At 41.4% G+C, this 57,671-nt stretch carries 54 protein-coding genes (2 of these 54 running past the window's edge); 19 read left to right on the top strand and 35 right to left on the bottom strand.

The genetic code is table 11. From position 1 onward, the window contains the following. The 6 genes from NBH06_RS03940 to NBH06_RS03915 all read left to right on the top strand — a co-directional run. A protein-coding gene (locus NBH06_RS03940) for an OmpP1/FadL family transporter (RefSeq protein ID WP_250792854.1) crosses the window boundary here: on the top strand, positions 1–862 show its 3' portion. The gene continues 767 nt to the left of window position 1, outside the view; only the last 862 of its 1,629 coding nucleotides appear in the window; its start codon lies off the left edge, out of view; its stop codon occupies positions 860–862. Between the two features lie 92 nt (positions 863–954). Further along, positions 955–2,994: a tetratricopeptide repeat protein gene (locus NBH06_RS03935; RefSeq protein WP_250792852.1), complete on the top strand. Its 2,040-nt coding sequence runs from the start codon at positions 955–957 to the stop codon at positions 2,992–2,994. Between the two features lie 9 nt (positions 2,995–3,003). After that, positions 3,004–5,658, top strand: a complete 2,655-nt coding sequence (locus tag NBH06_RS03930; protein WP_250792850.1) for an AsmA family protein — start codon at positions 3,004–3,006, stop codon at positions 5,656–5,658. Between the two features lie 190 nt (positions 5,659–5,848). Next, positions 5,849–7,414, top strand: coding sequence for a DUF3943 domain-containing protein (locus NBH06_RS03925; RefSeq protein ID WP_250792848.1), 1,566 nt, complete (start codon positions 5,849–5,851; stop codon positions 7,412–7,414). A gap of 235 nt (positions 7,415–7,649) precedes the next feature. After that, positions 7,650–8,531, top strand: coding sequence for a decaprenyl-phosphate phosphoribosyltransferase (locus tag NBH06_RS03920; RefSeq protein WP_008861936.1), 882 nt, complete (start codon positions 7,650–7,652; stop codon positions 8,529–8,531). Positions 8,532–8,536: 5 nt separating this feature from the next. Beyond that, complete coding sequence (locus tag NBH06_RS03915; RefSeq protein ID WP_008861937.1) at positions 8,537–9,127, top strand: HAD-IB family hydrolase; 591 nt, start codon at positions 8,537–8,539, stop codon at positions 9,125–9,127. A gap of 27 nt (positions 9,128–9,154) precedes the next feature. Here NBH06_RS03915 and NBH06_RS03910 read toward each other — a convergent pair whose 3' ends face one another. Beyond that, the gene (locus NBH06_RS03910) at positions 9,155–10,273 is read right to left on the bottom strand and encodes a DUF362 domain-containing protein (RefSeq protein ID WP_008861938.1); all 1,119 of its coding nucleotides are present in this window, start codon (positions 10,271–10,273) and stop codon (positions 9,155–9,157) included. A 250-nt stretch (positions 10,274–10,523) separates the two neighbouring features. Here NBH06_RS03910 and NBH06_RS03905 point away from each other — a divergent pair, with 250 nt between their 5' ends. The 3 genes from NBH06_RS03905 to NBH06_RS03895 are packed head-to-tail and all read left to right on the top strand — an operon-like array spanning position 10,524 to position 12,347. Next, entirely contained in the window at positions 10,524–11,477 is a 954-nt protein-coding gene (locus tag NBH06_RS03905; RefSeq protein ID WP_250792846.1) for an alpha/beta hydrolase, read from the top strand. Then, on the top strand, positions 11,474–11,770 hold the full coding sequence (locus tag NBH06_RS03900; protein ID WP_021891213.1) for a DUF2089 family protein: 297 nt from the start codon (positions 11,474–11,476) through the stop codon (positions 11,768–11,770). The genes NBH06_RS03905 and NBH06_RS03900 overlap by 4 nt, the downstream gene beginning before the upstream one ends. After that, on the top strand, positions 11,760–12,347 hold the full coding sequence (locus NBH06_RS03895; RefSeq protein WP_250792844.1) for a hypothetical protein: 588 nt from the start codon (positions 11,760–11,762) through the stop codon (positions 12,345–12,347). Before NBH06_RS03900 ends, NBH06_RS03895 begins: the two co-directional genes overlap by 11 nt. 257 nt (positions 12,348–12,604) lie before the next feature. On the opposite strand, the gene NBH06_RS03890 is transcribed toward NBH06_RS03895, so the two are convergent. The 25 genes from NBH06_RS03890 to NBH06_RS03770 form a co-directional block, all read right to left on the bottom strand. Next, positions 12,605–13,084: a DUF4252 domain-containing protein gene (locus NBH06_RS03890; RefSeq protein ID WP_008861942.1), complete on the bottom strand. Its 480-nt coding sequence runs from the start codon at positions 13,082–13,084 to the stop codon at positions 12,605–12,607. A gap of 2 nt (positions 13,085–13,086) precedes the next feature. Next, positions 13,087–13,581, bottom strand: coding sequence for an anti-sigma factor family protein (locus NBH06_RS03885; RefSeq protein WP_046409431.1), 495 nt, complete (start codon positions 13,579–13,581; stop codon positions 13,087–13,089). Next, positions 13,578–14,075 carry a GFO_1088 family ECF-type sigma factor gene (locus tag NBH06_RS03880; RefSeq protein ID WP_046409433.1) on the bottom strand — a complete coding sequence of 166 codons (498 nt, stop codon included), beginning with the start codon at positions 14,073–14,075 and terminating at the stop codon, positions 13,578–13,580. Before NBH06_RS03880 ends, NBH06_RS03885 begins: the two co-directional genes overlap by 4 nt. A gap of 2 nt (positions 14,076–14,077) precedes the next feature. Further along, positions 14,078–14,512: a DUF4252 domain-containing protein gene (locus NBH06_RS03875; protein ID WP_046409435.1), complete on the bottom strand. Its 435-nt coding sequence runs from the start codon at positions 14,510–14,512 to the stop codon at positions 14,078–14,080. 20 nt (positions 14,513–14,532) lie between these two features. Then, the gene (locus NBH06_RS03870) at positions 14,533–14,988 is read right to left on the bottom strand and encodes a DUF4252 domain-containing protein (RefSeq protein WP_046409437.1); all 456 of its coding nucleotides are present in this window, start codon (positions 14,986–14,988) and stop codon (positions 14,533–14,535) included. Positions 14,989–15,158: 170 nt separating this feature from the next. Continuing rightward, positions 15,159–15,701, bottom strand: coding sequence for a 2-oxoacid:ferredoxin oxidoreductase subunit gamma family protein (locus NBH06_RS03865; protein WP_046409439.1), 543 nt, complete (start codon positions 15,699–15,701; stop codon positions 15,159–15,161). A gap of 14 nt (positions 15,702–15,715) precedes the next feature. Then, positions 15,716–16,477 carry a thiamine pyrophosphate-dependent enzyme gene (locus tag NBH06_RS03860; protein ID WP_008861948.1) on the bottom strand — a complete coding sequence of 254 codons (762 nt, stop codon included), beginning with the start codon at positions 16,475–16,477 and terminating at the stop codon, positions 15,716–15,718. Positions 16,478–16,515: 38 nt separating this feature from the next. Next, complete coding sequence (locus tag NBH06_RS03855; protein ID WP_008861949.1) at positions 16,516–17,595, bottom strand: 3-methyl-2-oxobutanoate dehydrogenase subunit VorB; 1,080 nt, start codon at positions 17,593–17,595, stop codon at positions 16,516–16,518. 27 nt (positions 17,596–17,622) lie between these two features. Beyond that, positions 17,623–17,850: a 4Fe-4S binding protein gene (locus NBH06_RS03850; protein WP_008861950.1), complete on the bottom strand. Its 228-nt coding sequence runs from the start codon at positions 17,848–17,850 to the stop codon at positions 17,623–17,625. Between the two features lie 218 nt (positions 17,851–18,068). Further along, positions 18,069–18,650, bottom strand: a complete 582-nt coding sequence (gene rsxA, locus NBH06_RS03845; RefSeq protein WP_008861951.1) for an electron transport complex subunit RsxA — start codon at positions 18,648–18,650, stop codon at positions 18,069–18,071. A gap of 2 nt (positions 18,651–18,652) precedes the next feature. Next, on the bottom strand, positions 18,653–19,237 hold the full coding sequence (locus NBH06_RS03840; protein WP_008861952.1) for an RnfABCDGE type electron transport complex subunit E: 585 nt from the start codon (positions 19,235–19,237) through the stop codon (positions 18,653–18,655). Then, positions 19,230–19,838, bottom strand: coding sequence for an RnfABCDGE type electron transport complex subunit G (locus NBH06_RS03835; RefSeq protein WP_008861953.1), 609 nt, complete (start codon positions 19,836–19,838; stop codon positions 19,230–19,232). The genes NBH06_RS03840 and NBH06_RS03835 overlap by 8 nt, the downstream gene beginning before the upstream one ends. Then, the gene (locus tag NBH06_RS03830) at positions 19,835–20,836 is read right to left on the bottom strand and encodes an RnfABCDGE type electron transport complex subunit D (RefSeq protein ID WP_046409444.1); all 1,002 of its coding nucleotides are present in this window, start codon (positions 20,834–20,836) and stop codon (positions 19,835–19,837) included. The genes NBH06_RS03835 and NBH06_RS03830 overlap by 4 nt, the downstream gene beginning before the upstream one ends. Before the next feature lie 11 nt (positions 20,837–20,847). Further along, positions 20,848–22,182 (bottom strand): electron transport complex subunit RsxC, encoded by a 1,335-nt coding sequence (gene rsxC / locus NBH06_RS03825; RefSeq protein WP_250792842.1) that lies wholly within the window; start codon positions 22,180–22,182, stop codon positions 20,848–20,850. After that, a complete protein-coding gene (locus NBH06_RS03820) occupies positions 22,176–23,021 on the bottom strand; it encodes an RnfABCDGE type electron transport complex subunit B (protein WP_008861956.1) in 846 nt (281 codons plus the stop codon). Before NBH06_RS03820 ends, rsxC begins: the two co-directional genes overlap by 7 nt. A gap of 3 nt (positions 23,022–23,024) precedes the next feature. Beyond that, positions 23,025–23,450, bottom strand: coding sequence for a SoxR reducing system RseC family protein (locus NBH06_RS03815; RefSeq protein ID WP_021891224.1), 426 nt, complete (start codon positions 23,448–23,450; stop codon positions 23,025–23,027). 40 nt (positions 23,451–23,490) lie between these two features. Then, positions 23,491–24,297 (bottom strand): transporter substrate-binding domain-containing protein, encoded by an 807-nt coding sequence (locus NBH06_RS03810; RefSeq protein ID WP_250792841.1) that lies wholly within the window; start codon positions 24,295–24,297, stop codon positions 23,491–23,493. Between the two features lie 4 nt (positions 24,298–24,301). After that, positions 24,302–26,260 (bottom strand): putative porin, encoded by a 1,959-nt coding sequence (locus NBH06_RS03805; protein WP_195241902.1) that lies wholly within the window; start codon positions 26,258–26,260, stop codon positions 24,302–24,304. A gap of 98 nt (positions 26,261–26,358) precedes the next feature. Continuing rightward, complete coding sequence (locus tag NBH06_RS03800; RefSeq protein WP_250792838.1) at positions 26,359–28,017, bottom strand: AMP-binding protein; 1,659 nt, start codon at positions 28,015–28,017, stop codon at positions 26,359–26,361. A gap of 98 nt (positions 28,018–28,115) precedes the next feature. After that, positions 28,116–29,891 carry a two-component system sensor histidine kinase PhoR gene (gene phoR, locus NBH06_RS03795; RefSeq protein ID WP_195331612.1) on the bottom strand — a complete coding sequence of 592 codons (1,776 nt, stop codon included), beginning with the start codon at positions 29,889–29,891 and terminating at the stop codon, positions 28,116–28,118. A 3-nt stretch (positions 29,892–29,894) separates the two neighbouring features. Then, complete coding sequence (phoB, locus tag NBH06_RS03790) at positions 29,895–30,575, bottom strand: two-component system response regulator PhoB (protein ID WP_195331613.1); 681 nt, start codon at positions 30,573–30,575, stop codon at positions 29,895–29,897. A 77-nt stretch (positions 30,576–30,652) separates the two neighbouring features. Next, positions 30,653–32,371 carry an ArnT family glycosyltransferase gene (locus tag NBH06_RS03785; RefSeq protein WP_250792836.1) on the bottom strand — a complete coding sequence of 573 codons (1,719 nt, stop codon included), beginning with the start codon at positions 32,369–32,371 and terminating at the stop codon, positions 30,653–30,655. 14 nt (positions 32,372–32,385) lie between these two features. Then, entirely contained in the window at positions 32,386–33,339 is a 954-nt protein-coding gene (locus NBH06_RS03780) for a glycosyltransferase family 2 protein (RefSeq protein WP_195331614.1), read from the bottom strand. Positions 33,340–33,351: 12 nt separating this feature from the next. Continuing rightward, on the bottom strand, positions 33,352–33,759 hold the full coding sequence (locus tag NBH06_RS03775) for a GtrA family protein (protein WP_250792834.1): 408 nt from the start codon (positions 33,757–33,759) through the stop codon (positions 33,352–33,354). 9 nt (positions 33,760–33,768) lie between these two features. Beyond that, the gene (locus NBH06_RS03770) at positions 33,769–34,401 is read right to left on the bottom strand and encodes a trimeric intracellular cation channel family protein (protein WP_008861966.1); all 633 of its coding nucleotides are present in this window, start codon (positions 34,399–34,401) and stop codon (positions 33,769–33,771) included. A gap of 226 nt (positions 34,402–34,627) precedes the next feature. Here NBH06_RS03770 and NBH06_RS03765 point away from each other — a divergent pair, with 226 nt between their 5' ends. Further along, complete coding sequence (locus NBH06_RS03765) at positions 34,628–36,082, top strand: glycoside hydrolase family 10-like protein (RefSeq protein WP_250792832.1); 1,455 nt, start codon at positions 34,628–34,630, stop codon at positions 36,080–36,082. A gap of 29 nt (positions 36,083–36,111) precedes the next feature. After that, on the top strand, positions 36,112–37,086 hold the full coding sequence (locus tag NBH06_RS03760; RefSeq protein ID WP_021891233.1) for a type I phosphomannose isomerase catalytic subunit: 975 nt from the start codon (positions 36,112–36,114) through the stop codon (positions 37,084–37,086). 36 nt (positions 37,087–37,122) lie between these two features. On the opposite strand, the gene nth is transcribed toward NBH06_RS03760, so the two are convergent. The 3 genes from nth to pheS are packed head-to-tail and all read right to left on the bottom strand — an operon-like array spanning position 37,123 to position 39,210. Continuing rightward, positions 37,123–37,779 (bottom strand): endonuclease III, encoded by a 657-nt coding sequence (nth, locus tag NBH06_RS03755; RefSeq protein ID WP_008861969.1) that lies wholly within the window; start codon positions 37,777–37,779, stop codon positions 37,123–37,125. Between the two features lie 4 nt (positions 37,780–37,783). Then, positions 37,784–38,179, bottom strand: a complete 396-nt coding sequence (gene crcB, locus NBH06_RS03750) for a fluoride efflux transporter CrcB (RefSeq protein ID WP_155012514.1) — start codon at positions 38,177–38,179, stop codon at positions 37,784–37,786. A gap of 11 nt (positions 38,180–38,190) precedes the next feature. Continuing rightward, the gene (gene pheS / locus NBH06_RS03745; protein WP_008861971.1) at positions 38,191–39,210 is read right to left on the bottom strand and encodes a phenylalanine--tRNA ligase subunit alpha; all 1,020 of its coding nucleotides are present in this window, start codon (positions 39,208–39,210) and stop codon (positions 38,191–38,193) included. A gap of 137 nt (positions 39,211–39,347) precedes the next feature. On the opposite strand from pheS, the gene tilS reads away from it, so the two are divergent. From tilS to ybaK, 5 genes are all read left to right on the top strand, one after another. Beyond that, positions 39,348–40,718 carry a tRNA lysidine(34) synthetase TilS gene (gene tilS, locus NBH06_RS03740; protein WP_250792830.1) on the top strand — a complete coding sequence of 457 codons (1,371 nt, stop codon included), beginning with the start codon at positions 39,348–39,350 and terminating at the stop codon, positions 40,716–40,718. 197 nt (positions 40,719–40,915) lie between these two features. After that, positions 40,916–42,988, top strand: coding sequence for a transcription termination factor Rho (rho, locus tag NBH06_RS03735; protein ID WP_021891236.1), 2,073 nt, complete (start codon positions 40,916–40,918; stop codon positions 42,986–42,988). Positions 42,989–43,104: 116 nt separating this feature from the next. Next, positions 43,105–43,590 (top strand): hypothetical protein, encoded by a 486-nt coding sequence (locus NBH06_RS03730; protein WP_021891237.1) that lies wholly within the window; start codon positions 43,105–43,107, stop codon positions 43,588–43,590. Between the two features lie 7 nt (positions 43,591–43,597). Next, the gene (gene gpmA, locus NBH06_RS03725) at positions 43,598–44,287 is read left to right on the top strand and encodes a 2,3-diphosphoglycerate-dependent phosphoglycerate mutase (protein ID WP_155012513.1); all 690 of its coding nucleotides are present in this window, start codon (positions 43,598–43,600) and stop codon (positions 44,285–44,287) included. A 105-nt stretch (positions 44,288–44,392) separates the two neighbouring features. Then, entirely contained in the window at positions 44,393–44,869 is a 477-nt protein-coding gene (gene ybaK / locus NBH06_RS03720; RefSeq protein ID WP_046409475.1) for a Cys-tRNA(Pro) deacylase, read from the top strand. A 130-nt stretch (positions 44,870–44,999) separates the two neighbouring features. On the opposite strand, the gene NBH06_RS03715 is transcribed toward ybaK, so the two are convergent. The 5 genes from NBH06_RS03715 to NBH06_RS03695 form a co-directional block, all read right to left on the bottom strand. After that, a complete protein-coding gene (locus NBH06_RS03715; RefSeq protein WP_155012511.1) occupies positions 45,000–45,542 on the bottom strand; it encodes an NUDIX hydrolase in 543 nt (180 codons plus the stop codon). After that, complete coding sequence (locus NBH06_RS03710) at positions 45,535–47,598, bottom strand: DNA topoisomerase 3 (protein ID WP_250792828.1); 2,064 nt, start codon at positions 47,596–47,598, stop codon at positions 45,535–45,537. The genes NBH06_RS03715 and NBH06_RS03710 overlap by 8 nt, the downstream gene beginning before the upstream one ends. Before the next feature lie 126 nt (positions 47,599–47,724). Next, the gene (locus NBH06_RS03705; RefSeq protein ID WP_250792825.1) at positions 47,725–49,356 is read right to left on the bottom strand and encodes a DUF3823 domain-containing protein; all 1,632 of its coding nucleotides are present in this window, start codon (positions 49,354–49,356) and stop codon (positions 47,725–47,727) included. A gap of 63 nt (positions 49,357–49,419) precedes the next feature. Then, positions 49,420–50,208, bottom strand: coding sequence for a nucleoside triphosphate pyrophosphohydrolase (mazG, locus tag NBH06_RS03700; protein WP_008861980.1), 789 nt, complete (start codon positions 50,206–50,208; stop codon positions 49,420–49,422). A 4-nt stretch (positions 50,209–50,212) separates the two neighbouring features. Beyond that, entirely contained in the window at positions 50,213–52,168 is a 1,956-nt protein-coding gene (locus NBH06_RS03695; RefSeq protein WP_250792823.1) for a protein-disulfide reductase DsbD family protein, read from the bottom strand. Positions 52,169–52,440: 272 nt separating this feature from the next. Here NBH06_RS03695 and NBH06_RS03690 point away from each other — a divergent pair, with 272 nt between their 5' ends. From NBH06_RS03690 to glmM, 3 genes are read left to right on the top strand one after another with little or no spacing between them, the layout of a single operon-like run. Beyond that, complete coding sequence (locus NBH06_RS03690) at positions 52,441–53,478, top strand: DHH family phosphoesterase (RefSeq protein ID WP_046409485.1); 1,038 nt, start codon at positions 52,441–52,443, stop codon at positions 53,476–53,478. A 16-nt stretch (positions 53,479–53,494) separates the two neighbouring features. Next, complete coding sequence (locus NBH06_RS03685; protein WP_008861983.1) at positions 53,495–54,079, top strand: DUF4827 family protein; 585 nt, start codon at positions 53,495–53,497, stop codon at positions 54,077–54,079. A 6-nt stretch (positions 54,080–54,085) separates the two neighbouring features. Further along, entirely contained in the window at positions 54,086–55,477 is a 1,392-nt protein-coding gene (gene glmM / locus NBH06_RS03680; RefSeq protein WP_118687200.1) for a phosphoglucosamine mutase, read from the top strand. A 72-nt stretch (positions 55,478–55,549) separates the two neighbouring features. Here glmM and NBH06_RS03675 read toward each other — a convergent pair whose 3' ends face one another. Then, on the bottom strand, positions 55,550–57,671 hold the 3' portion of the coding sequence (locus NBH06_RS03675; RefSeq protein ID WP_250792820.1) for an AAA domain-containing protein. Its footprint extends 602 nt past the window's final position; 2,122 of the gene's 2,724 nt are visible here — the last part of the coding sequence; its start codon lies beyond the right edge, outside the window — the gene reads right to left on this strand; its stop codon occupies positions 55,550–55,552.

The raw sequence follows: 57,671 nt of genomic DNA, 5'->3' as shown, positions 1-57,671 counted from the left end.
TATTCAAAGCGGGTATGGTGAAAACTTTACGGGAGGATATATCTCATCGGGTAGCCCGAATGTGGACGGCTGGTACTTGATGAGAAATGCATTACATACGAACGGATCGGGGATAAAAGTCAATTTGGGTGTCATTATGAGAGCCACCGATAATTTCCGTTTGGGCTTTGCTTTCCATACTCCTAATTATTATAAAATGACCGATTCGTATGTGGCATCGGTGAAATATGATTTTAATGAATCGGGGACACGTTATGACGATTTGGCCGAAACACCGAGTGGAAGTTATGATTATGAATTTCAATCTCCGTGGCGTATGATAGCCAGTGCTGCTTATGTTTTTGGACAAAGTGGAATTTTAAGTTTTGATTATGAGTATACATCGAGTAACAATATGTCGTTCGACGATCCCTATTCGGTCGATGCTTTTTATAAAACTAATCAGGAAATTACGGAGATGGTTTCTCCTATGCATACATTTAAAATCGGAGGCGAATTTCGTATTACACCCCAAATCAGTGCCCGTTTAGGATATGCTTATCAGACTTCCCCTGTGAAATCGGAATACAGGTCGGGACGCGAAATTCCTACGGCCGGAACGCTTACGATGTTTACCTTAGATAGAGAGACCAATTATTTTACGGTAGGGTTGGGATACCGCTTTTCGAATGTTTATGTAGATATGGCTTATATGCATCGCTACCGTCGTAGCGAACTTTTCCCGTTCTCTCCGTTGCCGGCTGCTGTGGATAATCCTTATAATCCAGATCAGACAGAGCCGTCGTTGGCCATTTCGCCTCAGATATCTTCGTTGACGGACCATAATAATTCTTTTGTTTTGACTTTGGGTGTAAAGTTCTAAGACAGAACGGAAATATATTTTGAAAGAGCGACTTAAAATCTAAGTTGCTCTTTTGTTTTTTATTGAAAAGAAATGTATATCTTTGAAAAGATATGGAAAAATTCCATGACAAGATGGAAGAAAATTTTGTGATAGATACAGGGAATAAAGAATTTCAAGACGCTTTGAGCTTGATTCAATATACATCTCAGTCAGTTTTTTTGACAGGGAAAGCGGGTACGGGCAAATCTACTTTTTTGAAATATGTGTGCGAGCATACCAAAAAGAAATATGTAGTTCTGGCCCCGACAGGAGTGTCGGCGATTAATGTGGGTGGTAGTACGATTCATTCTTTTTTTAAGATGCCGTTTCGGCCCATGTTGCCCGACGATCCCGATTTGAGTTTGGCGGGAGGAAGAATATATGAATTATTAAAATACAATAAGAAGCAGCGACAGTTGCTGCGTGAAGTGGAATTGATTATTATCGATGAAATATCGATGGTACGGGCCGATATGATTGATTTTATCGATCGTGTGTTACGGGTTTATTCGGGTAATATGAGGTTTCCTTTCGGTGGCAAGCAGTTATTGTTAGTAGGCGATGTATATCAATTGGAGCCGGTTGTGACTTCCGATATGCGAGATATTCTTAGTCGGTTTTATTCTAATTTCTATTTTTTTTCGGCACGGGTTTTTAGAGAAATGTCGTTGGTCCCTATCGAGTTGCAAAAAGTGTACCGACAGCAAGATGAGCGTTTCGTAGAAGTATTGGATAAAATAAGAAACAATACTGCGACGAGAGAAGAACTCGATTTGTTGAATAGCCGTTATCTCCCGCAATATGAACCTGAGAAAGATAATTTCTCGATTACATTGGCGACTCGTAGGGATCAGGTGGACTATATCAATGAAAACCGACTATCTGGATTGCCGGGGAAAGAATATACATTTACGGGGACGATAAAAGGTGATTTCCCTGAGGGGAGTTTGCCTACTTCGTTGGAACTGGTCGTAAAGACCGGAGCCCAAGTGATTTTTATAAAGAATGACCCGGAACGCAGGTGGGTGAACGGGACGATAGGAATGATTTCGGATATAACGCCCGATGAGAAAATCGAGGTGGTGCTTGAATCGGGTGAGATGTATGAGTTGGAGCGTTGTGTTTGGGAGAATATCAAATATACCTACAATGAAAAAGAAAAGACTATCGAGGAAAGTGTATTGGGCACTTTTTTACAATTTCCCATTCGTTTGGCTTGGGCTATTACCGTGCATAAGAGTCAGGGATTGACGTTTAATCGCGTGATTGTCGATTTTACGGGAGGGGCTTTTGCCGGGGGACAGACGTATGTGGCTTTGAGTCGATGCCGCTCTTTGGAAGGTATTGTGTTGAAACGGCAGATCACGCATCGGGATATATTCGTAAATCCCGATATCGCACGGTTCAGCAAAGGTTTCAACGATTCTGTTTTGATAGAACAGTCATTGAAGCTCGCACAAGCCGATCGTCTGTATGTCGAGGCTGTGAATGCTTTCGACGAAGGCGATTTTGACAAGATGTTACAAAGTTTTTTCAAGGCTATCCATACGAGATATGATATTGAGAAACCCGTAATTCAGAGGTATATTCGTAAAAAATTGAACGTTATCAATCAGTTGCGTGTTAAAAATCGGGAGCTTCAACAGGCGTTTTCCGATAAGAATACCGTATTGCGTAAATATGCACATGAATATTACCTATTAGGGAACGAGTGTATAACTAAGGCAAAGGATGTGCGGGCGGCTTTGGCCAATTTTGACAAAGCATTGTCTCTCGATCCTACGTTGATCGATGCATGGGTAAGGAAAGGAATTACGCTCGAAGATCAAGGCGATGAACATGGAGCTATGGCGTGTTACAATGAAGCTGTAAGGTTGAGCCCGTTGAGTTTTAAAGCTCTATATAATCGGGGTAAATTACGCTATAAACAAGGCGATTATGAAACGGCATTATCCGATTTTGCAAAAGCCGTTAAACAAAAACCGTTACATGCTACGGCGCACGATCGACTCGGAGATACTTTTATCAAGCTGGAAATGCCCGATATGGCCGCTCGTCATTGGGCTATTGCAGAAGAGTTGAGGGAGAAAAAACAACAGAACAACAAATAAATAATAACTATGATGAACAAAGGTCTGAAAAAAGGATTGAAGATTACCGGAGTAACCGTGGCGGTTATCTTGGTATTCATGCTTGTCTTGCCATTTATGTTTAAAGACAAAGTGATAACTATTGTGAAAAAAGAGGCCAATGAGATGTTGAATGCCAAGCTCGATTTTGAATCGCTCGATATCAGTCTCTTTTCGCATTTCCCGAGTGCGTCTATCGAATTGAATGGTTTGACACTTTCGGGTATAGATGATTTTGAAAACGACACGTTGGTTTCTGCTGAATCCATCGATGTGGCTGTAAATGTAATGAGCCTGTTTAGTGACAAAGGTTTCGATGTGAATTACGTCGTTTTGGACAAGCCGTCGATAAAAGCGGTGAAGTTGGCCGATGGACGGGTGAATTGGGATATTATGAAACCGGATACGGCCGATGTGGAAGAAGAAAAAACGGTCGAAGTAGAGGGCGAATCTTCTTTCCGTCTGAAATTGAAAAATTTTAAGATAGCCGATGCTACGATCGTTTATGTGGACGATTCCACGCATATGCAATTCTATACCGATAAACTGAATTTGAAGCTATCGGGCGATATGAGTGCCGATATGACCGATATAGACAGTAAATTGTCCTGTAAAGATATTTACTTCGCGATGGGCGGTATCTCTTATTTGAAACAGGCTGAGGCCGGAGCGAAGTTAACGGTATCGGCCGACTTGAAGAATAATAAATTTATTTTGAAAGAAAACACGTTGAGCTTGAATGCCATTGTCCTGAATCTCGATGGTTGGGTAGCGCTCCTCGACGATGGGGCTATGGATATGGACTTAAAGATAAACACTTCTGAGATAAACTTTAAAGAGATACTTTCTTTGATACCGGCTATATATCAGAATAATTTCGATAAATTGCGCACGACAGGCAATATGTCGCTTACGGCTTTTGCAAAAGGGCGAATGGCCGGTGAGAGTATGCCCCAGTTCGGGCTAACGCTCGGTGTGAAAGATGCTACACTTAACTATGAAGGAATGCCGGCTTCGGTCGATGGAATCAATATAGGTGCTTCGGTGAGCAATCCGGGCGGAAGTCTGGATAAAACAATTATCGATTTATCGGAATTTCGTCTCTCTATGGCAGGCAATCCTTTCAAGGCCGCGCTGTATGCCTCTACACCTATATCGGATTTGAATTTCAAGGCTACTGCCGACGGTACGGTTCATTTGGGGAAAATCAAGGATATTTATCCTTTGGGCGATTCTATAACCCTGAGTGGTATCGTTACCGCCGATTTGCAATTTGCAGGCCGTATGTCCGATATTGAAAAAGAAAATTATCAGAATATAAGGGGAGAGGGAACACTGACTGTCGCCGACATGGATTTAACGATGAAAGGTTTGCCTGCCGTCGCAGTGAAAAAGGCGCAGGCTTCGGTTTCGGCCAAAGCCATGTCGTTGTCTCAGCTCGATGTTAAGGTCGGAAAGAGCGATATTCAAGCCCATGGTTCTTTATCCAATTATCTGGCGTACGTTTTGAAAAATGAGACTATAAAAGGCTCTTTGACGGTGACTTCGTCGCTGCTTGACCTGAACGAATTGATGAGTGACTCGGAAACTTCGGGGGAAGAGACCGTCGAAGCCGATACAACGACTCTTTCTGTGATAGAAGTTCCTAAGAATATCGATATGACTTTAAGTGCCGACTTCAAGAAAATCCTTTTCCAAAAGATGGAACTCGATAATGTGACGGGTAAACTTATCGTTGCTGACGGTGCTGTACGAATGACTCCGTTGAGCTTGAACGCATTCGGTGGAGCAATGGTGGCGAATGGTATTTATAGTACGGCCGAGAGCGTTGTTCGTCCTATGGTTAATTTTGACCTCGATATACAAAAAGCCTCTTTTGAAAAAACGTTCGAGCAATTGGACATGATTCAGAAGATTGTCCCCATTTTTGCTAAAACCGGTGGAACATATTCCGTTAAGGTCGACCTGAAATCTGCTCTGGATAGTCAGATGTCACCCGATTTAAGTTCTTTGACAGCCGATGGTGTCATTCAATCCAACGATATTCAATTACAAAATATCGAAGTATTCAGCCAGTTGGCAACGCTGTTGAAAAATGATAAATTGAAGAATATCGAAGCGAAAGATTTGAAAATCTCTTTTACCATTAAGGACGGTAAAGTAAAGACTTCGCCTTTTGATATGAAGCTGGGTAATATTACAATGAATCTTTCTGGTGTTACAGGCCTTGATCAGACGATTGATTATCGAGCTAAAATCAATATTCCGGGGGCCGGGGCTTTAAGTAATGTTTCGGCGACGATAGGAGGAACGTTCTCCAAGCCATCTATTAAGTTGAATACCGATGAGGTTGTTAAGAATGCCGTGACGAATGTGATTGCTTCGGAAGTTTTGGGAGTGGATTCCGAAGATATAGAAGCTCAAAAAGCCGCTATTCGTAAGCAGGCCGAAGAGGCGGGAAATAAATTGATCGCTACGGCGAAATCGGAGAGCGAGAAGCTCATTTCCAAAGCATCGAATCCTTTGGCGAAAGTCGCAGCTCAGGCAGCCGGTAAGAAATTGGTGGAAGAAGCAGAGAAACAAGCTCAGAAGTTAAAGAACGAGGCCGAGAAATTGATAGAGAAACAATATGGTGGGTCGGAATAAGAAAATTCCGATTGAAAGAAAAAGGGAGACGAGATTCGATTTCGTCTCCCCTTTTTGTGGAAAGAAGAGGAGAAGCCTTTTGTAAACTCGAAATATTGTTCCAAAGTGCGGGAACATTATCCGATAACTCCCATCAGATATGCTCTTACAAGTTTATTGATTATCTTGGTCGCCGATAAAAGAAAAGAAGGTGAAAATAGGTATAAATTTTTGTTGCGTATTGGCGATTCTTAGTGCTGATGCGCTATCATTGAACGCAAATGTGACTGTGCCCGATTCGGTAGCGGTGCCGGGTGTTGAACAAATGGATACTTTGGTGGTAGAGAGCAATGGAGAACCTGAAATCAATTCTTTGTTCCAGTTAGGTAGCAATGTCCCGACGCATTTAAATGTGGCTGCACCGGCAAAAAAACGTCCGTGGTTGGCTGGTGCAGAGGTAGTGGCGGAAGATCTTTTGTTTCATGTGCTTACCCGATATCTTATTAAAGAGGACTATGCTCAAATTTCATGGTCATCGATAAAAAACAATTTTAAGACCGGCTTGTTGTGGGATAACGACAAGTTCGAGACTAATCTTTTTTCACACCCATATCAAGGTAATCTTTATTACAGCAGTGCCCGTTCCAACGGATTGAATTTTTGGGAATCTGCACCTTATGCTCTCTTGGGAAGTTCTATTTGGGAATGGTTTATGGAGACACAACCGGCCTCGATCAACGATATAATGTCTACAACCTTTGGCGGAATGGCCTTAGGGGAAACAACCTATCGTCTGTCTTCGTTGGTCTTGAACGGACAGGCTAGGGGGTGGGAGAGGGCATCCCATGAGTTAGTCGCCGCGTTTTTAAATCCGGTACGGGCAGTCAATCGTTTGATGACAGGGGAAGCGTGGCGTATAGGTCCTCGGTATGTGGATAAAGAAGCGACTATCCCGTTTCATTTTCGATTTGAGGCCGGGTATCGTATGCTCGATAACATTAGGGAAGGCAAGAACAAAAGTATACATGTCGGGTGTATGGATTTCTCGTTGATTTATAACGACCCGTTCGAAATTGAAGGGAATGTTCCGTTCGAACATTTTACAGCTCGAATGTTGTTCAATATGTTCGCCCATCAACCCATTATCGGGGACGTAAATATTTGCGCTTCTATATGGGGCCGGGAACATGATTATAAAAATGGGAATGAATTGTTTGCCGGTATATTCCAGAATTATAGCTATTACAATAGCGGAAGAATGGATAATGAGTCGAACGAAGTGCCGTTTCGCATTTCCGAGACTGTATCCTATGGCCCCGGTGTTTTATATCGCATGAAACTGCATGAAAATAACACTTTGGCCTTGAACGGATTTGTTTCGGGAGTGGCTCTTGGCGGTGCTTTGTGCGATTATTATCAATTTCACGACCGTGATTACAATATGGGAAGCGGATATAGTATCCGCCTCAACGGCTTGTTTACTTTACAGCGCCGGTTCGGCATTTATTTGGGATTTGAGAATTACCATATTTTCACGTGGAAGGGGTATGAGCATAAGGACTATGAAAATATGAATCCTCATTATCTCGATGCACAAGGCGCTGTCGGAGACGCTCGTTTGCAGATGATGAATCTACGTGGTTCGTTTGCTATTAGTCCAAAGGTGGGTATCTCTGCCGAAACAGCTTGGTGTCGGCGAAAATCACATTATAAATATTTCCCCGATGTCCTGTCCGACACATTTGAATTTCGGCTTATGTTTTCATATCATATTTGAGATATTTACTAAATTTATACATAGTAAAATATGAATATGAAAACACATATTTTTCTTGTTTTTATGCGTTATGCCGAGTTTTTATATCCCATATTGCAAAAACACATGGGGCAATAAATCGTCTGTTTATTAGATTTATTCCGATCGTCGCTGTGTATTGGGGAAAACGATAGGTGTATATTTTGTACTATTCTGTATAATATTATATATTTGTTGTGTAAAATATACCAATAGTATGGTGAAAGATATAATTTCACTCGTTCGGCCTCAACAGTGGCTTAAAAATGTATTTATTTTTCTTCCGATATTTTTTAGCCGGAAGTTGGGTGACGGGGCTTGTTTGAGCTCCGCATTGATTGCTTTTGTTATTTACTGTTTGGTCGCTGGGTCTATATATTGTTTGAATGATATTTGCGATAGAGAATCCGATCGCTTGCATCCGACTAAGTGCCGGCGACCTATCGCTTCGGGTATAGTATCGGTGGGAGCCGGATATGGTATAATGGCTCTGTTGTTGGTCTTGGCAATCGCTTTGACATTTGTTTATGATTCAACCGTACGGCACGTGTTGCTGATAAATGTCGGTATTTATTTTATTTTGAATATAGCCTATTGTTTTTGGTTGAAACATATTGCGTTGGTCGATGTTTTTGTGATATCGATAGGCTTTGTGTTAAGGGTTCTTGCGGGTGGAGTCGTTACGGGGATATGGATTTCGCCGTGGATTATCTTGATGACGTTTCTGTTGGCTCTGTTTTTGTCGTTTGCCAAAAGGCGGGACGACGTACTCATTTATGAGCGGACCGGAGATAAGATGAGGCTTAATATAGCCCGTTATAATTTGGAGTTTATCAATATGGCGATAACTCTTGTCGGGGTTATCGTGGTCGTTTGTTACATTATGTATACTGTATCACCGGAGGTGATCGAAAGAATGGGGACCTCCAATCTCTATCTGACTACGATATGGGTTTTGGCTGGAATCTTACGTTATTTGCAGTTGACAGTGGTAGATAAGAATAGCGGCAGTCCTACAAAGATATTGATACACGACCGGTTTATCCATGTTTGTATCGTGGGCTGGGTTCTGTCTTTCGGGGTTCTGATTTATTTTTGAGGAATATGAGAATTGCTGTTTTCGATTTTGATGGAACGGTTACTACCAAAGATACACTTTTGGAATTTATCAAATTTGTGAGAGGACCTGTTTCGTTCTATGCGGGTTTTCTTAGGTATGCTCCGCAACTTTTGGCGTATAAATTAGGGCTTTATCCGAATTGGAAGGTGAAACAACAAATATTTTCTCATTTTTTCAAAGGAATGAGGTTGGAGGATTTCAATCGGTTGTGCGAGGAATTTTTTCAAAAGGAAGGAAAGGCTCTTGTTCGGCAAAGTGCAAGGATTGCTATATGGGAACAATTGCAGAAATGCAATAGGGTTTTTATTGTAAGTGCAAGTATTTATAATTGGATCAAACCTTTTGCTTCCGATTTAGGTATCCGGGACATATTATCTACCGAGATCGAAGTGGACGGTGAAGGTTGTCTGACCGGTTTCTTTTCGAATAAAAATTGTTATGGACAGGAGAAGGTTGTGAGGCTGCTGGAACAGATTCCCGATTTAGAAAATAATTACTTGATCGTATATGGCGACAGTAAAGGGGATTCGCAGCTATTGAAATATGCCAACGAATCCCATTACCGTGCCCTGTGATCAATTCCTCTTTGGGGAATAGCGGTCTTATACTGTAATCAATTCGTATTGCATAACTCCTAATCCGATCTTTTGTGCATGTTCGAGTCCGGCTTGCCAATTGGTATCGGGGTGCATCAGATGGAATTTATCGGCGCCTTCGAGATGTTCGTGCGGGTGTTTCTCAGTCAGACAACTGCCATTGATTGCCGGTGCTGCGATGACCATATCGGCGCAAGCCTTGTCCAAAGCGACCGGGTCGAATGATGCGAGTATTCCCAAATCGGGGATAATGGCGGCATCGTTGTGATTCCAACAGTCGCATTCAGGTGAAACATTCATAATGAAACTGATATGGAAATGAGGCTTGTCCTTCAATATGGCTTGGGTATATTCGGCTATTTTATAGTTCAAACGTTCAGACGTATCGCATTCTCCCATTACGGCTGCATCGTGTTGGCATAAAGCGACACATTGCCCGCAACCGACACATTTGGTATAATCTATTTCGGCTTTATGGTTTTGGTTCAAGTGTATGGCATCGTGGGCGCAATGCTTGACACAGATGTTACAGCCTTTACAGTTCTCTGTTTCGATTTTGGGTTGAGAATTACAGTGCAATTCTAGTTTACCGCCTACGCTTGCTCCTCCCATTCCTAAGTTTTTTAAAGCACCGCCGAACCCGGCTTGCTCATGACCTTTGAAGTGAGTCATTGAGATAACTATATCGGCATCGGCTAATGCCGATCCAATTTTCGGAGCCTTGCAGTACTCCCCATTTAAAGGTATTTCACGGTACTCTGTCCCTTTCAAACCGTCGGCGATAATGACTTGGCATTGTGCTGAAATGGGGTTATATCCATTTTCCATGGCGCTTTGTAAATGGTCTACCGCATTGGCACGTCGGCCGGAGTAGAGCGTGTTGCAGTCGGTAAGAAAGGGTTTTGCTCCCCAAGAGCGGAGTAGGGTTGCCAGTCGAGCTGCATAGTTCGGACGGAGATATGCTAAATTCCCCGGTTCTCCGAAGTGTATTTTTATAGCTACGAATTGGTCTTTGAAATCGATACTTTCGATTCCGGCCCGTTTGATTAAACGCTCCATCTTGTCGAGTAGATTGCTCGAAGGAGTCGTGTGCAGATTGGTAAAGAATACTTTGGATTTATCCATAGGAATTTGTTTTAAGTTAGTGGTAGAAAATGTAAAATCTATCGTTAAAACGGTGATGTTCGATTTTCCCGGTAGACTGTTCGTTTCTTACATTTATTGCAAAAATAAGGAAAAATCATGATTGTATTATTATCTTTTATTTTATTTGATATGAATAAAATTAATTATATAATAAATAAAATTGAAGTTTATTTGTCGTTTTATCATGATTGTATTATTTTTGTGTCATAAGAAGTAAATGAAAATATATATGAAACAATTAAGATTAATCATTTTATTCTCTATTTTGTCTTTGTCGGTAACTGTGAGGGCTATGGAGGAACAATCGGTGTCATTGGATACACCTACGGGAAAAATTAACGGTAAAATAGGATTACCGGATGCAGAAAAGCCACCGATAGTTTTGCTGATAGCCGGTTCGGGGCCTACCGACATGGACGGAAATACGAATTCCAGCGGATTTTCTATGAAGAATAATTCATTGAAATTGTTGGCGGAGGGGTTGGCTCAGCGAGGTATTGCGACTCTCCGTTTCGACAAAAGGGGAATTGCTTCGAGTTCTGCGGCTGCTAAAAAAGAGAGTGACCTTAGGTTCGAAGATTATGTGGCAGATGCTCAGGGCTGGATAGATCGGCTGAGCGATGATAGTCGTTTTTCCGATGTATTTGTTTTGGGGCATAGTGAGGGTTCTTTGATTGGTATGTTGGCGAGTGTCGATAATCCGAAGGTAAAAGGTTTTATTTCGTTGGCAGGAGCCGGTCGGCCGGCTTATGATATAATAGAAGAGCAACTGTCGGGGCAACCGGCAGAGATCCAGTATTTGGTAAAATCGATCAACGATTCGCTGAAAGCTGGAAAGGAAGTATCCAATATTCCTATGGGATTGATGACTTTATTCCGTCCATCTGTTCAACCTTATCTTATATCGTGGTATCGGTATAATCCACAAGAGGTGATTGCGAAATTGAGACAGCCGGTATTGATTTTACAAGGCGATAAAGATGTACAGGTGTCGGAGGAGGATGCCAAACTGTTGAAACAATCTTTACCGAAGGCACAATTCCAGATTTTGAAAGATATGAATCATGTGTTGAAAATGTGTGAGTCGGTCGATATGCAAGTTCAGCAGGCTACTTATGCTAATCCCGATTTACCCGTTCAAGAGGATTTATTGATAACGATTGAAAAATTTGTGAAACGATGACGACAAGTGTGACTAGAAAGAAATTGCCCTTGCGGTGTCCTGCATGCGATGCTCCGCTTAGAGTATCAAAAATGATTTGCGGTCGTTGTGCGACAGAGGTGTCGGGAGAATTTGAACTACCGGTTTTGACCAGCTTGAATGAAGAAGAGCAACGATTTATGCTTGAATTTGTAAAAGCGAGCGGCAGTTTGAAGGATATGGCGAAAAAGATGGGGGTAAGTTATCCTACTGTGCGCAATTATTTAGATGATTTAATAGAGAAACTCAATAACATGGAAGAAAATGAAAGATAGTTGGAAATTTATATCGAATCCTTTTTATAAAGTAGCTGGTTATAAGGCTGCCGGGTGGGGGATATTGGGCATAGTTATAACGACAGCGATCGCTTATGGGGCAGATGTGCATTTTCATGGATTGCTTCATTATGGTGGAGCTCCTCATAGTGAGTGGTGGTGTTTTGTCGTGGAGCATTTGGTGATTTGGTTGATACCTTCGTTATTGGTTTATATATTGAGCCTGTTTTGCAGTCGTTCCCATGTTCGTCCGATAGACGTTCTAGGAACAGTTGCTTTTTCCCAGCTGCCTTTTGTTTTGTTGGCTTTGTGCATGGCTTTCCCACCGGTACGGCATTTCATGTCCATACAGTCGTTACAGGCCATAGAGGATGCGCTATCCGATAAAATGTTTCTTTTTTCGGCTATTTGGATAGGGGCTTTGAGTCTTTTGATTGCGATCTGGGTTTTGTATTGGATATTTCGAGCTATTTCGGTTTCTTGTAATTTAAGGGGGCGTAATTTGTGGATTGTGTTTATTGTAGGAGCTTTCGGCGGAGATATTCTTTGCCGTTATTTAATAGGGCTGTGTTATTAAGAAGCTGTTTTAAATTTATAGAGAAATAATATTATCATTGCAGGCAGGTATGTTCCGGCCATATTGAGCCCCTGTCTCGCATCTTGAATCTCTTGATTTTTGTCAATAGCCCGCTATTGACTGCATATCTCGAACTCCAATCTGCTTCAACATAGGTCTCAATCTGTCTTGGAATAAATTTAAAAACAGCTTCTAATAATTTGAAAGGGGGCAATGATTTTATTTGCCCCCTTTCAATATCGGTTTGCGGATAAGGTTTATAACCCTGCGTCTTTTGTCAACTCTTGAAGATGGGTTATTGAAATATCTCCTAATAGACGTATAACAGTAAATTCTCCACAGTCGCCGTCATCGACCAGCATGATTAATTCTTTGATCTTTTTGTCTGTTTTGGGTTGCACGTAAAAAGCTACGGTCTCGCCGTCGTCTTTTACTTTCATCAGTTCTTCGTATGGAGCTTTTTGAAATACGATACTTTCTTTTCGCATTTGAGGAATCAGAGCTTCATTGTCCTCGCAAGTTAAGATTTGAATTCGGTCTAACTCGTTGATAACAGCTTTTAGATTTAATCCTTCTGCGTCGATTTGTCCTTCGGGCATCATATTCAGCAATGCCTTCGATATGTTGACGTATGTCACTCCTTTTTGATTAGCGAATTTTTCTATGAAGTTGTTTTCGGCAGTAGCTGAAAGAATACCGAATACAGCTAATAATAGAATATAAATTGTCCGTTTCATAATTATTTGTATTTTAGATGTTTATTGACTATTCGATTGGTCTCGATAATTTCTTTTTGGGCTTGTTGCCATTGGTTCGTCCCCTTATTTAATTTCTGGGAAACGAGAATTAAAGCTCGTTGAGCCTCGGCACAGGCATATATTTCTTGATCGCTGAGTCGTTTGGAAGATGGTTGCCGGTACACGTATAATCCGGTGGAAATCGCTAATATAATACCGGCAGCAATACCGCTTATCCATTTCCAATTTCGGGAAAAAAGAATCTGCCTCTTTTTATCGGGCAACCGATCTATGTATGACGATAATTTTTCTTCCAGATGATCGGGAATATGTACCGAACGATCGGGTATAAGAGATAAAATGATGCGCTTCTCTTGAATAAAATCCTCTGGAACTTCGTGGGTTGCGAGATAGTCTCTCAATCCTTGTTCTTCGGTATCCGATAGCTCTCCTTTGAAGAACATGTCTATTTGTTGTCGTATTTCTTGTTCATTCATAATCTTTGTATGAATAGTTCTTTAATCGTTTTTCTGGCCCGGGAGAGAAGTACCCGTATATTGGCGTTACTCAAACCGGTTTCGGTTTCTATCTCGTCAGTGCTTTTGTCTTCGAAATGCCTTAAAAGTAGAATTTTACGTTGTTGTTTGGGAAGTTTATTTATGATGTTCAACAGAACCTTCATGTCTTCTTTTATTTCATAGGCCGTATCGGGTTGTGGAGCAGGCTCTGTCTTTTGAACTAATACAGAATCGTTGTCCGTCTCGATTTGTGGCGCTCTTAGTGTGTCGAGGCATAAATGTTTTATCGTTGTGATGGCATAAGCCTCGTTGTTTTCTATGTTTTCAAGACTTTCCCGTTTCTCCCATAGTTTCAGATAAGTATTTTGTACCATATCTTCTGCATCGTGTTCATTTCCAAGATATCGAAAAGCGATGTAATACATTTTCTTATGACAGGGTAGAAATCTCGCTTTGAACTCTTGATGAGTCATATCTAGTTCGTTTTAGATTTTTCGAGCATGTCGGATTTTAAGTTCCCTTTGCAACGTACAACGTTAATTTCGTCTGAATACAGGGATATGACTACTACTTCTTTTATCTTCTTCGGAGTAGACTTGATAAGGATTTTTACAAATTCATCGTCTTCACTGGTAGTGAGAATCGTTTCATAGGGTTTAAAGTCTACTTCTTCAATTTCTTTTTTTAGGGCTAGATAGGTTGCGTTGTCTATATCGGCTTCTACTACTTCAATGGCCTTAACACCGTCGACTACGCCTTTTACCTGAGGCTTTTTGAAATCTTCCGTATAGTATTCGGCATTTGGCAGCTCCTTCGTTTTTTTGAAAAGATTATCAATTTTGTTATTGGCGAATGAAATTTGCAGAGTCGACAATAGTACTATAATAAGAAGAAAAATTCTTGATTTCATAGTGATGTATTTATTGTTTATTATGCGTTGTCTTCTATGATATTCTGCATTTGATTGGGATCGATTTTCCCTTTGATTCGGATTAAACTGATTTCATTTTCTTCGAGGGAGATAATGACGATTTCCCGAATTTTTTCTTTTTCTATTTTCATCAGGATTCGGACAATCTCGTTTTCTTCGTTCGAGCTGGTTACTGTTTCATAGCCGTCGGAATCGCATTGTGTTATTATTTTCTCGAATCTCGTATAATCTTTGGACGAGATATTTTCAGCATCGATAATAGTCATCGATTTTATTCCTTTCAGCTCTGACGAAAATGGTTTGAGCAATCCCAAAACGAATGAATTGAGGTTTACTTTCTCTGCATTGGGCATTCGGGAAGCCGTATTGAATAAGTTGTCGATACAATTGCCGGCGGAGATAGAAGAGAAACTGCAAAATGCTGCAAGCGCTAAAATCAAAATTTTTGTTTTCATATCTGTTGTTTTTTAGTTGTTACTTTAATTTAGACCGGTGCACCTTTTAGGGCCTTTCATATAGGAGACGGATAAATAATAAATATGTTACAAAGAAAAATAAAAAAAGCGAGGGAAAAATGATTTTCTTTTTTCACCTCGCTTTTTTTAGTATTATAAAATTGGCCGTTTCAGACTTTGCGAATAATCTCCATTCCTTTGAGTATAGCTTGCTCATTCATGGGAATGAGATGATGATGTCGTTCGGGCAGCGACTTTTTCAGTCCTTTCAGTACATTTTCCATGCTTACCATTGGTTTTAGTTTTAGTAAGCCTCCCAATACGATCATGTTGAATGCTTTGGTATTGTTCATTTCTATGGCAGCTTCCATAGCGTTGATGCAATATACATTGATATCCGTTCTCGTAGGCGGGTGGTGTATTCCGTATCCGTCATAGATGAGTATACCGCCGGGCTTTACTTTGCCTTCGAATTTTTCAAGAGAAGGTTGGTTCAGAATAACAGCCACATCGAATGCATTCAATACCGGAGAACTTATACGTTCATCGCTGAGTATGACTGTTACGTTTGCCGTTCCTCCGCGTTGTTCCGGTCCGTATGAGGGCATCCACGTAACCTCTTTATCTTCCATCAGTCCAGAGTAGGCTAATATTTTCCCCATAGAGAGTACACCTTGTCCTCCGAATCCTGCTATGATAATTTCTTCTTTCATATCCGTAGTTTTAATTATACGTTTTTGAGGTCTCCCATCGGGTATTTGGCAAACATGTTTTCCTCCATCCATTTGTTAGCCTTTGCCGGCGACATTTTCCAGCCCGAATTACAAGTCGATACGACTTCTACCAAAGATGTGCCTTTTCCGGCCATTGCGTTTTCGAAAGCCAACCGGATTGCTTTTTTCGCTTTGCGGATAGAGGCGGGAGTGTGTACACTTTGACGAGTCACGTAACAAGTTCCGTCCACCCGTTCTACCAATTCAGCAATTCGTAAAGGATAACCGTTCAGTGCGACATTCCGTCCGTAGGGACAGGTAGAGGTCACCATTCCTTCTAGTGTAGTAGGAGCCATTTGTCCGCCGGTCATTCCGTATATACCGTTGTTGATAAATATGATGGCTATATTCTCGCCGCGATTGCAGGCGTGAATGGTTTCGGCCGTTCCAATGGCGGCCAAGTCGCCGTCACCCTGATAGGTGAATACCATTTTCTTGGGGTTGAGCCGTTTTACGGCCGATGCGATGGCCGGCGCACGTCCGTGGGCAGCCTCGATCCAATCGATGTCGAGATAATTATAGGCAAAAACAGCACAGCCTACGGGAGCGATACCGATCGTTTCTTCTTCAATACCCATTTCGTCTATAACTTCGGCAATAAGTTTATGTACTACTCCGTGACTGCAACCCGGACAGTAGTGCATGGGATTATCGTTCATCAGCCGAGGTTTAGTGTAAACCAAGTTTTCGGGCTTTATAATTTCGTTGATATCCATGTGCATAAAAATTATGAACCAGATAAAGGTTCGGGTATTTACATTAGTTTTTCTTTGAGAGCGTTAAGAACTTCGTCGGGGGTAGGTACGATTCCGCCCAAGCGTCCGAAATGTTCTACTCGCACTTTTCCGTTGACAGCCAATCGAACGTCTTCTACCATTTGTCCGGCATTCAACTCGGCCGATAGGATTCCTTTCACATGATTTGCATGGCGAGCGATAGCTTCCGTCGGGAACGGCCATAGCGTGATGGGTCTCAACAATCCTATTTTGATACCTTCTTCTGCTGCCAGCTCGATTGTCTTTTGGCATATACGCGACATGGAGCCGAATGCGACAATCAGATAGTCGGCGTTTTCGCAATTGATTTCCTCGAAGCGGACTTCATTTTCACTGATACGTTTGTAGGTGGATTGGAAGCGAATGTTATTCTGCTCCATAATTGCCGGATCGAGTTCGAGAGAGGTGATGACATTTCTCTTCCGATTTTTGGTTTTTCCTAATGTCGCCCACGGATTTTGTTCCCTTATTTCTTCTTCTGTACGGCGTTTGCGGAAAGGCGGAAGTACCACTTTTTCCATCATTTGCCCGATAATTCCATCGGCTAGAATAATAGCCGGGTTGCGGTATTTGAAAGCGAGATCGAATCCCAATGCCACGAAGTCGGCCATCTCTTGAACCGAAGCGGGAGCTAATGCGATTAAATGATAATCGCCGTGACCGCCTCCCTTCACGGCTTGGAAATAATCGGCTTGACTTGGTTGTATGGTTCCGAGACCCGGACCTCCTCTCATCACATTGACGATTAAACAGGGTAGTTCTGCACCGGCCAAATAGGAAATTCCTTCCTGTTTCAAGCTGACACCGGGACTGGAAGACGATGTCATCACGGCTTTACCGCAACTAGCTCCACCATACACCATATTGATAGCTGCAACTTCGCTTTCGGCTTGTAGTACTACCATTCCGGTCGTTTCCCACGGTTTTTCTTCCATGAGTGTTTCCATGACTTCCGACTGGGGCGTAATAGGGTATCCGAAGTAACCGTCGGCTCCGTAGCGTATGGCGGCATGTGCTATGGCTTCGTTACCCTTCATTAGTTTTATATCTTCTTTCATAATTAACGGATTTAGAGATTAAACCGGTTATAATTTTACTTTATAAACAGTGATACACCCGTCGGGGCATACAAGACCACAACTTGCACACCCGATACAAGCGTCGGGATTCTGCATAAAAGCATAATGATAACCTTTGTCATTAACTTCGGTCGGCTGTAATGCCAAAACTTGGCACGGACACGCTACTACACATAGCTCACAACCTTTGCAACGCTCTTTGTTAACGACAACAGCACCTTTAATATTAGCCATATGATTTTGTTTTTAGTTCCACAAATATAAAAAATATATTTTTAAATTGATAGTAAAATAGGTAGTTTTTTTGTTAAACTACCTATCGGTGTAAATGATTGACTTTTAAATTAATAGTCTAATTAAAAAATATATCGAATATGGATAAAATGTAATATTTTTGTCTTATTATGTTTTATAACATAATTTATAATGGTGTATTACTTATAAATTGATAGTTATCCTATTTTGATACCCGAAAAACCCATAAAGGCCATAGCCAGTAATCCGGCGGCGATGAGTGCGATTGGTGTGCCTTGCATGGCTTTGGGAATATGGGATAAACTCATTTGTTCACGCATCCCGGCAAAGATTACCAAAGCCAATGTGAATCCGATTGCTGTCGATATGGCATAAACGGTAGCTTCGAGAAGCGATAGATTTTTTTGAATAACGATCAATGCGACACCCAATATCGTGCAGTTTGTAGTGATTAATGGCAGGAAAACGCCTAAGGCCTGATAGAGGGAAGGTGCTATTTTTTTGATGATAATTTCGAGTAGCTGGACCAATGCGGCAATAACCAGTATGAAAACAATGGTTTGCATATAGTCCAGTTTCATCGGCATCAATAAATAGGTTTGTAATAAATAGGTAACTATCGTCGCTATGGTCATGACGAAAGTTACCGCCGCACCCATACCCAGTGCCGAGTCGATACGTTTGGAGACCCCGAGAAAGGGGCAGATTCCCAAGAATTGGGATAGAACTATATTGTTTACAAATATGGCGGTAACGAATATAGAGATATAGGTGAGCATAATCAGCGGGTTTTAAGTGTATGGATAATAGCGATTAAAAAGCCTAATGCGATAAATGCACCGGGGGCGAGGATAAAGATGAGAGACCCATATTCTTCGGGATAAACCGAGATACCGAATACGTGTCCTGTTCCTAAAAATTCACGGATACAACCCAGTAAGGTAAGGGCAAATGTAAAACCGAGTCCAATACCGAGCCCATCGAAAAAGGAGTCCACCGGATTGTGCTTGGCGGCAAAGGCCTCGGCTCGTCCCAATAAAATGCAATTAACGACAATCAAGGGTATAAAAAGTCCGAGTGTTTCATATAAATCGGGTAAATAGGCTTGCATACACAGTTGTAGAATGGTTACGAACGTGGCTATAATAACGATGAAAGCGGGTATTCGCACTTTATCGGGGATAAAGTTTTTGACCATCGAGATTGCGACGTTGGAGCAAATTAGCACAAACAGGGTAGAAAGTCCCATACCCAAACCTCCTATGGCCGAGGTGGTCGTTCCTAAGGTGGGGCACATGCCCAATAGAAGGACGAAAGTCGGATTTTCTTTTATAATTCCGTTTAAAAGTATTTTCGTTTTACTCATGATTGCCTCCTTTCATAGATTCGGCATAAGCCGTATAGGCGGTTTGTATGGCCGCCAAAAAAGCTCTCGATGTAATTGTCGCGGCTGTGATGGCATCTATGTCGCCTGAATCTTGTTTAACTTGTAATTTGTTGCGAACCGGCGATTTCCCGATGATATTCTGGTTATTTTTCTCGGTTCTGAACCATTCGTCCATTTTTGCGCCCAATCCGGGCGTTTCCTGATGTTTCAGGACTCGATAGTCCCGAATCGTTCCATCGGCTTCGAAACCCACGATAATACGTATTTCGCCACCGTACCCTGTGGAGTTGCTGCATTCGACAGCGGCTCCGACGAGAATACCCTCTTTTTTTGCTGGATAGACGATCGCCGTAGTCTCACCGTATTCATTACGGACAGTGTAGGAGCATTGTTCGTCTATTGGGGAGTTGTCGTATTTCGGAATGACTTGTTGGATTGCTTTTTCTCTTCCTGCCTTAGTCGCACGTGCTATGGGTTCTTGGGTAAGTCGATGGGTATATCCCAATAGTCCGCCGGCCACGGCGGTTATCAAGGTCAGAGACCAAAGCATGTTCCAAAATGTAGAATCTTTTTTCTTCATGATCGATGGTTGCCGAAACGTTTGGGTTTGATATAATTATTGATAAGCGGTGTAAAAGCATTCATGATAAGGATTGCGAAAGAAACTCCTTCGGGGTAACCTCCCCATTGGCGTATAACGACGGTCAAGATACCTATACCGATTCCGTAGATAATCATTCCTTTGGAGGTCATGGGCGAGGTCACGTAGTCGGTCGCCATATATATAGCCCCTAACAAAAGTCCGCCGGACAATAGCTGAATGAGGGCAAAGTCGAATGCATATTGCCACATGGGTATATTTTGCATATTGCCTGTTTCTTGCCCGCATGCCAAGACGAAACTGAATAAGAAGACTGTCAAGAGGATAGAGACGGGTATATGCCAACTGATGATTTTCCGGTAAAGCAGATAGGCAAAACCGATTAGTAGGGCGATAGCGCCTACTTCACCTAAACTACCTCCTTGATTTCCAATCCATAGATTAGCGATATCTATTTGTTCGATCCACTGGCCTCCCTCTTCTTTTAATTTAGAAAGTAGTGTTGCTCCGGTCTCGGCATCGGTATAGTTCCACCGTGATACGATTGGCAGAGGCCATTGGGTCATCTGGGTAGGGAAGGATATGAGAAGAAATACCCGTCCTGCCAAAGCCGGATTGAAAAGATTGTTCCCTAAGCCTCCGAAAGACATTTTGGCAATCCCTATCGCAACGATAGAACCGATGACAACGATCCATATTGGCAGATTGGAGGGCAGGTTGAAGGCCAGCAGCAATCCGGTGAGTATGGCCGAACCGTTACCGATAGAAGGCTTTTCTTTCAGTAAATATTTCTGGATTAGATATTCGACAATGACGCAAGAGAGTATAGACGAGAGAGTAACGATTAAAGCCCCGATTCCGAAAAAATAAAGGGAAACGGCGAATGCAGGCAGCAATGCGATGATGACATTGTACATGCATTTCGAGACGGTTAAATTATCGTGTATGTGAGGGGCTGGCGATACGGTTAATTCCATTGCGAGATAAATTAAGATTGTTTTCTGGATCGTATGATTTGGTTTACTGCATTTTTCCCTATTCGTATATAGTCGAGTATAGGACGGTTTGACGGACAACTATAAGCACAACAGCCACATTCCAGACATGCGGTGATGAGTTCTTTTTCCGCTCTCTCGAACAAATGATTTTCTGACAATTTGGCCAAGAGATAAGGTTCGAGTCCCATAGGACATGCAGAAACGCATTTGCCGCATCTTATACAGGAAGAGGTTTCGCTCCGGTGCGCATGGGCTTCGTTTAATATCAAGATACCCGAACAGCCTTTGGGAATAGGGGCATCTAGATTGGAAACCGCTTTTCCCATCATGGGGCCTCCGAGAATGACCTTTGCGCTGTCGGAGGGAAGACCGCCGGCAATCTCTATCAGCTCACGGATAGGCATACCCAATCTTATCCGGTAATTCCCCGGTTGTTTAATACCGTCTCCTGTAACGGTGACGATACGCTCTACGAGCGGTTTATTTTTCTGAACGGCTTCATACACGGCAAAAGCGGTTCCGACATTTTGGACGATAGCTCCGGTCGAAACCGGTAATTCCCCGTTTGATACTTGCTTATGAAGAATAGCATCGATGAGCTGCTTTTCACCGCCTTGCGGGTATCGGGTGCGGAGGGGCACTATTTCTATGCCCGGATATTTTTCGGCCTGTTTTTTTAGTAGGGCAATAGCGTCTCTTTTGTTATTTTCTACTCCTATATAAGCCCGTTTTACATGGATAGCTTTCATTAGAATGTGACAGCCTATTATAATTTGTTCGGGCGATTCGAGCATGAGAGCATGGTCGTCCGTTAGGTAGGGTTCGCATTCCGTCGCATTGACGATGAGGACCGTAGGCTTGAATTCTTTGGGAGGTGTCAGTTTTACATGGGTGGGAAAAGTCGCACCGCCTAAACCGACGATACCGTTTTGTGCTATTTTTTGTATAATTTCATTTGAAGATAAAGCAATCTCTTTTTCCAAAGAGGGAGTCCGGTCTATATATTCCTCCCAATCGTCTCCTTCCGTATCGATGATAATTGCCTGAGAATATATTCCGAATGCGTTAGCTATTTTGTCTATTTTCGAGACGGTTCCCGATACCGGGGAGTGTATGTTGGACGATACGAATCCGTTGGCCTCGGCGATGAGAGTCCCCACTTTTACGGTATCGCCTTTCTTGACAATGCAATTGGCCGGTGCTCCGATGTGCTGGTTGAGCATCAGAGAGACTTGCCGGGGAACCGGAATGGTGGTTACTGGGCATTGCGATGTCAGTTTATTCTCTTTGGGGTGTATGCCTCCTATGCGGAATGTTTTTAACATATTGCAGTTTCCTTTCTGGGGGTTGATGTTTCCCTGATATTGTTTCTTATTTCGGCATGTATCGCATGGGTAGGGCATCCGTCGACACACGCTTGGCATGATAGACAGAGGTTATCGTCGATATACGCTAAATTGTCTGATAGAGAAATAGCTTTTTCGGGGCAGGTCTTGACACATTTCCCACAACCTATGCAGGCGACGGAACAAACTTTGCGGGCGATGATGCCTTTGTCTTTGTTATTGCAAGCCACATATATCATGGATTCTTGTTTCTTCCGTAGCTCGATTAAATGTCTGGGGCAGGCTTTTACACAAGAACCACAGGCAACGCAAATGTTGGAATCGATACGGGGAAGTCGGGTGACGGGATCCATCGTGATACCTCCGAATTCGCAAGCTGCCGCACAATCTCCTTCGCCAAGACACCCATAATTACAATTACTCTCGCCGGTATAAAGCGAGGAAACGACCGCGCAGCTGTGTGCGCCTTCGTAATGGCTGGTTTGCGGGCGGTTCTCGCAAGAGCCATTGCAACGGATAACGGCGATACGAGGAGCTTTTTCCACAGCATTCAGGCCAAGAATGGGAGCAATCTTTTGCATAACCTCATTACCCCCGACGGGACATAACAGACTGTCTAACGATGTGGCCTTCGTGCATTGTTCGGCGAAATTCCGACATCCGGCATATCCGCAACCGCCGCAATTCGCTCCCGGAAGAATAGATTCTATTTCGTCGATTCGAGAATCTTCTTCTACATGGAATTTACGGGAAATGATGTAAAGTAATGTTGCGCTGATGAGTCCGATAATACTTAGTATGATGATTGCCGTTACCATAAGTTATGAGACATGTATTGGTTTCAAGAAAAATCTAAATCGTTTTTTCAGTCGATCGCGATAGAAATATAGTATCGTGTAATATATCGCTAATACAACAAGGGCACATACCCCCGAATATAGTTCGTTTACTCCTATTCGTTCATTGATGACGAGCGACAGCATAATGAGAATTACCGGGAGGGCTGCCGTAAACCATATAGCTCTGTATCCTGCCGAGGTAGAAAGAGCTACCGAAACTTTATCTCCTATCTGTATGGGAAAATCGCATTTTTCAACCTCGATAATTTTTTCTTTTTGGTCGGTTGTCGTGCACAATGAAGCCGCATGACAACCTGCGCAAGCCGAGTGTTGTATGATGCGCACGAATATATGCGATTTGGAAATACCTGTTATAATACCTTCGTGCTCTATATCAGGTCGTTTCATACGAGAAAAACTTTTTTAATCCTTTGTTTATTTTTATCTGTCAGAAATAAGAATTGTACAGTTTTTTATATTTGTCTTCTTTTTGAATTTCAGAAATCCATTTGTTCAAGCTGTCGAGTAATATCGAGTCGTCTTTTCTGAGGGCCCATGATTGGAACTGAGTAAAACTTATATCGGTATTACAGTCTATTTGGGGATAATCTTTGCTCATTTGCTGGGCTATTGCTTTGTCGCATACGGCTAAGTCGATTTCCCCAGTAGCGACCATCATGATGAGCTGTTCGGCCCCGTATGTCTTTTCTTCTTGTATATATATGGTATCGCCTATTTCACGAGACAAGTTGTGAATGCGTAATCTTGTAGGAGCATCACTGACGATGTATAGAGTTTTTCCGGCCAAATCTAGTTGGTTTCTTATCAGTTTTTTTTTCGCTTTGGGATCTTTTCTTTGAACCAATACCTGTTTGTTCAGTTGAATGGGTATGGTAAAAGCCAATTCTTCCTTGATTTCGGACGTTACGGGTAATTGACGGGCAATGATGTCGTATTGGCCTTTTTTCAATCCGTCGATACTTTTGCTTAGGTTAACTTCTGGGGTTATCTCAATGGAAAGCCCGCTTCGATTACCTACCATGCGGGCCAATTCATAGTCGAATCCCGATAGGCTGTCGCCTTGTAAATAGTAAGACAATAGGGTATAATCCGTAACGATCCTCAAAACACCATCGGCTTTGATTTCCTCGAAAGTTCTCGGTCGGTAAGTGTTTCGGGGACGCAACCATATCATTGTTCCGACAACTATTATCAATAGTGCGGCATATATAAATATGTGTCGTTTGAACTTCATATCGTTAATTGGAAAAATCTATGGATAACCCCATTTGAAACATACTTGGATTTAACGGATAATGTGGTAATGAGAAATAGTTATTTCCCCCGAATATCCCTTGATTCACGTGCGACATCATGACAAAGAAACGAGTTTGTTTCAATTTCATATTTATATATGCGTTCATGAAAGGATAATTTCCCACTTCGATTTCATCTTGGGTATGAAAAGTTAAGGTCGCCGGTTGGAAAGCCTCGCTTTTATATTTTGTGTAGTAACGACAATCTACACCTAATTGAACATGCAATACTTTGGCGATTCTGAATAAAAGGTACATATTGCTATATACGCTCAATTCGGGTAAGGGGATTATCGATGGTTTGCTCGATTTTTGGTAAACTATTTCGTTTTCCCAATTAAAAACTCCGAATTTAAAATCCTGATTGAGTTTTGCATGGAATACTTGTATCATGGAGCTCTCTTGCCGGGGCAAGCTATTATTGTCGAAATAGATATAATTTTGTATATTTTCGACACCGACGTTCAATTTGGTTCTCCACCGTTTTATGTTGAACTCACCTCCGACTCTCATTCGACGTGTTTTCCCGAAATCATTGTCCCAAATGAAGTGATTGGAAGTGTATTTCTTATAGAAATAAGAAGGTTCGGTGTTTTTGAAAAAGCCATAAGCTCTTAGTTGAACGGTGTCGTTCCAAAGCCTGAATCGGCTGCGAATATCGGCAGTGATGTCGATATCACCTATGATTGCTCCGGCAAGTCCGAATTTTCCGTTTACATGATAAGTCAGTAATTCTCCCTTTTGTTTTGAAATTTCTCCACCGACCCATAGAAGACTTTCTCCGTGGCTGCGAGGATTGGATATATCGGGACGTGGAGTCAATCCCTCTATTGTAGTTCCAGCCGAAAGGGTGTCCTGAGGCAGGGAAAAATGGCGATATTCGTAAGTGGCGTAAGCCGCCAATCCCATCTTTGCATACTTATTGAATCCTTCGAGTAATGATATTCCGAAAGTATTTCGTATAGACTGGTATCGGGTTTCTTCATTCGTCCCTCCAAGACCTAAATAGGTGTTTGCGAAGTAGGTAGTGTCTTCGGTCGCCGATTGATTGACAAACCTATGCTTATTTTCGTTATACTCGATGGTGTGTATAATGCTGGTGACGGGAATGAATGTACGTATCACGGTTGTGTCTTGCTCTTCTTCTTGATAGAACCCGAATTTATATCGTTGGGTGGCATAGTATTCTTTACCGCGAATACGGTTATATGCATCCGTCAGATTGGTTGGAATCGTTTGGGTGTTTACGCTCGATTGTCCTCCTTGTACCTCTTCGGGACGAAGTATGTATGTATCGTCCGAGATACCTCCGTTTTCTTGGTTTACGAAATTATATGTATTAAGAAAAAATTGAATATCGTATCGGTCCCCCAAATAGCTTCCGAAGATACTGTATGCAAGGTCTTTCGTCGCTTGATGCTGGTAGTGGCCTCTCGATAGGATATAATTGATGCTACCTCCGAATTCCAGTTTCTGATTAAAATTTCCAGAGAAAACAGCTTTTAAATCATCTTGGGCAGTTTGTTTCGAGCCTCCTGTCAGATAAGATAGTTGGGTATAAGGTATGTGTGAATTATAGAATTTCCATGAAGAGGCTGTTTGTATCCAATGGCCGAATGGATCTTTAAATATAAATTCAGAGGGTAAAGGCCTGTCGAAAAATATTTTGGAAAAAGCAGCAGCGCCGAGATTCCCGGTCGTCCCATAAGCCGTTGAATAGCTGGAAGGAATATCCGTGCTGTAAAAATTGTGCATGAGAGTATCCATAGGAACATCATATCTCGACCCTAACGGCTGGGTAATACTCCATGCATAAGGAGCAGGAATATCCTGTTTTTTCTTAGCCTCTGAAAAAAGTGAACAGAAAAGTACGGATAATATGATAATACAGGCCTTTCTCATCGGTTTGCAAAGATATGAAAAAGCCGGCAATTACAAACGATGTGTTTTTGTATATTTTGCCGGCGTTTAATTCTTTTTCTTTTTTAATCCAATGGCCTTTAATGGCTTTGGTAAAGATATCGTTTTATACTTCGTTTAGGTGTTTTTTCGAACTCTTCATAATAGATTTTAAGACGGCTGATTTGGCTATAAGCCGGAAGCTCTTTGTTGAGGGTCGATATGTTTTCTTCCATCAGAGTTTCTAATGCATGGCCGGATATATTCGAATGTTGTGCGTTTTCTATATCGGGGTAAATGAGAGCGACCAATTTGCCGTCTTGTTCGATGATGAGCGATTCGCATACATAGGGCATATTATTCAGTCGATCTTCGATTTCTTCCGGATAAATGTTTTGCCCGGACGGACCCAATATCATGTTTTTATTTCTCCCTCTCAGATATATGAACCCATCGGCATCTATCGTACATAAGTCTCCGGTTTTCATCCAGCCGTCCTCGGTGAATATCGCCTGAGTAGCTTCTTCGTTTTTGAAGTATCCCAGCATGATATTCGTACCTTTCACTTGCAGTTCACCTACGATATTTTCTGAATCCGAAGAGTTTACTCTTCCTTCCATACGGTCTACTATCCGCCCACAAGAGCCGATTCGAGTCTCGTTCCACGGGGCATAAGAGATGAGCGGACCGCACTCGGTCATGCCATATCCTACGGTAAAGGGAAAATTGATACGACGCAGGAATTGTTCTACATCTTTATTTAAAGCCGCACCTCCGATAATCATTTGAGAGAGGTTTCCTCCGAACGTTTCGTAAAGTTTATCGTTGATTTTTGCCAATAACTGAGTGTCTAAGAATGGAACTTTTAAAAGAAGTTTCATCAAAGGTTTCTCTAATAAAGGAAACACTTTGGTTCTGATAATTTTTTCGATGATGAGAGGAACGGCTATAATTAGTTTGGGCTTTACCGTAGCAAAAGCATCCATGATGATCTTAGGAGAGGGAATCCGAGTCAGGAAATGCAAGTGACAGCCTTTTAAAAATGGGTGTATCATTTCTATAACCATGCCGTACATGTGTGCCATCGGCAACATACAAACAATACCGTCACCTGCGGACAAGAACGGTAAATGGTCTAAACAAAATTTGACATTGGACCATAAACTGCGGTAGGGGAGCATTACTCCTTTTGAAAAACCGGTGGAGCCCGAGGTGTAATTGATAACGGCGAGTTCCTCGGGAGAATCTTCGTAATAGCTTACGGCATCAGGGGTAAATCGGGCAGGATATTTTTTCCCGAAGTATTCGTTTAATCGGTTCCGCATATCCGTCAGCTTTTCACTTTTTGATCTTAATAAGGAAAAGTCATTTAATAGGAAGATTCCTTTCAGGTTTTTCATTAGCGTTTCGTTCAGGTCTTCCCAGACAATATCTCCGACAAATAGCAGTTTTGCTTCCGAGTGATTGACAATGTGGTGTATATTGTCTGCTTTGAATTCATGTAAGATGGGGACGGGTACGGCCCCATAGGTGATTGCCGCAAAAAAGGCTACCGCCCAATGAGCTGAGTTTTTACCGCAGATAGCTATTTTGTCTCCTTTTTTTATTTCGGCACTTTCTAATAAGAGATGTATTTTGGCTATTTTGCGGGCAATGTCTTTATAGTGATAAGATACACCGTCGAAATCACTTAATGCGATTCTTTCCCAATTTTCTTTAATGGCTTGTTCGATGTATTTATTGAAACTCTCGTTGTTCATAAAATCAAGTTTTTATGTCATGATTTTACAAAGTTACGAGATTTCCTGAATAATCCTAATGTTTCTTTGTCTATTTTGGGAAAAGAGAAATAGGGTTCCTAAACTTTTCGTAATGAAAAAAGAATGTTCAACCCTCCTGATAAACCGTTTTTTACCCATATCTCTCCTTTATGGAAGAGAACGGCATTTTTAACAATGGCGAGTCCCAATCCGGTTCCTCCGAGTTTGCGGGACCGACCTTTATCAACCCGGTAAAATCTTTCGAATAATCTGTTCAAATGTTCTTCGGGGACACCGATTCCGTTGTCGGAGAAAGAGAAATAATAATATTTACTATCTTCGAGATAGCAGTCTATCGTGATTTTTGTTCCTATACCGGCATAGGCTATGGCATTGTCTGTAAGATTTCTGAAAATGGAGTACAATAAGGAATAATTTCCATTTATGGACATTCGTTCGTGGAGGTTTCTCGTCTCGACGGTCATTTCCCGTTCTGTCAAGGCCGCTTGCGATTCATTAATAACTTCATTGATGATTTTTTGTAAATCGGTATTATCCGTGTCATAGAGGTCCTTAGATTCGTCCAGCCTATTGAGCATTGAAATATCTCTTAGTAAATCGGTCAATCGTTTGGATTGTGCGTAACAACGCTCCATAAACATTTTTTTCCGGCTATCGTCCATTTCGGTGGAAAGAATGGTCTCCATATATCCGCGGATACTGCTGACCGGGGTTTTAAGTTCGTGAGCGATGTTTTGAGTAAGTTGGCGTTTTAACCGGCTTTCTTGTTCTTGTTGGGTAATATCGTTAATGGCTATTTCAAATGTATGGTCTTGAAATATGATACATTCTATGAGGAAAGTTCGGCTTCCTTTGTCTATAACCATAGATTCCGAAATAAATTCCTCCTGTTCGTTTTGTTCATAGAGCTTTTGAGAAATGAAATTGTTGATTTTTTTCAGATTGGCCTCTTTAAATAAATAGTCAGAGGGAGATAGGGTATTGTCTGTGATAAAATTGAGATACTGAATAAAAAGATTATTGGCCATAATAATCCTTTTATCTTTGGAAAAAAAGGCCAATCCTTCTTTGGAGAACTGTAAATGCTTGAATAGTTTCTCTTGCTCTATGGATAGTTTCTCTTTGGTTTTTAATAAGTTATCATAAATATGGGTCAGGCTATGGGTAATATTGCCAATGTCGTCTACCCCTGATTTTATAGTAATGTGTATAGGCTTTCCCTGTTCTGCCTGTTGAGACAGCTGGCTGAGAGCGGCAATGGATTTTCCCAAGCTGTGGCAAAAATAATAAAGCAACAGTATGGCGAAAATCGATATCGCTAACATGAAATATATGAATTCGTTATTGGGACTGAGTATGGAAAATTTCTCCCGTTCGAAAGGAAGTGAGGAGCGTATGATCCAATCGTCATATCGTTTAGCTGAATAGAAGAAATTTTTTTTGAACGATTGAGAATATCGAATGGCATATCCATTCCCATTTTTTAGAGATGATTTTATTTCGGGGCGGTCCAAATGGTTATTTGCAAGGGAGTCTGGTTCTTTTTCTTGTTGGCTTTCGAGCAACACTTTTCCAGAGTGTGCCGATATAATAGTTACTCTTAAAGGTTTTCGAGTAATACTCTGTATGATGGAGTCGATTGAAATTTGGTCTATCTCTTTGTTTTTAATTTGGGAATATATGAGTTCGTTGTAATCTTGTAAAAGGGCATTTAGAGATTGCTGTCGGTTTTCTTTTTCTAGATTATATTCGAATAGTAAAATAATAGCGATAAAAACGATGAAAAGAGAGCCGATAGAAAAAAACAATTTTCTATCGAACGTCATAGATTTTCGAACCTTCTCGGTAGACATAAATTAAGCTGTTTCAAAACAATATCCGTATCCGAGACGAGTTACGATGCGCTTACCGTATTCTCCTATTTTTTTGCGTAGGCGGGTAATATTGACATCGATAGTTCTGTCTAAAACATATACCTCGTCTGTCCATATTTTCGATAATATTTCTTCACGAGAGAAAACTTGTCCCGGGTGGGAAAGCAGGAGGGATAATATTTCAAATTCTTTTTTAGTCAATGGGAGTTCTGTACTGTCTATGAACGCTCGTTTTTTTACAGGGTCTATGTACAATTTTTCAAATTGTAAAATAGCCGGATCTTCTTTTTCTACAATCCGTCTTAGTACGGCTTTGACCCTTGCGATCACTTCTCGGATAGAGAACGGTTTCGATATATAATCGTCCGCACCGATATTAAATCCCATGAGTTTGTCGTCTTCGGTATCTTTGGCCGTTAAGAAAATGATGGGAATATGTTTCAGCTTCTCGTTTTTTCTTAACAGAGAGGCCATTTTGAATCCGTTCATTTCGCCCATCATGACATCGAGCAACAATAAGTTATAATCGGTCAGGTTCATTTGTAGCGCTTCTTCTGCCGAATTTGCCGTATCTACGTCATATCCTTCGACCTCTAAATTGAATTTCAAAATTTCGCATAAATCTTCTTCGTCATCGACGACTAAAATTTTGTAATTGGCCATAGTTTCAATTTTTATGATAGTGCAAAATTGAGAAACAGATATTTCAACAATGTGACAAACATTTTACTTTTTAATCTTCATTCTGCTGTGTTTTGTTGAAAATTGAAAAGTAGAATATAATCTTTCACGTCGTTTCCCTTACGGTCGCTTCGTAGGGTTTGTTCAAAAGTATATTGTTCTCCGTACTTTTCTTTTATATAATTGAAATCCCGTTCGCCAACGAGTAAATAACCATTTTTAGGCATTTCTTTTTCGAAGTCAATGACTCGGTTTTGTGCATAAAAATTAATAATGAAAAATCGCATCATAGAAGACTCTACATAAGAGTATATTTCTCCATTTGGGACAGTAGATACTACTTTGTCTGCAAACGGTTTCATCGATTTTGCATTGAGTATAGCCGGCAAAGTAGAAGCGTCCAACATCAGTTGAATGCCGAAAAACAGGGCTACGACCGAGTAAAGATAACGGTTATTATAGGTTAGGTATCGTTTGCTCTTATAGATGTCATAAATTAAGAATACTATAAATATGGCAGTAATGATGAATATGATATCCCACGATTCGGAAAGGGCTGTTACATAGTGACTGACGTCACTTGTAGAAGACAAGACGTATTTGTCTATAATTCCGCTTTTGACGATAGTTAGAACCACCAATAAAAATCCCCCGATAAATGCTATGAAAATTGAAAATATTCTCCATATTCGCGGTCTTTGTTTGAGTAGAAAGAGCATGTATTCTGCCAAAAAATAGGCTATGAATGGGTAAATAGGAAGAATATATACCGATCTTTTGCTTTTGGGGATACAATAAAAAACGAATATGATGACAATGGATAGGAGACTGAACAGTCTCATTTTATCCATGTGTGTGATATAGTCTTTGAATCGTTCCCAATATAGTTTGACCGTGCCTTGTGGTCTCTTGTATTTTAAGGTAAATAATGACATGATAACTAAAAGCGACCACGGTAACCAACCCGCTAAGGTAATATAAACGTAATAGATGATGGGTTGCTCGTGTGAACCGTATGACATTTTTCCCAAGAAGCGGTCGACGTTTTCTTCCATAACGAGCCGTAGAAATGCCTCGCCCCCCTGTTGATAGGCCGCATAATACCAGAGTAAAGGCAAGATACAGGATAGTAGTGCTATGGGGATAATTTTATAGAAGGCTTTCCATACAGACACTTTTTGGAAAAGAAGGAATATGCCGATTACGGCGCATGGAAGTACGATGCCCACCGGTCCCTTAGTGAGCGTAGCTATACTCATAAATAGTATTGCCCAAATGGGGATTCCTTTCAACCCGAGTTCCCACCATCGATATAATTGGAGCATGGCTAAGACGATGAAGCAGGTCAGTACCATATCGACTCGCGATGCCATTGCAGCCCGATGCACTTCAAATCCCGAGAGTAGTAATAGAGAAGCAAGGAATGCTATGTCATTTCTGCTACGTTTGGCAAAAAAGAGAAAACACGCGATTGCCATAATGATTGCCGCCAATGCCGAAGGAAGGCGCGAAGTGAACTCTGTTACCTCTCCGGCAGGAAGGGACAACGCTGCGATACACCAATGAAAAAAAGGAGGCTTGTAGGCGATGTCTCCGCCATTGTTTATAGGTAGTATCCAGTTGTCGTTTTGTAACATACTGACTGCCACGATGGCTTCCCGAGGTTCTCCTTTGGTGTGGAAGTTGGTTAGCCCCAAATAGGGTATGATCGTTAAGGTACTGATGACTAACAGTAAAAGAAATAGAGATGTCTTGGAACTTATTTTAGGCACATTCATAATGGAGACAGTCTTTAAATCGTTTGGTTGTTATGAGGATCAAAATTGATTTTTTTATCTATAATATATTCCGGGCGATTTTTGGTTTCATCGAAGATGTTTCCAATATACTCTCCGAGTATTCCGATGGTAAACAATTGCACTCCACCTAAAAATACGATAGTAATGATTGTCGAAGACCACCCCGGAACGATAGATTCTTTGCCGGAAAGGTACATGATGAATACCCAGATAGCAAAAGCCAATGCTATAAAAATGGAAAGTGTTCCTAATGATATGGCCAATTTTAATGGCTTTTTAGAAAAACCAAAGATACCGGCCGAGGCTAATGAAAACATTTTTCGTATGGAATATTTCGTTCTGCCGGCAGCACGTTCGTTACGGGTATAATAGAACGGAGTTTGTTTAAATCCCATCCAACTGAAAAGTCCCCGCAAATATTTATGCTTTTCGGGAAACTGTTTGAATGCATCCAAAACCTTGCGATCGATGAGCCTGAAATCGCCTGTGTCGACAGGAAATGTGTAGTCAGATAGAGAGTTGAGCATGCGATAATAAATCTTGGCAGTGAATTTTTTCATGAAAGTTTCCCCTTCACGTTTATTGCGTACCGCATATACGACATTACTGCCTTCTTTCAAATAAGTATCTATCATTTGGGGAATAACTTCGGGCGGGTCTTGCAGGTCCACGTCGATGATAACGGCAATGTCTCCGGTACAGTTGTGTAATCCTGCACTCACGGCATTTTGATGTCCGAAGTTTCTGGAAAACGATATTACTTTTGTATGAGGATCATCGTTGGCGAAACCGAGTAAAAGTTCTTCTGTGTGGTCTTTGCTCCCATCGTTAACGAAAATAAGTTCATAATCGTGAGCTGTACTTCCCATTACTTGGGAAAATCGCTTATGGGACAAGGGCAGTACTTCTTCTTCGTTATAACAGGGAATGATTACAGATACTTTCATGGTATGAAACTTTTATTTTTTAAAAGTGATACATCTATTCATAATGAAATTACACAGTGTATATACGATCATACTCAAAAGTTGAGCCCAAGAATCGGGTACATATAATATCTCTACCAAAATGAGTAACGATATAAATTGTATGCCATAGCATATCCCGAAACAGACGAGGAATAAGATGGCTTCGCGGATAAAGTTACTATTTAATTTTTTAAATACCCAAAGTTTGTTCCAGAAGAAACTATTGACGACACCTGCTATATAGCCTATAAAATTGGATATGGTATATTTTACATGTAGAATCTCTTGCAGGAAGTAAATGACGATAAGCGTTATAAAGGTATTTATGATACCGACAATACCGAAACGAATAAATTGTCCTATTGCTTTTTTATCGTATTTTTTCAGTCGTTCGAACATGATGAAATGTCAGTCTTTAATGGGGTTGGTCGTGTCATCTTTCAAGGCTGGCAAAGACCAGTGGAATTTTACAGCGAGTAAGCGAACCGCAACGACCGATATGCCGCAAATGGATTGGTTGGTTATACTGTTGAACCCCATTTTTTCTCCTAGATAAAACATGATTCCTCCGGCAACACAAGCTAAGGCATAGATGTCTTTACGAAATAGCAGAGGCTCTTCGTTGATGAGGATATCGCGAATGATACTGCCGACCGATCCCGTAATGGTTCCCATGACGATCGCTACCCAAAACGGAAATCCGAACATGAGTGTTTTTTCTACTCCCACGACGACAAATAGAGCTAACCCGATCGTATCGAATATGAAAAACGTATTTTCGAGTTTTACCAAGTATTGTTTGAAAATAATGACGAAAATAAGAGCTATGGCCGTTACGGTGAGGTAGCTGCCGTTTATCATCCAGAAAGGAGTTGCATTCAACAAGACATCTCGGAGCGTTCCACCCCCTATGGCTGTTACAAGCCCGACAGCATAGGCTCCGAACCAATCGAATTGTTTTGCGGCTGCTAATCGAATACCACTAATGGCGAAGGCCAGTGTGCCGACAATTTCTAATATGGTGGCGAAAGTTGTATTCATAATCTTTCGTATGGAATTGCAAAGGTACTATTTTTTATGATAATCTGTCGTTCTTATTTTATTTTTGGGAGTTGAGTTTTTGTCGTATGAAATAAGTTCTGTAAAGATATTTTGTGGGAATAAAAATGTACCTTTGCACCAAATGTGGAAATAGACTGTGCTCGGTAGAGTCCGATAAATTTGTTTCTGCTTTTGTTTGCACTATTTCTCTTAATACAAATCTTTAATGAAAAAACGACTGCTAATACTTCTTTCAGTTTGTTTTATCTGTGTTTCCATATTTCCTTCTTCTCCGAAATATGAAATGAGGGCGGTGTGGATAACAACGAACTGGGGATTGGATTGGCCTTCGCGTCCGGTAAAGGTTTTGTCCGATAGATATATACAGCAGAAAGAGTTGTGCTATATTCTCGATGAGTTGCAATCGGTGGGAATCAATACGGTGTTTTTTCAAGCGCGTATTCGAGGTGAGGTTTTTTATTCTTCTCGATACGAACCGTGGGCTGCCGTTTTAAGTCATGGGCGGGAACCCGGATATGATCCTCTTGCTTTCGTCATCGAGGAATGTCATAAACGGGCTATCGAATGCCACGCTTGGCTCGTCACTTTTCCGGTGGGATCGAATAGGCAAGTGAAAAAACAAGGTCGTTCTTCGGTTGTTGCTCGCCATCGTTCATGGTGTAAGCAATTATCGGGGGAATGGTTTCTCGATCCGGGGAATCCGGCAGTGAAGGATTATTTAAGAGCATTAGTCGGGGAAGTCGTTTCTAAATATGATGTCGACGGTATTCATTTGGATTATGTGCGTTATCCCGATAATGCGATGAAATTTCCCGATTCCGATTCGTTTAGGAAGTGGGGAAGTAGAAGCAAGTCTTTGTTTCGTTGGAGAGAAGACAATATAACCGGTATCGTCACAGCCATTTATGAAGAGGTGAAACGATTAAAGCCGTGGGTGAAAGTCAGTAGTTCACCGTTAGGCAGATATGCTTCATTAGAAGGTTTCCCTGCGGAATGGAGCTGCATGGAGGCTGTTTCGCAAAATCCGAAGGATTGGTTGCAGAGCGGACGGCATGATTTTATTGTCCCGATGATGTATTTCAGGGAAGAAAATTATTATCCGTTCTTGTACGACTGGGTAAATTCTTGTCCTCCCGAAAAAGTAATAAGTGGCTTGGGTGTTTACCGGTTGGATAAGAGTGAAGGTAATTGGCCTTTCATAGAAATAAAGAGACAAATCGAGACCACTCGGAAAATGGGAGTGGGACAGGCCTATTTCCGATATGAAAATTTACATACGCATACGATTTTGAGGCAATGGCTCGTTTCCTGTTTTTACAGGTATCCGGCCTTGACACCCGGGTTGAAAAATCCCATATCGCAAATACCGGATACCCCGAACAATTTACGAGTGGAGGCACAGGGCGGTGTTTCTAATATTTCTTGGAGTCCGGCAGATGGTGCGTTCACCTATGTATTGTATGCGACAAATGATTCTTTGGATATGAATACGGGAGATCAGATCGTGGCTGTATTACCTAAAAATATACATTCATGTTCATTGTCGATTCCTTATAGGAATTATGCCATAGTGGCTCGTGACAGATATGGGACCGAGAGCGAGCCTGTGTTTTGGACGGGTAAAAATATAGAACCGGATAAGTATCGAATAACTCTATAATTATAATGTTGATATAAAAAATAAAAGCTATGTATCCTTTGAAATTTGAAGACATTCTTCGTCCTATGATTTGGGGTGGAGAAGAAATCAGTCGATTCAAACAGTTACCCGAAGTTCACCCCGGTATCGGTGAAAGTTGGGAAATCTCACAAGTAGGCGAACGTGTATCGGTCGTTAGCGAGGGGGAAGATAAAGGGAAAACGATTACGGAGTTGATTAAGCGCGACGGGGCGAATTTGCTGGGGAAGCATGTCGCAGCTCGCTATGCCGATAAATTCCCGTTGTTGATTAAATTTATCGACGCACACGATAATCTCTCTATTCAAGTTCACCCCAATGATGAGTTGGCGATGGCCCGGCACAATTCATTTGGGAAAACCGAGATGTGGTATGTCATCGACGCTAAACCGGGAGCAGGCCTCTATTCGGGATTTTCTAAGCAAATAACTCCCGCAGAGTATGTAGAGCGAATCAAAAATAATACGATTACCGACGTATTGCAATTTCATGAAGTGAAAAGCGGCGATGTGTTCTTTCTTCCGGCAGGCCGTATTCATGCTATTTGTGAGGGAATATTGATAGCCGAGATTCAGCAAAGCTCCGATATTACTTATCGCATATACGATTATGATCGTAGAGATGCGCAGGGCAATGCCAGAGAGTTGCATATCGAGCAGTCTATCGATGCAGTCGATTTTAAAATGTATGATAATTTACGAACCGATTATGCGGCTAAAAATAACGATGCTGTCGGTTTAGTCAAATGCCCGTATTTCGAAACGAATTTAATCGAAGTGGATAAAAGTGTGAAGCGTTCCGTTTCGGGACATGATTCGTTCGTTATCTATATGTGTATGGGTGGAAAAGTGCGATTGACCGATAATAACGGTTACACGATATCTTTACATCAAGGACAAACCGCATTGATTCCCGCTACACTCTCATGGGTGACAATCGAGGCAGAAACTTCTGCGAAGTTACTCGAATGTTATATTCCCGAATAATGAAGTGTTTTTTATAAAAAGAATAATGCCGGAGAATTATTCTTCGGCATTATTCTTTTGGTTATGATTGTAATATTTGCAATATGGGCGGATTCCGCATTCCAAGCAATTGGGTTTGCGAGCCATACAAATGTAACGTCCGTGTAGAATCAACCAATGATGTGCGATGGGGAGTAGGTGTCCCGGAATATTTTTTACCAATGTTTTTTCTGTTTCGAGAGGAGTTTTTGAATGGTTGGTAAGTCCGATTCTGTTGGAGACTCTGAAAACGTGAGTATCGACAGCCATCGCTTCTTTGTTAAATACGACCGATGCTATGACGTTGGCTGTTTTTCGGCCCACTCCCGGTAATTTTTGCAAATCTTCTATTTCGGAAGGTACGACACCGTTGAACTGTTCGATGAGTGTACGAGCCATTCCCACCAAATGTTTCGATTTGTTATTGGGATATGATACGCTTTTAATGTATGTATAAACTTCTTCCGGTGTAGCTGCGGCCAGATCTTGTGGAGTAGGGAATGCTTCGAATAGAGCCGGGGTTATCATGTTTACCCGTTTGTCGGTACATTGTGCCGACAGAATGACTGCAATCAGTAATTGAAATGGGTCGTGATATTGCAATTCGGTTTCGGCGATAGGTTTGTTTTCTTGAAACCATTTAATGACTCCGGCATATCTTTCTTTGGTAGTCATGGCGTTATAAAAATTTTATCATATGAAGACTATATTTCGCTAAGAAAAATCCTCCGAAAACGGCAATAATACCTCCGAGATTAGTACCGATGATATAGAATAGGGCACTGTGGACTTTCCCTAAATTCAATAGATTCATCGTTTCCAAAGAGAATGAGGAGAACGTGGTAAATCCACCTAATAATCCGACGAATAAAAAAGCTCTCAGATTAGGTGAAAAATCAAAAGAATAACAAAAAGCCCAAAGTATCCCGATGATAAAAGAGCCTGCTAAGTTTACGCATAATGTTCCCCACGGATAAGCCGAGAAAAGACGTTGAATTTCCGAAGCGATAAAAAACCTTGCAACAGAACCTATGCCTCCTCCCGCGAGAACACAAGCGACTTTACAAAACTCCATTCACATAAATTTTAATGAGCCGATTCGAATTCTTCGAGGAAACGTACATCGTTCTCAGAGAACATTCGTAAATCTTTGACTTTATATTTCAGATTGGTGACTCGTTCGATACCCATGCCTAATGCATAACCGCTGTATATTTTACTATCTATGCCACATGCTTCGAGGACATTGGGGTCTACCATACCGCAACCCAGAATTTCGACCCAACCGGTATGTTTGCAAAATGCACATCCTTTACCCCCGCAGATATTACAGGATATATCCATTTCGGCAGAAGGTTCGGTAAACGGGAAATAAGAAGGACGGAGTCGAATTTGAGTTTCTGATCCGAACATTTCTTTGGCAAAATAAAGCAACGCTTGCTTCAAATCGGCAAAAGAAACATTCTTATCTATGTATAAGGCTTCTACTTGATGGAAAAAGCAGTGTGCCCGGTAAGATATAGCTTCGTTGCGGTAAACACGACCCGGACAAATGATGCGGATAGGGGGTTGGGAGTGCTCCATCGTTCTTGTTTGTACAGACGAGGTGTGTGTGCGAAGAAGAATATCGGGAGAACGTTGTATAAAGAATGTGTCCTGCATATCGCGAGCCGGGTGGTCTTCGGCAAAATTCAATGCTGAGAACACATGCCAATCGTCTTCGATTTCGGGACCTTCTGCAATTGAAAATCCCAAACGGGCGAAGATATCGCATATTTCGTTTTTTACTAAGGAAAGCGGGTGTCTCGATCCTAACGGAATGGGGTAGGCTGTTCGTGTCAAGTCTATATTTTGAGATTCCGAATGGGTATCTTCGAATTCGCTTTTCAAGGCATTGATTCTTTCTGTTGCAAGAGTCTTCAATTCATTCAGTTGTTTTCCTACTTCTCTCTTTTGTTCGGCGGCGACAGTTCTGAAATCATTGAAAAGTTGAGAAATTTCTCCTTTTTTACTTAGATATTTTATACGAATATTCTCTAAATCTTCTGATTTAGAAACTTTTAATGCCTCGATTTCTGCTTTGATACGTTGGATTTTTTCAATCATACCTGTATAATTCTTATTTTTAAATGCAAATTTAATAATAAATGACTTCTTTTTGGGTGGATTTTTGAGAAATATTTTTTTTGACGAATAAAAAAGGGAATCTGCTGAAAAAATATTCCTTTATTACTAATTTTGTTATGAATTTAAGAAGTAACGATATGTCTGTCTCTCCATTTTTACAAAGTATACACGAGTTTGTCGAGGATAAAAAACTTTTAGACAAATCTGGCCCTGTTATCGTTGGTGTGAGCGGAGGAGCCGACTCTATTGCGTTACTTCATGTCTTGAAGAGTTTGGGATATTTGTGTATAGTTTGTCACTGTAATTTCAATTTGAGAGGTGAAGAATCTTTGCGGGACAGGAATTTTACTCGGCAGATAGCTTTTGAGTGGAATTTGCCGTTCGAGGAGATTTCGTTTGATGCTTCATGTTATGCGATGACCAATAATGTGTCGGTCGAGATGGCTTGCCGCCAACTGCGATATGATTGGTTTGAAGAGAAAAGGAAACAATATCGGGCACAGGCGATAGCCGTGGCCCATCATCGGGACGATAGTGTGGAAACCCTGTTGCTGAATTTAATTCGAGGAACCGGGATTGCCGGTCTTACGTCGATGAAACCACGTAACGGATTTGTTGTGCGACCGTTGTTGACCGTTTCCCGTAAAGATATAGAATCGTATTTGTCGGAACATGGGGTGTCGTATGTGGTCGATTGTACCAATTTAGAATCGGTTTATATCAGAAATAAAATTCGATTACAAGTATTGCCTTTGTTACGTTCGATCAATCCGTCGGTTGACCATTCCATATATTCTTCTATTTTGAATTTGAGGGAAGTAGAATCGGTCTATAAAGCGGCTATACATGAGCAGGAGCAAAACGTGTTGGAATATAAAGGTGAATATATTTATATTCCGGTGGAGAAACTGAAACAGCTTCCGTCGCCTAAGGCTTTCTTATTTGAATTTTTGACTCCTTACGGCTTTGTTTCCGAACAGATAACAGAGATAATATCGTCTTGTGGCGGTATTTCTGGGAAGGTGTTTTTATCTCGGAATTACAGAATCGTTAAAGACAGGGAATATTTGATATTGGAATCACAGGAAAGAGAAGAGGCCGGGACTGTGGTAGAGAAAATCGAAAGTCTCGAAGAATGTGGAGCTTTGTTACACGGAAATTTATCGTATCGATGTCTGGACAACGATGAAACGTATTGTTTCTCTCGTGATAAATCCTATGCTTGTTTCGACTTGGACAAACTTGTATTTCCGCTAATTATTCGCCGGTGGGAGACGGGAGATCGTTTTACCCCCTTTGGAATGAAAGGCAGTCGTAAATTGAGCGATTATTTTAGAGATAGAAAATATTCTCTAATCGATAAAGCCAATGCTTTGTTGCTATGTTCGGGAAATACGATAATATGGATATTGGGAGAGCGCGCGGCCGATGGATATCGAGTGACTGCGGATACAAAGAGAATAATCGAATTTAAATATGAAAAATAGTTAAATAATAAACTTATTTTTACATTTCTTGTTTTGTTTGACAAATCGGCCGTATATTTGTACGGTGAAATTGCGTAGTGAAATTCTGTACGCAGTAAATTCAAAAATCCAATAATTATATTTGTTCTTTCAGCCAGTATGAGTAATCATGCAGGTAGCTTTAATAAATATAAAGTGTAAATCATATTTATTTATTCATGTATAATATTTTAGAATTGAGCGCTAAAACTCTTGACCAGTTGAAAGTGATAGCTGCTGAAATGGGTATCCAAAAGATTGATGGTATAGAACAAGAAGATCTTGTCTATAAAATTCTTGATCAACAAGCTATTGATATGGCAAGTAAAGCTGCCGCTAATCCTCCTGCTCCGAAAAAGAGAGGTCCTAAACCTAAGAAAAATAAAGAGAAGTCTGTACTTGAAAAACCGAATGAACTAGAAAGTAAATCAAATACAGAGCCTACACCGTCTCTATCTGTGGAATCGACAGGAGTGGAAGATACGAAAGAGGTGAAAAAGAAAGGCAGAAAGAAAAAAAGCGATGTAACGAGTGAAACCTCGAAAAAAGAAGATGCAAAACAGGATAATGTTACAGAAGTAAAAGATATTCCTTCTATTATAGAAGAGACTGGGTTATCTTCTCATCCCGCTTTGAAAGAGCCGGTAGCCGAACTATTTGAGAATTTAAAAGAAAGCTCTATGGCGTTGGTGGAAAATAACGGTTCCAATGAAAACGAAGAGCTTCCTCAGCAAAGTACACAAGGAGGGCAACCCAAACAACGCAAACGGATACAAAAGAAAGCTCTTCCGGCTGAATTGATAAATGAAGCTCAAAACACACTGCAAACACCCTCGCCTTCTGTTCCGGTTACAACGCCTTCCACCCCGGTAGAAAACAAGCAACAGGAAATTATTCAACAACAGCCCGCTACCGCAAATCAAGGACAACAAGCACCGTTGCCTACATCGTCGTTACAGACATTCTTCCCACATAGCGAAAAGCAAAGATTTGTTCCGAGAGGACAGCGCACATTCGTCCCACAGAATAGGAACAGCCAGAATAATGCAGGAAATAACAATGGGCAAAACCAAAACTCGAATAATCAACAAACGTTTGTCCCTGAGCCGAAACCTGTCGAGAGACCATACGATTTCGATGGAATATTGACAGGTGTGGGGGTATTGGAGATGATGCCCGATGGGTATGGATTTCTTCGTTCGTCCGACTACAATTATTTGACTTCTCCCGATGATGTCTATGTTTCTCAATCGCAAATAAAGTTGTTTGGTTTGAAGACGGGCGATGTCGTTGAAGGACCTATTCGTCCTCCTAAGGAAGGAGAGAAATATTTTCCGCTGGTGAAGGTGGAGAAAATAAATGGTCGCACACCCGAATATGTTCGAGACCGTGTCCCGTTCGATCATCTTACTCCTCTTTTCCCCGATGAAAAATTTGATTTGACGAGTGGAAAATACTGTAATTTATCTACTCGTGTGGTCGATATGTTTTCTCCTATCGGTAAAGGACAGCGTGGATTGATCGTTGCACCTCCTAAGACGGGTAAGACCGTGTTGTTGAAAGATATAGCCAATGCTATCTCTGAGAATCACCCGGAGGTTTATATGATTATATTGTTGATCGACGAGCGTCCCGAAGAGGTTACCGATATGGCCCGTAGTGTAAAAGCCGAGGTTATCTCATCTACTTTCGACGAGCCGGCCGAACGTCATGTGAAAGTGGCTAGTGTCGTATTGGAAAAAGCCAAACGTATGGTTGAATGTGGTCACGATGTTGTCATTCTGTTAGACTCCATCACTCGTTTGGCGAGAGCTTATAATACGGTTTCTCCGGCCTCCGGTAAAGTGCTCTCCGGTGGTGTCGATGCCAATGCGTTGCATAAGCCTAAACGCTTTTTCGGTGCGGCTCGTAATATAGAGAACGGGGGAAGCCTTACGATTATCGCTACTGCTTTGACCGAGACCGGTTCGAAGATGGACGAGGTGATATTCGAGGAGTTCAAGGGAACGGGTAATATGGAGTTGCAGCTCGATCGGAAATTGTCTAACAAACGCATTTTCCCGGCTGTTGACATCACGGCATCGAGTACTCGTCGGGACGATTTGTTGTTACCGAAAGACACACTCAACCGTATGTGGATATTGCGTCGATACTTGTCCGATATGAATTCGATAGAGGCAATGGAATTTATGCGAGACCGTATGGAGCGTACTTCTTCGAATGAAGAACTTTTGCTGTCGATGAACGATTGAGTATCGTAATAGATATAAAAAGAAGGCCGGTGAATTGGAATTTTCACCGGCCTTCTTTTTATATGGACCAAACAAAGTGAACAGGGCGTGTGTTATATGAATAAATGTATAAGAAAATGGAGATACCCTCGATACAACTGAGTTTGGAACATATAGAGGAGTTAGATTTTACCTGTCCTGCGGCAAAAAAATCGATAAATATAGGAAAAGAGATTATTCCGGTTAAGTTTGTGGTAAATATTTATCCCGATGTTAAACGGGATTATTTTAAGTTGATAACAGGAGTCCGTTATATTCGTCGTCGTAATTTTATCGGTCAAGAACTTCTTTTTTATAGAATCGCTGTGGTTTATAAAATTGAGAAATTGAGGGATTTTGTTAAGCTCGAAAACTCCCAAGTCATAGTTGATACTCGGTTACTTGCATTGTTATTGAGTATATCAATCGGGTCGATGAGAGGAATGTTGGCACTACGTACACAAAATACAGTATTCAAAAATTATCCGTTACCTCTGATAAATGTATCCGAAATATTAACTTCCATGAATATAACCGATTCTGAGGGTATTGGGGAGAATCTGAATATATATTACAATAATTGAATCCTCGATGAATAAATTGATTTTGCTCCGGCATGGAGAGAGTATATGGAATAAGGAGAACCGATTTACGGGGTGGACAGATGTCCCATTGTCTGAAAAGGGGAGAGATGAAGCTCGTCGGGCAGGAGAGTTGTTACGGAGTTTTTCCATATATCCCGATATTTCGTTTACATCTTTGTTAAAGCGTGCTATTGTTACTCGCTTTTTAGTTATGGAAGAATTGGACAGGTTGTGGACTCCGGCATATAAAGATTGGAGGCTCAATGAACGACATTATGGTGCGCTGCAAGGCTTGAATAAGTTGGAAACATCTGAGAAGTATGGGGCGGAGCAAGTTCATATTTGGCGACGGAGTTATGATGTCAGACCTCCGCAAGTAGGAGACGAGGATCTCAGATATCCGGCTCATGATGCCCGTTATCAGATGGTTCAAGAAAAACTGCTACCTCATGGTGAATCGCTTGAAGATACTGTTCATAGAGTGTTGCCTTGTTGGAAAGAGCGTATTTTGCCAGAGGCTGAGAAAGGCAAAACGATACTGGTTGCAGCTCATGGAAATAGTTTGAGGGCCTTGATAATGATGCTGCAAAATTTATCGCCTAAACAAATTGTCGATGTAGAAATACCCACGGGAAAACCTTTAATCCTTGAATTAGGAAAAAATTTAACGGTTATGAATCAATACTATTTGGGGTAAAATAAACAGCATGGGCTGTGGTAGTAAAATCTTTTTTAGCTTCCATGATATATTCTTTTTCGGTTTTCTGTAAATAGCTATATTTGTCCGATTATTGATTTAGGTATGAAGACGAATAAGACGAATGCGGCTCGGCTGTTGGATAGGGCGAAAATACCATACGAATTGGTTCCTTATGAAGTCGACGAGAATAATTTAGCTGCTACTCATGTTGCCGAACAACTGGGTGAGAATATAGAACAAGTATTCAAGACTTTGGTATTGCGTGGCGATAAACACGGGATATTCGTTTGTGTGATTCCGGGCGACAAAGAGGTCGATTTGAAAAAGGCTGCCAAAATATCGGGAAATAAGAGTGCCGAGATGATTGCCATGAAGGAACTGTTGCCGACTACCGGATATATTCGGGGTGGTTGTTCTCCCATTGGCATGAAGAAAAATTATCCTGTATATATTCACGAAAGTTGTTTGTCACATGACCCTATTTATATTAGTGCCGGACAACGAGGATTACAGATAAAAATAGCAGCCGGGGCTCTTATAGAGTTTGTTTCAGCGGAGGTCGGAGACCTTGTCGGTTAATCTTGGTACACGATATAATTCGGTGTGGATTAATCCACAGGGAGTAAAATGTCTTGTCCATATAAGATGAGGTAAAAAAGACTTATAGAACCCGAAGGGGGATACATAGGTGTGAACAGAGTCTTCGTCTTTATTCACAATCTTTTTTCATAGTTCCCTGTTTAATGGCTCGGATAAGCCGGGATTCTATGCGGAGAAATTCTTGTTCGAAATTAGGAGTGAAGATTCCTTTCCCCATATTTTCATGTATTTCTGAAAATGTCCAGAACTTTCCGTCGTCGATTTCGACTGGATCGATTTGTATTTTTCCGGTATATACCGTATAGAATGTGTTTACCATCTCGCGTTCCCGATCCGATTCGAAGATATAAGTAAGCACATGTATCGGAATGAAATGCGTGATTCCCAACTCTTCGCGAACTTCTCTTGCCAACGCTTCTTCGACGGTCTCCCCGTAATCGATATGACCGCCTACGGCCGTATCCCATTTGCCGGGTTGAATGTCTTTATTCATCGATCGCTTTTGAAGATACAACTCCCCGTCGTTATTTATAATATGTAGGTGGACTACCGGGTGGAGCAATTTCGATCCGTTGTGGCATTCACGGCGGGTCGCTTTTCCTATTGTGTTACCTTGTTCGTCTATCAGAGGAAACCATTCTTCTTTATTCATGATTCAAATGAGTATTCGGGTTATAGTCTTGAATACGTTTTTGCAGCGTTTCTTCATCGAGAGGGTTCCCGGCTTTGTCGAATGGCAACCTGAAACCGCATCCTTCTTTCCATCGGCTGCATCCGTATGCCGTCTTTCCCTGTATGATATGGCCGGTGTGGCATACGGGACATGATAAAAGTTGTTCTTTTGGTTTCTTCTCCGTAGATGTTTTATTTGTTGTTTTTTTCTTCCCGGGTTTGGCCGATGTCGTCGATTTTTTCTTCGGTTCCTCCGGTGGTGGAGCAGCTGTGATTTTGCCGGAATTGTCGCTTAGTACGTACAAAACGATTTCGCCCACCATTTTTTTCAGTTCTTCCAGAAAATCGGCGGCACGATATTCGTTGCGTTCTATTTTACGCAATTTGTTTTCCCAAATACCGGTCAATTCGGCCGATTTTAGCAACTCGTTGCGAATAGTCCCGATTAGCTCCACTCCTGTTTGAGTGGCAACCAGATTCTTCCTTTCTTTACGGATATAGTGGCGTTTGAACAGCGTTTCAATAATGGCGGCTCTCGTGGAAGGACGTCCGATACCGTTTTCTTTCAAGGCATCTCTCAGTTCTTCGTCCTCTACCGATTTTCCAGCCGTCTCCATAGCCCGCAATAATGTGGCTTCGGTATACGGTTTGGGAGGCTGGGTCCATTTTTCTGCCAAAGAAGGTGTGTGCGGGCCGGTTTCACCTTTGGTGAAAGCAGGCAAGGTGCTTTCCGACTCTTCGTTATTTTCTTCTTTCCCGAATACGGTTCTCCACCCCGGAGATAAAATTTGTTTTCCCGTGGCTTTAAATTCGATTTGATTTACCTCGCCCAGTACGACCGTATTGGAAACGATACAATCGGGATAGAATGCCGCAATAAATCTTCGGGCCACTAAGTCGTACACTTTTTGCTCTTCGCCGGTGAGGTTGGTTGCCTTTACGTTCGTGGGAATGATGGCATGGTGATCGGTCACTTTGGAGTTGTCGAATACCTTTTTGCTCTTGGGAATCTTCCCGGTCGAAAAGGGGGCTGTTAATGTTGTGTAAGCTGTTAATGCCGACATTATGCCCGGAACCTTCGGATATATGTCGTCGCTTAGAAATGTAGTGTCGACACGAGGGTAGGTGGTTACTTTTTTTTCGTAAAGCGACTGAATGATTTTCAAGGTGTTTTCAGCCGAGAAAGAGAATTTTTTATTACACTCGACTTGAAGGCTGGTTAAGTCGAATAATCTCGGTGGAGCTTCTTTTCCTTGTTTGGTCGTTATATCGGTAACCGTGAAGGGGAATCCCTCTATCTTTTGTAGAAATTCTTTTCCCTCTGCTTCGGTTTGAAATTTCCCTTTGGTAACGGCGAATGTCGTTTCCCGATATAAGGTTTTCAATTCCCAATAAGGTTGAGGAACAAAATGTTCGATTTCGAGTTGACGGTTTACGATTAATGCCAAAGTGGGAGTCTGTACCCTCCCGATGGAAAGGACTTGACGGTTCTGTCCATATTTCAACGTGTAAAGCCGGGTAGCGTTCATTCCTAACAACCAATCGCCGATAGCCCGTGAAAGTCCGGCAAAATAAAGAGAGTCGAATTCTGTTTGAGGTTTGAGATTTTGAAATCCCTCTCGTATGGCTTCTTCTGTCAAGGACGATATCCAAAGGCGGTAGACCGGGCATTTACAAGCAGCTTTTTGCATAACCCATCGTTGAATGAGTTCCCCTTCTTGACCGGCATCACCACAGTTTATGACGGCTTCGGCGTTGGACATGAGCGATTCTATGATACCGAATTGTTTTTCTATACCCCGGTCGGAGATTAATTTAATCCCGAATCGGGTGGGTATCATGGGCAGGGATCTCAATGTCCATTGTTTCCACGAGTCGGTATATTCATGAGGCTCTTTTAATGTGCAGAGATGGCCGAAAGTCCAAGTCACCTGATAGCCGTTTCCTTCGTAATATCCGTCATGTCGGTTTTTTGCGCCTACTATATCGGCTATTTCTTTGGCTACACTGGGTTTTTCGGCTATACAGACTTTCATTATATTGTTTTGTAGTTTAAACGAAGAAACAAGGAATGACAAAATCCGTTTTTCCGGTCGTGTCTTACTGTTGCTCATTTCCGAATGCAAAGTTACATTTTTATTTTCATTCTTCGTAATATCCGGTCAATGGCCTTGTAGAGATTGGGGCTTGTAAGAAAAATTTGTCTGGTCGATGACTTTTAGGAGTCTGCGGTCGGTAATCGGGGCGGTAAATTCTTTTATTTCAGTTTCAGTCAGTTTCCTGTCGAGGGAGTGTATAAGCCTGATGATCGAGCGGGCATTAATAAGTTGGCAAGTGAAATCGGTAGATGGTCCGAAATAGGTTTCGTATGTTTGTTTTCTGAGTGCTCGGAGTTTCTCTTCTCTCATGGAAATTTGTTCTTTTTCGGATTTTTTGTTGAACGACTCTATGGTTCTTTCTACATTATCGGGTGGCGTTTGGATCTCTCCGAATACAAATTTCAGAGTTTCTTTTTCGGTATTTGATAAGTTTATATTTCGCTTTTCGAGAGCTTTTATAAAGTCTGAATATTCCCAATTAGGAGGTGTCGTCATGGCTCTCCAACTTTCCAATAACATTAAAAAAGGCAGGTAATATTCCGAAGTCGTAGATAGAGGGTCATTCATGGCGGAAATGCCTGCGAATGATGTATAATCTATATTTTTAATACTATATTCGTTTATAGTATCTTTATCTATAATCTTCATATATACAAATATATGATAAATAAAATTATAGTAATTATTTAGAATTGATAAATGATAAGATGTATTGGATATTTCTCCTTGATTATATTTCGAGTTTATATATTCAAGTTTTGCTTTAAATTTATTTTCTTCCGAAGTATAATATTTTTGTGTTGAAAGGGTGTTTAGGCTTTTTATCCAATCTTCCGTTTCTGAAATGTTTTTTAATCGTATTTTCCTTAGTTCGTAATTGATTCGGGCATTCTTACCTCGGTATGTCGAGTGAACGCAGTTTTGTTCTATTCCTCCTGAATATCGATAGGGAGCGAATAATTCGTCCAAGTACGTTTCTATGTAAAGCGTATCTGTTGGTTCGATATAAAAAGGGATATATCGATCCCCCAAAATTAGTTTTTGTTGGATTGGATAGTGTGTAGGGATTTTTGCGGAGAACGAACCGTCTGGTGCGATAGGAATGTTTATTTCGGTCTGTTTCCCGGAGAACAGATCGTCCTGTATGATTTTCCCGTCGGGTAAATTCAACCGTTTGTGATATCCGACGAATTTACCTTGTAGTATAGCTGTGTCGAATGTTATTGCTGGTGTAGCAGATCTGTATATAGGGTTGGGTTGTGGATATATGGAAGTCTTGTTCCTTTTTTCGGTTAGAGATAAACCTATAATTCTGATTTCGTTGGATTTTTGATTTCCGATGATATCGACCTCCGTTAAGGACGGAGGGAGTGCAGGAAAATCCATTTCTATATGGATCGTACTGTCGCTATCGAATTGGAAAATTCGGTCGAAGTCGACACCGTCTATATCCCGTACTTTCCCAGAAAACCGTTTTATACTGTCTTGGACGACCCAATCGTCGTGTATGGTGAGAGACGTATGTGGTAGTTGTTTTAGCGTGATGTACATTCGGCTTACGGTGTCTCGTAATAGAATGCTGTCGACTGTTACAACCGGCGTATTTCGAGCGACCCAGTTCGGGTTGGTTATTATTTTTTCTGCATGAAGCGAAGATATGAGCAGAGGTAGGAAGAGTGATAAAAAAGCTCTCATTAGTGATTCGTTATATGTGTTATAGCGAATGAACAAATGAGAGCCGTAGTAAGTTCAATTTGATTACAGTCCTTTTTGTTTGGCCTCGTCCCAAATGGCATCCATTTCGGCGAGAGACATATCTTTTAGATTTTTACCTTTTTGTAATGTTTCCTGTTCGAGGTAGTTAAACCGTCGTATAAACTTTTGGTTCGTATGTTCCAATGCATTTTCCGGGTTGATGTCATAAAGTCTTGCCGCATTGATGAGACTGAAAAATAGATCTCCGAATTCATTTTCCATATTATCCGGGTTCATGTTTTCTATTTCATTTTTCAGTTCGCCGAACTCTTCAAAAACTTTGTCCCAGACTTGGCTTTTTTCTTCCCAGTCGAAGCCTACATTGCGTGCTTTATCTTGTATTCGATAAGCCTTTATTAGAGCCGGTAAGGCCGATGGCACGCCTTCGAGTACGGTTTTATTACCGCCTTTTTCTTTCAGTTTGAGTTCCTCCCAATTTTGCTCAACCTCGTTCGATCCATCGACATGGGTTGTACCGAATACATGAGGGTGGCGATAGATTAGTTTTTCACAAAGAGCATTGCAAACATCGGCAATATCGAAAGAACCGTTTTCTTCTCCTATTTTAGCATAGAAAGCGATATGTAACAATACGTCTCCCAACTCTTTTTTAGTGGCTTCGTTGTCCTTTCTGATAAGAGCATCACAGAGTTCGTAGGTCTCTTCTATCGTGTTGGGACGTAAACTTTCATTCGTTTGCTTATGATCCCACGGACACTTTTCGCGTAGAATATCGAGTATATCGATAAACCGGCCGAATGCCTCTATTTTTTCTTCTCTCGTGTGTGACATGTGTTTATTTATTAAATGCTTTTAGTCCTTTTTGTAAGAAATCGATAAATTTAGCTACGCTTTCATTGTATCCGTATGGGGTGGCTAATGGCTCTCCGTCACTATTGATAATAACATAGTATGGTTGAGCATTGGCTCCGAATTTATGTCTTTGTAAGAAACTCCATTTTTCACCGACGGTCGTTAGTTTTACCGATTTCCCATTTTCGGTTACCGTAATGGGCTTCTTTAATTTTTCTTTGTCATCGACCATTAAGGTAATAAGTACGTATTTGTTTTCAAGAATCTGTTTTACAACCGGGTCGGTCCACACGGAAGCCTCCATTTTACGGCAGTTGACACAACCATACCCCGAAAAGTCGATGAGTATGGGCTTCTTTTCTTGTCGGGCGTACGCCAAACCCTCGTTATAGTCGTTGAAAGCTGCGTGAACTTCTTTATTATATAAGTTGAAATCCTGGGTATATAAGGGGGGCGCGAATGCACTGATCGCTTTTAACGGAGCTCCCCACAATCCGGGAATCATATATAATGAAAAAGATAGCGAAATGATGGCGAGGAATAGACGGGGGACGGAGACGTGTTTAATCGGGGAATCGTGCGAAAAGTTGAGCTTACCGAGCAGATAAAATCCCAACAATGCGAAGATAACGATCCAAAGCACCAAAAATGTTTCCCGGTCGAGTATGTGCCACCCATAGGCGAGATCGGCTACCGATAGGAATTTAAGTGATAATGCCAATTCCAAAAAGCCTAATATGACTTTGACGGTGTTTAACCAGCCTCCCGATTTAGGCAATTGTTTCATTAAAGAAGGGAACATGGCGAATAATGCGAACGGTATGGCTAAGGCGATGGCGAAGCCTCCCATTCCGACAGCAGGTGCGAGCGTCCCGCCCCAAGAAGCGGCTTCTACTAATAGAGTGCCGATTATGGGTCCGGTACAAGAGAAAGAAACCAAAACCAATGTAAACGCCATGAAAAAGATAGCGATGATACCGGTTGCGGTGTCGGCCTTCCTATCGAGTTTATTACTCCATGATGCAGGTAGGGTTATATCGAAAGCCCCGAAGAAGGAGACCGCGAAAAGAACCAGAAGTGCGAAAAACAGTATGTTGAACAAAGCGTTTGTTGCTAAATCGTTAAGGGCACTGGCTCCGAATAATAGGGTAATCAGTAAACCCACTCCTACATAGATAATGATGATGGACAAACCGTATAAGATGGCTTCGCCGATCGCCTTGTGCCGGCTTTGTTGTTTTTTCAGGAAAAAGCTCACTGTTAGGGGAATCATGGGCCAAACACAAGGTGTTAGTAATGCTAACAACCCTCCGATAAATCCCGATATGAAAATAAACCAAAGAGAACTTTCTTGCAATAATTTTTCGGTACTCATTGCCCGGAGTTCTTCAACTACTGGTTGCCAGCCTTTTTGACTGGTTAAATTGGAAGATGAGTTTGTATTAAGATTTACAGGAGTCATAACCGGGGCGGTTGTCGTTGGAGTTTTGCTTTCTCCAAAAGAAAATTCATGTTTGGTTGGAGGCAAACAAGTTACATCGTTACACGCTTGGTAAGTTATGTATCCGGTAATTTTAAAACTATCGGGATTTTCTATAAATATAGTTTGCTTGAAATCTATTGTAGAATTATACCACCCCAATTTCATATCGAATAAAGCGCTATATTCCTCATGAGGTCGTTTGGACGGGGTTATATCTCCCTTTAACGATACATTGGATATCTCGTCGAAAGAGAACGAAGTAGGAATAGGCCCTCCGGAGGGAATATCGGTAGCATATAAATGCCAACCATCTTCTATATATGCATGAAAAACAATCTCCTTCTCATTACCTTCTCCTTGCATGGAAACTTTCCATTTGACAGGCTCTATAATTTGAGAATAACTACTCATGCAAAAAAGCATGCCGACGATCAATAAACCTAAAAACTTTTTCATATTACCCAATTTTGTGTGGCAAAGATAGTGCAAACGAGGGCAGAAACAAATAAATTTGGTTATGCCGAGTGCCGCCTATTTTCGCATTTTTGCAAAGATAGTGCATATTAGTCAAATCGAAAACCGATTCGGCGATATGATTTGGGAAATAATAGATAAAATATGTAGATGAACAAAAATAGTGTTCGCTATGTGGATAATAATTTTTACCTTTGCCATGAATGTAAGTATAGTCTTTTCATCGTTAAGTAAAAATCAGACAATAAAGACAAATGATCAATAAAATAATTGCAGAAGAAAAAATACAGCAGGTTCGTAAGCTCTTGGAGAAAAAGGAAAAGATTGTGATTACATGTCATGTATCTCCTGATGGAGATGCTATCGGAGCTTCGTTGGGCTTGTATCATTTTCTTGATGGGTTAGGGAAAGAAGTAAATGTGGTTGTCCCGGATTTACTCCCTCGGAATCTTTTGTTTTTAAAAGGGACGAAAGAAATCGTAGTCTATACTCGTTATCCCGAGTTTGCCGAAAAATTGATGTCGGAGGCTGAGCTTATATTCTGTTTGGATTTTAATGCTATCAGCCGTATCGACCGGTTGCAAAAGTCTGTGTCTTTATCCGAAGCGAAGAAAGTCCTTATCGACCATCATTTGAATCCGGAGGATTTTTGCGATGTTACCATCTCTCACCCGGAGGTTGCATCAACCAGCGAATTGATTTTCAGGTTGATTTGTCGCATGGGTATGTTCGATCGCATGGGGTTGTATTCCGCAGAAGCCATCTACACGGGAATGATGACCGATACGGGGAATTTTACCTATAACTCCAACATTCCCGAAATGTATTACATCATAGCAGAGTTGGTAAAATTAGGTATCAATAAAGATAAAATTTATGCTTTGGTATATAATACCAATTCGGTAGATAAGATAAAATTGAACGGATATGCCGTCAGTGAGAAAATGGAAGTTTTCCCGGAATATAAGGCGGCTATGATATCGCTTACCCGAGAAGAATTGAAGCGATATGATTATCACAAGGGTGACAGCGAGGGGCTGGTAAACGTACCTTTGGGTATCGAAGGAATAAGGTTTTCTACTTTTTTCAGAGAGGATAAGGAGTATATAAAAGTCTCTATGCGTTCCAAAGGATTTTTCCCGGTTAATAAAGTTGCTGCGGAGCATTTCAACGGCGGAGGGCATTTAAATGCCGCCGGTGGAGAATTTCATGGTACGATGGAAGAGGCTCAGGCTCTGTTAAGGAGTATACTACCTTTGTATGATAAATATATGGTGAAGGATAAAGACTAAGAAGTATTTGATAAATATGGTAAAGATAGCACGAATTTTATTTGTTTTTTTTACGGTTATGATGGTATTATCGTCTTGCGATAATGGAAAATCCTATGCCGATTTGTTGAAAGAAGAAGATAAGGCGGTGAAAGCCTTTTTGGCCGATAAAATAGTAATTAACAGCATTCCGGCCGATTCGGTATTTGTTACTTTGCAAGATGTCGGTAACAACGATACGTTGGCAGTGCCCTATTATCGTTTGGACGATGACGGCAATGTATATATGCAGGTTCTTGATGCCGGGATACAAGACGATCGTTTTGAGAAGGGGAATGATGTAAACATTCGTTTTCTTAGGGTCGATTTGAAAGCATTGATGAATGGCGAGAATCCCGATCCGGTGGGTAATACGAATCCGGCCGATTACATAACGATTCGTTTCGGTGAAACGACATTGTCTTCGACAACTCAATATGGGACGGGTATTCAATACCCGATGTATTTTCTCGGCAATGAATGTAAAGTCAATTTGTTGATTCGTGCAAAGTTGGGATTTACGGCTGAAACTTCTACGGTTATACCGTATCTGTATACTATTAGCTATAACAAATCAAAATAAAACAAAATGTCTCTCATTAAATCTATTTCAGGAATTCGCGGTACAATCGGAGGAAAAGCCGGAGATGGGCTGAATCCTTTGGATATCGTTAAGTTTACGGCAGCGTATGCTACCTTTATTCGTAAAAACACACCGGTAAAAACGAACAAAATTGTTGTCGGACGTGATGCCCGCATCTCTGGCGAGATGGTGAAACATACGGTTATCGGGACTCTTATGGGAATGGGATTCGATGTCGTGAACATTGGATTGGCTACTACTCCGACGACCGAGCTTGCCGTGACTATGGAGAAGGCTTGCGGTGGAATTATATTGACAGCAAGTCACAATCCCAAACAATGGAATGCTTTGAAATTGCTGAATGAGAAAGGTGAATTTCTTAATGCCGCCGAGGGACAAGAAGTATTAAATATAGCTGCTGCCGAGGCATTCGATTTTGCAGACGTCGATCATTTGGGGCGTTTGTATGAAAACAACACATATACGCAAAAACATATCGAGAGTGTTTTGGCATTGGATTTGGTCGATGTCGATGCGATTCGCTCGGCCGGATTCAAAGTAGCCATAGATTGTGTAAATTCGGTAGGCGGTATTGTTATCCCTGAATTGTTAAAGGCTTTGGGAGTAAAAGACGTTATAGAACTGAACTGTACGCCTGACGGAAAATTCCCTCATAACCCCGAACCTCTTCCGGAAAATTTAACTCAAATAGCCGGTGTAATGAAGGAAGGAAAAGCCGACGTCGGATTCGTTGTGGATCCCGATGTAGACCGTTTGGCAATCGTATGCGAGAATGGCGAAATGTTTGTCGAAGAATATACCTTAGTCGCTGTGGCGGATTATGTGTTGAAACATACTCCCGGAAATACGGTTTCGAATCTAAGTTCTTCGAGAGCGTTGCGCGATGTCACACGTCTGTATGGACAACAATATAACGCCTCGGCCGTGGGAGAGGTCAATGTAGTGACTTTGATGAAACAGACCGGAGCGGTTATAGGCGGCGAGGGCAATGGCGGTGTGATTTATCCGGCCAGCCATTACGGTCGTGACGCTTTGGTGGGTATCGCTTTATTCTTGTCGCATTTGGCGAAAGAGAAAAAGACTGTCAGCCAGTTGAAAGCCACATATCCGGCTTACAGTATAGCCAAACAGAAAATACAACTTACTCCCGATATCGATGTCGATGCCTTGTTGGTTGCTGTTAAGGAAAAGTATGCTCAATACGATATTACGGATATCGATGGGGTAAAGATCGATTTTCCCGATCGTTGGGTGCATTTGCGTAAGTCCAATACGGAGCCTATCATTCGAGTGTATTCCGAAGCCCGTACTCCCGAATTGGCCGAAGAGACGGCTGCCGGAGTAATGGCTGTAATTGCAGAGATGACAAGGAAATAATCGATAGATAAATAAGTTTACAGAGAGACGAGGAGCTGTTATAAAGTTCCTCGTCTTTTTTACTCCGTAAAGTTAGAAATTCCTGTTCAAGAGGTTTGCAATATCGGTGGTGAGGTTTTCCTCGGTGATAGTCTGTACGGTAGATAGTCGAATGAGTCTCAGACCATATTTATCGAGAATACAATCTTTTACTTGGTCTCGTTTTTGCTGGGCATCGGTTCTGTGAAAGTGCCAACCATCGACTTCGATACATAACAAGGGGATCTTGGTCAACGAGTTGTATAACAGGAAGTCTATGTGGGTCATCGGATTGTTGGCGAACAACTTTTCTTTGTCGTTTAACAAGCTGTCGTTAGCAATGAGTCTCGATAAAGGGTAATGGCATAATATATCGGTATTTGTCAACCGTAGTTTGGTTATGCTCTTTTGCAAAATATGATATATTATATTTTCAGACAGTTCACTTGTGTTTTTACTTTTTGATAACTCGAACTTTAAACGTTCGGTCGTATATTGCTTGTAAAGCAAGTCGAATACGGAATGGAGTTTGCTTTCCTTTACTTCGAAATTGTTATAGCGGGCGTATGCTATGAGTTGACCCAAGTTACTGTCTTCTTTGATTTGATTTCCGTTAGTAACGACAAAAAGTCGGGATTGGGCGCGAGAAATAGCAACATTCAACAGATTCGGATCGTCAGAGAATTCACTGATCGTATTGTCTACCATACTCATGATGATATTGTCGCATTCCCGACCTTGATATTTATGTACGGTGCTTGCGATTTTTGTCCCGAGTTGTCGGTTGATGGCTTCGGCTTGGTTGCGATATGGGGTAATAATACCGACCGAACCATTATTAGTCAAGTTGGGTAATACTTCGGATTGGATAACATCTATTTCTCGCTGGTTATAATGTCCTCGGGCATGTTGCCCTTTTACTGTTTGAATGACGGTCACTACATTTTCTTCGCCTTTATCCTGCGTCATGGGAACTAACTCCCCATTATAAAATAGGTGATTGCAAAATTCAATAATTTTGGGGTGACAACGGTAGTGTTCCCGAAGCAATGTTTGGGGAGCATCGGTAAACACTTCGCAACAGGATTGTAGGAAACTGTGTGTGGTGGAACGATATTTCTCGTCTATCCGATAGGCGCTTTCGATGGCTTTCAAGGCCGTTTTTGTTCGTTCATCAATCACATTGGGTAGTTGTTTGTCATCACCTACAATTACTGCATTCATGGCGCAGGAGAGAGCCAATGCTCCGGTAGTTATATCGACTTGTGAGGCTTCGTCCATGATCACATAATCGAATACCCAGTTTTTGTCGATGCAATTTTTGGCAGTGTATGTAGTACTCAATACAACGGGGTATTCTTTCAGAAATTCTTCGGTTCGGGGTTTTATGTCTTTTACCGAAAATAACCGACGGTTACGACCTTGCCTCCCGATAAAGATTTGGTGTTTGAGCATTTGTAGCGACAAGTCCCGCAATGCACTTACATTTTCTGTTATATCGATTGATTTTAAAAAACTCTCGCAGTTGGCGATTTCCGATTCAATCTCATTCTTTCGTGCCGTGTAATAGGCCGCTTCGATTTCACGGGTTATTACATCGGGGGATTGGTGTAAGAAAGTCCACATTTTGAATCCGAACCGGAACAGCCATTCGATGTAAAATACAGTACCAAGCTTTTTACTTTGTTCAATCTGTGTTTCGTATCGGCGTTTCAGGGTCAATAATTGTCGAGAAGGTTTGAGGTGTAACCAGTCGAAGTCAGAAACGATTGGTCGTTTCTGTAATTCGTTGTAACGAGATTCTATTTTTAACGCTTCCGCTTCTATTTTCAGTTTGGATAGAATGGTTTGTTTTTCAAATCCTTTTGATACAATTTGGAGTTTCTCATTTATCTCTTCGGCTGTTCTTCGCCATTCGGGGAGTTCCCAATCCGATATGTCCGGTACTGCTGGCTGGTTTTCCACGAACGCTTCTTTGTTCTCTTTTTTACCGAGTTGGGCCACGAGAAAGCCTAATCCGATCTTTTTGTCGGATAGTTTTTCTGCTACATTTTCTACGGCCGAGTTGTTGTTGGAGACTATGAGTACTGATTTCCCTTGTACTAATAAATTGGCAACAATATTCAGTATGGTTTGAGTCTTTCCAGTACCGGGAGGCCCTTGAATAATGCTTACC

The organism is Barnesiella sp. B2-R-119, from assembly GCF_023656675.1.
In the GTDB taxonomy this organism is placed as follows: Bacteria; Bacteroidota; Bacteroidia; order Bacteroidales; family Barnesiellaceae; genus Barnesiella; species Barnesiella intestinihominis.
Note: the sequence above shows the minus strand (reverse complement) of the source record. Positions and strands in the feature narration are given on the sequence as shown.

Bases quoted from the DNA above. Each gene is read 5' to 3' on its own strand.
- NBH06_RS03805 (WP_195241902.1), bottom strand. From the start codon at position 26,260: ATGAGAAAGGCCTGTATTATCATATTATCCGTACTTTTCTGTTCACTT.
- phoB (WP_195331613.1), bottom strand. From the start codon at position 30,575: ATGGCCAATTACAAAATTTTAGTCGTCGATGACGAAGAAGATTTATGC.
- NBH06_RS03880 (WP_046409433.1), bottom strand. From the start codon at position 14,075: ATGACTCATCAAGAGTTCAAAGCGAGATTTCTACCCTGTCATAAGAAA.
- NBH06_RS03830 (WP_046409444.1), bottom strand. From the start codon at position 20,836: ATGGAATTAACCGTATCGCCAGCCCCTCACATACACGATAATTTAACC.
- NBH06_RS03760 (WP_021891233.1), top strand. From the start codon at position 36,112: ATGTATCCTTTGAAATTTGAAGACATTCTTCGTCCTATGATTTGGGGT.
- NBH06_RS03685 (WP_008861983.1), top strand. From the start codon at position 53,495: ATGGTAAAGATAGCACGAATTTTATTTGTTTTTTTTACGGTTATGATG.
- phoR (WP_195331612.1), bottom strand. From the start codon at position 29,891: ATGTCTACCGAGAAGGTTCGAAAATCTATGACGTTCGATAGAAAATTG.
- tilS (WP_250792830.1), top strand. From the start codon at position 39,348: ATGAATTTAAGAAGTAACGATATGTCTGTCTCTCCATTTTTACAAAGT.
- NBH06_RS03865 (WP_046409439.1), bottom strand. From the start codon at position 15,701: ATGAAAGAAGAAATTATCATAGCAGGATTCGGAGGACAAGGTGTACTC.
- rsxC (WP_250792842.1), bottom strand. From the start codon at position 22,182: ATGTTAAAAACATTCCGCATAGGAGGCATACACCCCAAAGAGAATAAA.
- NBH06_RS03875 (WP_046409435.1), bottom strand. From the start codon at position 14,512: ATGAAATCAAGAATTTTTCTTCTTATTATAGTACTATTGTCGACTCTG.
- NBH06_RS03935 (WP_250792852.1), top strand. From the start codon at position 955: ATGGAAAAATTCCATGACAAGATGGAAGAAAATTTTGTGATAGATACA.
- NBH06_RS03910 (WP_008861938.1), bottom strand. From the start codon at position 10,273: ATGGATAAATCCAAAGTATTCTTTACCAATCTGCACACGACTCCTTCG.
- NBH06_RS03710 (WP_250792828.1), bottom strand. From the start codon at position 47,598: ATGAAAGTCTGTATAGCCGAAAAACCCAGTGTAGCCAAAGAAATAGCC.
- gpmA (WP_155012513.1), top strand. From the start codon at position 43,598: ATGAATAAATTGATTTTGCTCCGGCATGGAGAGAGTATATGGAATAAG.
- NBH06_RS03920 (WP_008861936.1), top strand. From the start codon at position 7,650: ATGGTGAAAGATATAATTTCACTCGTTCGGCCTCAACAGTGGCTTAAA.
- NBH06_RS03930 (WP_250792850.1), top strand. From the start codon at position 3,004: ATGATGAACAAAGGTCTGAAAAAAGGATTGAAGATTACCGGAGTAACC.
- glmM (WP_118687200.1), top strand. From the start codon at position 54,086: ATGTCTCTCATTAAATCTATTTCAGGAATTCGCGGTACAATCGGAGGA.
- NBH06_RS03915 (WP_008861937.1), top strand. From the start codon at position 8,537: ATGAGAATTGCTGTTTTCGATTTTGATGGAACGGTTACTACCAAAGAT.
- NBH06_RS03850 (WP_008861950.1), bottom strand. From the start codon at position 17,850: ATGGCTAATATTAAAGGTGCTGTTGTCGTTAACAAAGAGCGTTGCAAA.
- rsxA (WP_008861951.1), bottom strand. From the start codon at position 18,650: ATGCTCACCTATATCTCTATATTCGTTACCGCCATATTTGTAAACAAT.
- NBH06_RS03900 (WP_021891213.1), top strand. From the start codon at position 11,474: ATGACGACAAGTGTGACTAGAAAGAAATTGCCCTTGCGGTGTCCTGCA.
- NBH06_RS03785 (WP_250792836.1), bottom strand. From the start codon at position 32,371: ATGAATGTGCCTAAAATAAGTTCCAAGACATCTCTATTTCTTTTACTG.
- NBH06_RS03780 (WP_195331614.1), bottom strand. From the start codon at position 33,339: ATGAAAGTATCTGTAATCATTCCCTGTTATAACGAAGAAGAAGTACTG.
- pheS (WP_008861971.1), bottom strand. From the start codon at position 39,210: ATGATTGAAAAAATCCAACGTATCAAAGCAGAAATCGAGGCATTAAAA.
- NBH06_RS03715 (WP_155012511.1), bottom strand. From the start codon at position 45,542: ATGAATAAAGAAGAATGGTTTCCTCTGATAGACGAACAAGGTAACACA.
- NBH06_RS03855 (WP_008861949.1), bottom strand. From the start codon at position 17,595: ATGAAAGAAGATATAAAACTAATGAAGGGTAACGAAGCCATAGCACAT.
- ybaK (WP_046409475.1), top strand. From the start codon at position 44,393: ATGAAGACGAATAAGACGAATGCGGCTCGGCTGTTGGATAGGGCGAAA.
- NBH06_RS03695 (WP_250792823.1), bottom strand. From the start codon at position 52,168: ATGAAAAAGTTTTTAGGTTTATTGATCGTCGGCATGCTTTTTTGCATG.
- NBH06_RS03765 (WP_250792832.1), top strand. From the start codon at position 34,628: ATGAAAAAACGACTGCTAATACTTCTTTCAGTTTGTTTTATCTGTGTT.
- NBH06_RS03820 (WP_008861956.1), bottom strand. From the start codon at position 23,021: ATGGTAACGGCAATCATCATACTAAGTATTATCGGACTCATCAGCGCA.
- mazG (WP_008861980.1), bottom strand. From the start codon at position 50,208: ATGTCACACACGAGAGAAGAAAAAATAGAGGCATTCGGCCGGTTTATC.
- NBH06_RS03800 (WP_250792838.1), bottom strand. From the start codon at position 28,017: ATGAACAACGAGAGTTTCAATAAATACATCGAACAAGCCATTAAAGAA.
- NBH06_RS03835 (WP_008861953.1), bottom strand. From the start codon at position 19,838: ATGAAGAAAAAAGATTCTACATTTTGGAACATGCTTTGGTCTCTGACC.
- NBH06_RS03730 (WP_021891237.1), top strand. From the start codon at position 43,105: ATGGAGATACCCTCGATACAACTGAGTTTGGAACATATAGAGGAGTTA.
- NBH06_RS03705 (WP_250792825.1), bottom strand. From the start codon at position 49,356: ATGAGAGCTTTTTTATCACTCTTCCTACCTCTGCTCATATCTTCGCTT.
- NBH06_RS03815 (WP_021891224.1), bottom strand. From the start codon at position 23,450: ATGAAACGACCTGATATAGAGCACGAAGGTATTATAACAGGTATTTCC.
- NBH06_RS03775 (WP_250792834.1), bottom strand. From the start codon at position 33,759: ATGTTCGAACGACTGAAAAAATACGATAAAAAAGCAATAGGACAATTT.
- NBH06_RS03690 (WP_046409485.1), top strand. From the start codon at position 52,441: ATGATCAATAAAATAATTGCAGAAGAAAAAATACAGCAGGTTCGTAAG.
- NBH06_RS03860 (WP_008861948.1), bottom strand. From the start codon at position 16,477: ATGGATATCAACGAAATTATAAAGCCCGAAAACTTGGTTTACACTAAA.
- NBH06_RS03905 (WP_250792846.1), top strand. From the start codon at position 10,524: ATGAAACAATTAAGATTAATCATTTTATTCTCTATTTTGTCTTTGTCG.
- NBH06_RS03895 (WP_250792844.1), top strand. From the start codon at position 11,760: ATGAAAGATAGTTGGAAATTTATATCGAATCCTTTTTATAAAGTAGCT.
- rho (WP_021891236.1), top strand. From the start codon at position 40,916: ATGTATAATATTTTAGAATTGAGCGCTAAAACTCTTGACCAGTTGAAA.
- NBH06_RS03810 (WP_250792841.1), bottom strand. From the start codon at position 24,297: ATGAAGTTCAAACGACACATATTTATATATGCCGCACTATTGATAATA.
- NBH06_RS03885 (WP_046409431.1), bottom strand. From the start codon at position 13,581: ATGAATGAACAAGAAATACGACAACAAATAGACATGTTCTTCAAAGGA.
- NBH06_RS03890 (WP_008861942.1), bottom strand. From the start codon at position 13,084: ATGAAACGGACAATTTATATTCTATTATTAGCTGTATTCGGTATTCTT.
- NBH06_RS03770 (WP_008861966.1), bottom strand. From the start codon at position 34,401: ATGAATACAACTTTCGCCACCATATTAGAAATTGTCGGCACACTGGCC.
- NBH06_RS03870 (WP_046409437.1), bottom strand. From the start codon at position 14,988: ATGAAAACAAAAATTTTGATTTTAGCGCTTGCAGCATTTTGCAGTTTC.
- NBH06_RS03840 (WP_008861952.1), bottom strand. From the start codon at position 19,237: ATGAGTAAAACGAAAATACTTTTAAACGGAATTATAAAAGAAAATCCG.
- nth (WP_008861969.1), bottom strand. From the start codon at position 37,779: ATGACTACCAAAGAAAGATATGCCGGAGTCATTAAATGGTTTCAAGAA.
- crcB (WP_155012514.1), bottom strand. From the start codon at position 38,179: ATGGAGTTTTGTAAAGTCGCTTGTGTTCTCGCGGGAGGAGGCATAGGT.